Genomic DNA, 57,671 nt, shown 5'->3' with positions numbered 1-57,671 from the left:
CGTGTTGAAATCGCCGGCGACGATAGTGGGCAGTTTGGTTCGCCGGACCCACTTGAGCACGTCGTCGGCCTGTGCGATCCGCGTTTGACCGGAATCGCGCCAGATTGATGACGTGGAACCTCGCAAGTGCAGGCGCCCCGTAACGAAGTGGACCGCCAGGACCCGAATCACGCAGCCGTTGGCTTCAACACGGACATCCAGGGCCTTGCGCCAGATGCGCCCGTCCGAATAGCTGTGCGTGTCGATTGACTTAACAGGCAGGCGCGAGGCGATCACGATGCCGCCCGCGCGCGCGAAAGTGTAACTCGGAAGTGCAAGGCGCAACGCCGGAACGGGGTCGGGAGAACCCTCTTCCGCCAGAGCCTCCTGGAGGCAGACCACGTCCGGCGAGGCTGCGTGGATCGATGAGGCGACCCGAGGAACTCCCTGCCTGCCGCCGTGAATATTGAACGTCATGACCCGCAGATCCGCGCGTGCGGCGGGCGGGCGAAGGGGGATGTTGAAGCTATTGAGCGGGAAGGCGACAATGGCGGCCGAGGCGGCGCAGGCGATCAGATCGGCCGGGCTCTTGCGCCACAGGGCACCGAGGGCCAGAAACGGCAGTGGAATTGCCCATGGCCACTGCGGCAGGTACGTCAGAAGCGTCGCGATCCAGTTCCGCTCGGCGACCAAGGCTTCAGCGGCCCAAGCCACTAGGAGAACGCACAGATACGCCGGCGCGGGCCAATACCCGCGCCGCCGCGTTCTTCTCGCACGTCTTCTCGTTGCCGTCACCTTCATCGGCCTCCCCGGCCACGGACAAACGATGGCCGGCCATCTGGAATGTTGCGTCCTGCTGACAGTCTAGCGTGCCATTGCGGACGCAGGTTGGCCGAGATGGCTTTCGCACGGTGTGCCCAGCGAAGCGGCCGGCCATTCTGTATCTCTGACGCCCCTTCCGGCGATCGCGATCGCGGTGTGCTCGCAACTGGAGGAACTGGTTGCCGTTTCCGACAATCATGGAGTGTAGTCGCGGCCGGCAGGCCGCTCCGTGGATCTATAGGAGGTTTCAATGCGAATGACTTTGGCGCTGGCGGTTGCCGGCGCGTTGGTTGCGGGTGGGGCGCGGGCGCAGTTCGGTGATGTTCAGAAACCTGTGAGCTTTGGCATCCGCGCCGGTGTGCATATGCCGAAGAATACCGATAATGGCAAGAACTGGACAGCCGTCGGTCTGGATGCGCGCATGAATATGGGCTTCCTGCCGGTGGTGGGCGGCCAGGAAATCGCTCTGGACTACCTTGGCAAGAGCAAGGATAACCGTGTAGTCGGCGTTACTCTGGTTCAACGATACTCATCGCCGACGCTGGTACCGGGTCAGCCCAAGCCATATTTCGGGCTCGGTTTCGGCGTCTACGATGCGCGCTGGAAGACCACGACTCTCGGCGTGACAACCGTTGAGAAGAAGACGAGCGCCGGTGTCAAGGCGCTTGCCGGAATTGACCTCAAGGGTGGCCTTTACCTTCAGGGCGACTATCATTACCCGTTTAGCGGGATCGCCAAGGAAGCGCGCGGCCTGGCGATTACGGCCGGGATGAGGTTCTAGAGGGTCGAGGGTTCCCCCAGTATCCTTGCCATTTGGCCCCGCGTTTGGTATACTACGGTTGTCGGCTCTGTACAGGGCCGGCAACCGTTTGCAGATGTGGCGGAACGGCAGACGCGCATGCCTCAGGAGCATGTGCCCGAAAGGGCGTGGAGGTTCAAATCCTCTCATCTGCACCATCAGGCCCGGTGACTCAAGTGGTCGCCGGGCCGTTTTCGTGGAGGGTGGAGGGCGGATGATGGAGGATAGAAACCGCGGTGGAACGCAGGCCGATGTGCCTTCCCCCCATCCATCTTCCATCGTCGTCATCGGCGCCGGCGCCGCCGGTTTGATGGCCGCGCTGACCGCAGCGAAGGCCCGCGCCAACGTCGTTCTGCTGGATTCCCAGCAGAAGATCGGCGCGAAGATCCTGGTCTCCGGAGGCGGGCGCTGCAACGTTACGAACGAGCACGTGACCGCCTCGCATTTCCACAGCGGCTCCCGCGAATTTGTCGCGCGTGTTCTTGATGCCTTCGGGCTGCCCCAGACGCTGCGTTTCTTTCAGGATATCGGCGTTCCCCTCAAACTCGAGCCTGAGATGGGCAAGTACTTCCCAGTCTCGGACTCCGCCGAATCGGTGCTTGAATCGCTGACCACGGCGGTGCGGTCCTCAGGTGTCCGCCTGAGATGCGCGCAAAATGTCCACGAGATAACGCCGGGAGCAACGTGGACCGTGCGCACAACGGATCACGAGTTCTCGCCCAAAGCGGTGATCCTGTGTACCGGCGGCCTCTCCCTGCCGAAGTCCGGCAGCACAGGAGCGGGTTACGCCATGGCGGGCAAACTGGGCCACTCCATTGTCTACACCACGCCCGCGCTCTCCCCACTGCTCTCCGACAGCCCCGCGCACGCCGCGTTGAGCGGCGTTACGCTGCCCGTCCGACTGACGTGGAGAGAACACCGCGACGTCCTGGCGGAATATGAAGGCTCGTTCCTGTTCACGCACACCGGCTACAGCGGCCCCGCCGCCCTGAATGTCAGCCGCCATATCGCGAGGGACTCGAAAGATCACCCCGCGGCCGCCTTATACTGCCGGTTTGTGCCGGCGGTGCCCGCCGGGGGAGAGCGGGAATTCGAGGCCTACGTCCTCTCGGAGTACCGCGGCCACGGGCCATACGCGATGGCCGCGCGGTTTATGCCGCGACGTGTTGCCGATATGGTCTGCGATGCGGCCCAGGTCAACCCGCGCGTCCCGATGGCGCGTATGCCCGCCCCGGACCGCCGCCGCCTGATGGCATCGATGCTGGACCACCATCTGCCCGTGACGGAGGTGGATGGGTACAGGAAGGCCGAAGCGACCGCGGGTGGGGTGAGCGTGGACGAAGTAGACCCCGAAACGATGATGTCGCGCATCGTTCCCGGCCTGTTCCTCGCCGGCGAGATACTGGATGTGGACGGCCAACTGGGCGGCTACAACTTCCAGTGGGCCTGGAGCAGCGGATACGTGGCCGGCCGAGCCGCGGCGAAGTGGTAGGATGCAGGGCATTCACCTGATTGCGAACTCGCCGCGGGATATGAAACGGGCTGCCGCGGCTCACCGTGGGGTGTGCTTTTACACGGTGTCCCAGTGGTCCAACTCAACCACCGTAACCAGCATATGGTCATCTTGGATGGTATAGACCACCCTGTAAATGTCTGCCGCGCGAATGCGCCAGTGATGCTTGCCTCCGACCAACTTGCGGCAATCGGGCTGTCGCGGGTCAGTGGCAAGCAGGCGTATCGCCGCGGCCAGACGCGGTTGAATCTGTTGGGGTACCTTACGAAACTGTCTTTCGGCGTGGGTGTTGAGGACGACGCGATAGGTCACAGTCTACACCCCAAGCTCCCGGAAAAGGGCTTCGGCGTCGATGCCGGGGACGCCCTTCGATTCGTCGTCGGAAATGCGTGCGAGTTCGAGCAGTCTCGCGTCCTCGCGAGCCTCCCACTCCTCATAGGCAGCGTATGCCGCTTCGGGGATAATGACCGCAAGGCCCTTCCCGCGACGATGAACGCGAACGGTCTCGCCGCCATAGGCCACGCGGTTCAACGTCTCCGAGAGGTCGTCACGTAGTTCCCTGCTCGATATTCTCGTCATTACCGCCTCCCCACCGGTCCCAAGTGTACCATTGGTTCCATTATACCGCCTTGACCCCCGGACGTCAAACTCTTCGCGAACGCATTAGCCACGATACTCTGGCGCTCCCCTTCACCCGAACAGCTCCATCTGTCCGCCGGTCATGAAGGTCCGATAGGCATCGTGGCTCTGGCGCCAGCGTTCGCCGTCGATGAGGCGGTCGCGGCCTTCGTCCCTATCCTCCGCGCTGCCAAACCCGTGGAATGCGAACGGCACATGCTGCGCCACGCACTGGTCGCGCAACAGCCGCACCGATGCGGGGTCGCAGGGACGGGAATCGGGGCCGGTCTCCGCGCCGCAGGCGAGGGAGTCGATGCCGGCCAGGTCCAGATCCGGAATCGGACCCAGCAGCGGCTCGCAGGATACGAACCGCACGGCAGCAGGGACCGTGCGCAGGAGGTCGATGCGGTGCCTGTAGTCCGCGTTCTCGACCGACACCGCCATCCACAGGTTGGCCGGCCACGCGAGGTCCGGCGCCAACTCCGCCAGCCGCTCCGCGCGCTTGGTGAAGATCATGAATCGGTGCCATTGTGCGCGGTCGATGATCGCGAAGATGCGCTCGATGAACGCTAGCGGGACATCCTTGTGGAACACGTCCGACATGGAGTTCACGAAGATCAGCGTAGGCCGCCGGTGTGTCAGCGGCCAGTTGAGGATGTCGTCGCCGTGCATCGTCAGCTGGAAACCGTTGGCGTATTTCGCGACGCCGGTGCGCTGGAGGTTGCGCGAGATACGCTCCGCGAAGCAGTGCTTGCACCCCGGGCTGATCTTGGTGCAGCCGGTGAGCGGATTCCACGACGTGAACCCCGGTTTGGGAGTGTGACCGCGCATACGGTCATTATAGAACTTATGTTCGTTTCCGGGCGCGGGTTCGAAGACAAACCACAGAGGCACAGAGGGCACGGAGGTATCGCGGAGGATTCCTTGCACTCGTAACACCCCACCCTCAATCCGCAACGCCCAATCTCCAATCACCAACCGCTTTGCTAATGGATGGCTCCTCCGAGACAATATGAGTGTTGTTCATACAGGAGGCTCAATCTATGGCGGATAAGCACAATCTTTTCGGCACGCGGAAGCAGTTTCAATATGGCGAGTATTACTCGCTGCCCCAGCTCGAAGCGGCGGGCGTCGGCCCGGTTTCCCGGCTGCCGGTCAGCATACGAATCGTCCTGGAGTCGGTCCTCCGCAACGTGGACGGAGTCCGCGTTCGCGAGGACGACGTGCGGGCATTGGCGAACTGGAAGCCCAACGCGGAGCGCACTGAGGAGATTCCGTTCGTGGTCGCCCGCATTGTCCTCCAGGATTTCACCGGTGTGCCGCTGCTTGTTGACCTGGCCGCCATGCGTTCCGCCGTCGCGCGGATGGGCAAGGATCCCGCCGTCATCGAGCCGCTTGTGCCGGTGGACCTCGTGGTGGACCACTCGGTCCAGGTGGATTTCGCTTCGACGCCGGACGCCCTGCAACGGAACATGGAGATGGAGTTCAAGCGCAACCGGGCGCGATACCAGTTCCTCAAGTGGGGCATGCAGGCCTTCAACGGCTTCGGCGTTGTACCCCCCGGCATCGGCATCGTCCACCAGGTGAACCTGGAGTACCTCGCAAAGGGAGTGCTGGCGAAGGACGGGGTCTACTACCCGGACACACTCGTGGGGACCGACAGCCATACGACGATGATCAACGGACTGGGTATCGTGGGGTGGGGCGTGGGAGGAATCGAGGCCGAGGCCGGCATGCTCGGCCAGCCCGTGTACATCCTTACGCCGGACGTGGTGGGCGTGAACCTGCACGGCGCGCTGAAGCCGGGGGTGACGGCCACGGACCTGGTGCTGACGATTACCGAAATGCTCCGGGCCGCGAAGGTCGTGGGCAAGTTTGTCGAGTTTCACGGAGAAGGGGCCGCGTCGCTCAGCCTCACGGACCGCGCCACACTGGCCAACATGGCGCCGGAGTATGGCGCCACGATGGGCTTTTTCCCCGTGGACGAAGAGTCCTGCCGCTACCTCGCGGCCACGGGCCGCAGCGATGAGCAGGTGGACGCGTTCCGTCAGTATTTCAAGGCGCAAGGCCTGTTCGGTATGCCCAAAGCCGGGGAAATCGCCTACAGCCAGACGCATGAACTCGACCTGGGGACCGTTGAGCCCTGCGTCGCGGGGCCCAAGCGTCCGCAGGACCGGATCGCTCTGACAGACGTCAAATCTAAGTTCGAGGAACTGCTGAGCTCGCCTTCGGCTTACAATCGGTCGCTCGAAGAGGCGGGAAGGCGGTTCGTGGTTCTGTCCGGCTCATCGTTGCGATCGGCTACGCTGTCGGGCGGCGGCGAACAGGCGGTGGAAACGGCCCCGGCGCCCGTCAATGGAGAGGTGAGCGCTTCCAATACGAATCCGCTCACTGAGATCGAGATGATGGAGAACCGGTCAACGCCGGACCGCGTCACGGATGTGCCGGCCGGCGAGTTCCCCAAATCCGTCGAAGAGTTGAAGCACGGGGATGTGGTCATCGCCGCCATCACAAGTTGTACGAACACCTCCAACCCCAGCGTGATGCTGGCGGCCGGTCTGCTGGCGAAGAAGGCGGTCGCGCGCGGCCTGAAGGTGCGACCGACCGTGAAGACCTCCCTGGCGCCGGGTTCGCGCGTGGTGACGGACTACTTTGAGAAGACGGGCCTGCAGCCCTACCTGGATGCCCTCGGCTTTCAGGTTGTCGGCTACGGCTGTACAACCTGCATCGGTAACTCGGGACCGCTGGAGCCGAACCTGGAGAAGGTGGTCACCGACAATGACCTCGTCGTCGCCAGCGTCCTCAGCGGCAACCGCAACTTCGAGGCGCGCGTTCACCAGAACGTGAAAGCCAACTTCCTGATGAGCCCGCCGCTCGTCGTAGCTTTCGCCCTTGCCGGAACGGTCGAAATCGATATGGCGAGTGAGCCCCTCGGTGTTGGCGCCGACGGCAAGGCGGTTTTCCTGCGCGACATCTGGCCGGCTCAGGAAGAGATCGCGAACCTGCTGGCAACGGCCAACGATCCCGATACCTACCGCAGCCTGTATCGCGACTTCGCAGACCAGAACCCGCTGTGGGGCGAAGTGCCATCCAGCACGGGGAACGTCTATACGTGGGACCGCGAGTCCACTTACATCCAGGAGCCTCCGTTCTTCGAGAAGTTCGGGATGGCGCCCGAGCCCGTTCGGCCGATCCGCAACGCGCGACCGCTGGCCATTTTCGGCGACAGCGTGACGACCGACCACATCAGCCCGGCCGGCGCTATCAAGCCGTCGTCGCCCGCGGGGATATACCTCCAGGAGAAAGGCGTCACGGCGGAGGACTTCAATAGTTATGGCAGCCGCCGCGGCAACGACCGGGTGATGACGCGCGGCACGTTCGCCAATGTACGCATCCGGAACCTGATGGTTCCGGGCGTCGAGGGTGGGGTGACCGCCCATCAGCCTGACGGCGAGCAGATGAGCATCTACGACGCCAGCATGAAGTACCAGGCCTCCGAGGCCCCGCTGATGGTCTTCGCGGGGCTGGAGTATGGCACGGGTTCATCCCGCGACTGGGCCGCCAAAGGCACCAGCCTACTGGGAGTGAAGGCCGTTGTCGCGCGGAGTTACGAGCGGATTCACCGAAGCAACCTCGTCGGAATGGGCGTGCTGCCGTGCCAGTTCAAAGACGGGGTGAGCGCGCAGTCGCTTGGCCTGGACGGCACCGAAACGTTCGATATCACCGGTTTCGAGAGCGGGATCGTACCGCGGCGGGATGTGACGTTGGAAATACACCGCGCCAATGGCGAAGCCGTGGAGGTCCCACTCACGTTGCGCATCGATACCCCAATCGAGGTGGAGTACTACCGCAACGGCGGCATACTGCAATACGTGCTGCGGGGGTTGCTGGCTGAGTAGGTGCAGAGCCCTTCGTTCCAGGTTCCGATTCGCAAACCGGGGGATGTGCCGAAAGGCACATTCCCCGGTTTGCTGACTGCGTGTTGGACGGCCGGCTATTTGCGCCGGCTGACCCGGCCGTCTATCGGCGCAACGGCCGCCCGGGCGGCAACGGTCTGCCGCCCCCACCCCCCGTTCCCGGCCCCGATTCCGCCCCGTCGTCCGGAATCCCCACGCGGCGGAGGCTGTCGTCCAGCTCCTCCGGCGCGCCGCGAAAATCGTAGACGGCCCAGTCGGCGGGCTCCGTGTTGGATGGCCGGAAATAGGTCCCGTCAGCCCAAAGGATCGCCGGAGCTTTGGGGTCGATCGGCGGGCCGTTAGCGGGTGCGGACAAGGCGCTCTCCCTCGTAGGAACCCGCAGCAGCAGACAGCGGGCTTCATTCGTGGCGAAGCCCGTGTACAACTGCGTCAGCCGCACGGACGCCGGAGGCGCCGGGGGGCCGCTGTTCGGGCGATAGTACCCGGGGGTGGCCCCTCCGTCGGTTGCGAACGTAAGCAGAGGGGCGCCATCCGGCCTGGCCTTGGGCAGAAGCCGTGTCGCCAGCGCGACCTCGGCGGATGGCGGTTGCGGCTGCGGACGCCCCGCTCTCATAGCCTGCATGTCCATCGGCGGACGCGGCAGTTGAACGGCGGCAAGTGGCGGCGACTGGAATCCGGGCATACCTTGATCGAGGTCGACCGGATCCACGGAGTTCTTCAAAATGGACGCGACGCGGTCAGGCACGGCGTATCCAAGCTCCCCCCAGCGGCCCATTTGCGGGTTGTACGACCTTCCGCCACCGGGGCCCCGTTGATACGCCGTGTCAATGCTCCAGGCGTCCAGGCAGAGGCCGGTAACACCCGGTTGGCGAAGATACTCTCCCAGGAGCGTATCGAGCCGCGCGTTCACCTCGGGTTCTGTCACGCGGACGATGTCTCCGATGATCGAAGGCTCCCGCGTTTGAAGTCGGGCGGCGTCCGCGGCGAGATGTGCGCTCAGGGGGCGTCCGAGGATGTCCACATCCAGATAGTCCGGATGCTGATCGAGCCAATGAGGGGTTTGCCTCGTCTTGCGCCACGCCAGCGCCTCCATATAGCCGATCACGGTCACGCCGGCGCCTTTCATCGCGGTCATACACGCCAGCCAGCCATTGGCAACTCCCATGGCGGGGTGCGGCGGAAACGCCTTGCTCGGAATCGTGACATAGCCTCCCTGGAGGACCGGGTACAACAGAGTCTTGATGCCGCGCACCTGCATCTGCATCGCCAGCTTATTGAGCTGCTGTTTGGAGAGCACCGGCACCATCAACGCCCGGTTCCGCGCCGGCATCAGATTGCGATCCTGATAGTAGCGGTATGGCGGTGGTGCTGCCGCCGTTGCCCCTGCTCCACGTCGGCGCTTCTCCGCATCGGCTCGCTCCTTCGCCTGGTATCGCAGCGACTCCAGAGTGCTCTGGTAAAGGGTCTTGTAAAACCAGTTCCCGGTTGCCGCCCATCTACCGTCGCCGAGATCGACGCACAGCTCGACCGTCGCCTGTCCCTGCAGCCCCGCTTTCTCAAGATCCTTGTCCGCCAACAGGCGTTCCGCGTATTCACCTTCCCCTGTGGTCAGGTCCGGCAAGTTCACTTTGCCGCCGGCTGCGAGAGCGCGTATCGCCGCGCGCTGGCCGGACGTCATACTGTTCCAACCCACACGCGGACTGCCGGACGAGTTGGGCTTGTTATCCGATGGGCCAAAAAGTACCTGGCGCTGGCCGGCGGTCCATCCCAGCGGGTCGTCCGCGGCGAACGGGATGCGCATGGCCAGATCGAGCCACGCCTCGCTGTTTTCAGCCTCCTGACCGGCCTTGTCCGATGCGTGCGTCAAACCCTGCGCCTTCTCCATGGCCGTCATCTGCAGCGCGCCCAGCCCGGTGCGGTCCCAGGTGAGGAAGTAGATGTCGCCTATACGCCGGAACGATGCCGTGAGCGCCAGCCGGAGCGCGTCCGCAACGTCCCCGCACGGGATGGCGCTGGAACCTACAAAGACCCTTAAGGGCCTGAACTGGGCACTCGCCCGGAATTTGCGGCCCGTAAGTGCTTCCAGGCGCTTCATTGCGTCATCGACCGCCATCACGCCCGCCGCGCCGAAAGGCTGTGCCAGGGATTTGCCATCCAGGTCGGACGGTTTGAATGTGTTGGGTACGGTGGAAAGCATCGGCAGATCCGTGCTGTCGCCCGAATAGTAACCTGCCGGCCCATTGGGCAGCAGTTCGAAGTGGGGCGTCGGCGGCATCTGAAACACGTCGTAAGACTGCGAGTACTCGTACCCGTCCGGCTGGCGCCGTGTGATAAAGATGGAGGCGGGCCGCGATCGCAGTTGGGCCCGGATGCGCACGCGCGTGAGATCGGGCGGTGCGGAGATCAGAGTACCCAGATCGGGGGCGCCGAGTATACTGCTGTCACCCGGCGTCTGCCGCATATCGCTGATGCGCATCGGTGGCCGGAGCGCGCGAGCGACCATCTTCTGCAATTGCGGGTTCAACGAGCCCGCGACAAGGCCCGATGCCGAACAGAGCAAATCCCTTTCGCGCGCGGTCAGGCCAACGAGCACTTCGCTCATCAGTCGTCCGCGGCCGCTGACGTCCACGGGCGTCAGCCCGGTGATGTCCGTGGTCATCTGCTTCCGCGTGCCCGGCGCCAGTACCCACGTGCCGCGGATCGCATAGGGCACGCACTGCTGTTCCGGTGTGCTGAAGGCATCCGCTACGTCCTGAACGCGGGTCAGCAGTTTGGAAGACGCCCGGACCTTCACCGTTTCGGGATCAACGTATGGCCAGAGGACGCCGACGGCCACCACCGGCTGTCCGGTCAGGTCACGCTCAAGCACGGTCAGGATGGGCTGGCCGGAGTCTGAGCCTGTCTCACGGTGGGGGCTGGAGGGTAATGGCCCCGGGGAGTACCCGGGCAGCGGAAAGGTCGATGGTGTCAGCCGCCCAAGTTGCGCATCGGCGCGCGCGGCAGTGAGCAGGAGTGCGAACAGAACGATCTTGCGCATGGCATCTTCCTTTGTGTTACGGTGGCAGGCTCTCGCGGAATCAACCGATCTTTATGGGGATGATAGCCTGTGGCGCGCGGAGACGCGGCGGCTTTCACCGCCGCGTCCCCGCACCACCGTTTGGCCCCTCGGCCCTACTTGAGGATCACCGGCTCAATACGGGCCACGAACACCAGCGCGGCGATGGACTCCAGTTTGGCGACCGGGACGCTGCCCAGGAGCAGCTTGCCCGGCATGAGCGTCGTCTCCAGCGTGAATCCGGCCGCTTTCAGTTTGGCGAGGTTCGCCTTGCTGGCCGATTTCACCCACACCTGCACCCAAACGCGCCCGTTGTCGACCTGCACGCTCGGAGTGTGCAGCGTCCCGTTCTTGCCCTCGGCTTTCACCTTCGCGGCAAGACCGTGCAGTGCGGTATGCATTTTCACGTTTTCGAGGAGAGCCATTCGGTCCGCGGGCTTCATCGCCTTGAGCGCGTCGGATTTGAACGCGAGTTCCTCGCCCGCGAGGCTTCCGTTCGTGGAGACAGCGGCGTGGGCGGGAGATTCACTTAACGTGAGTCTGCTCCGGACGGGTGGCTTTGCAGGCGGAGCGAGACGCACTGCCGGCATCGGCGGTCCGCCAGGCATCGGTGGGGCGGCCGGCGTCGGGATTGCCGCGACGGCCCCCCCGAAACCTCCGCCGACGGTTCCGCGACTGAGAGACTGTTGTGGAACTGCGGGACTCAGTTTGGACATCCCGAACGCCCCGGTCGAAGCCGGCGCATTCCGGTAGTTGAAGTTGAGGTTATACTGGTTCGACCCCGTGGCATACAGCGTACCCGCCGTGAGTGCCGACTTGTCCTTTGCCTCGCCGAAAATGCCGTCGTACGATACGCCTTCCGGCATCTCCACGGGCACATCGACAGTGCGCTGCCTGCCGCCCACGTTGACCACGCGCTGCTCGACGGCAACGAATGAGGTGTACTGGCTCATCAGCCTGTGCGCCAGCGCCACGTCGATGATCTGGTCCTTAATGTTCTGGATGGGGCTTCCGGTTTGCGCGCCGATCCAGTCCTGGCTCTGCAGGTCGTCTATCTTCTCGCGGGCCCACAGGCTTTCGATCCCGCCGCCGTTCGGTTGCAGCGGAGGCAGCGACACGTGGATCGTTTCCTGCCACGGCTTTCCGCGCACGAGGCCGCGCACGGTGATGTCGCCCTCAGCCGCGTGGGTGTAACGACCCTTCAGGATGATCGGCCCGTAAGAGAAGACGTCCGGAATCTGCTGCGGGAAGACTTCCTGGACGGGGAGGCCGCCCCAGTCCACCTGCGGATCCAGCAGGACCGGGCTGGCGATTCGGCGGTAGAACTTCTCGGACGCGGCGGTGGGGCCTTCATTCAGCGCGATGATGTCGGACTGCCCGCGGCCTTCCCTGGCCATCCCCTCGATGAGGAACCGATTGACGCTTGAGCCGATGCCGAACGGGAACATGCGCGCCTGGCCGCGGTGCGTCTTCACGTAGTCGATGATCTGCATGTCATTGCCAACGTAGCCGTCGGTCATAAAGCAGATGATGCGGAGGCGCGACGGGTCCACCGGCATGGACAGCGCGTAATCGGCGGCCTTCAGGATGTCGGTTCCGCCCGCTCCCTCCAATGGATCGAGGTAGGCGATCGCTTTCGCGATGTTATCTGGCGTTGCGGGCACGGCCTTCTCGAAGCATGGGTAGACGCTGGTGTTGAATCCCACCAACTGGAACGTGTCGCCGGGGTTCAGATGCCGGATGGCGTATTTCATCGCGGTCTTGGACATTTCGATCGGCGTTCCCATCTGGGAGCCGGTTTGGTCGATGACGAAGACGATCTCCTTCTCGCTGATCTTGGACTGGGGCGGCGCGGCCGGAGGCTGAAGTATGAGCGTGAAGTAGCCGTCGTTATTGCCGTTCGCGTGGGTGAGCAGGCCGGTCTGAATCGCGCCACCCGCCACCGTGAACCGCAGGATGAAGTCTTTGTTGGGGATGGACGCCTGATTGGAGAGGTTGATCTCCGCCCTGTTTTTACCGTCGCGGGCCACGTCGATGTCGTGCATCACAGAGGTGATCTCGCCCAGCTCGACGCCGGCATCCAGATTAACGGATACGGAGATGTCGTGCCCCGCGCGTGTTCCCGGCGGGGTGATCGGCGGCGTGATTTTGTCGGCGTCCGTTACCACAGCCTGTTTGCCCACATCGCGGCCCGTCTGTCTCTGAGGGCTCGGCGCGCCCCGCTTGCCGGGCACCGTATAGCCGCCGCCGGGAACAAACCGCGGCCCCACGACCATCGGGAACACGAATTCGTAACGCCCTTCGTCGTACTTCAGGGTGTTGACGTACTTGATCGTGATCCTCACGTCCTCGCCGGGCATGATGTTGGCCACCGACTGCGTGAAAATGTTGGGTCGTTCCTGGTCGAGGAGTGCGGTGGCCTGGCCGGCTGCCTTGGCGGCCTCGTAGACCGCGCGCGCCTCTTCCTTGCGCTTGATCTCGCCCTTCACAACGCGGTTGCCGATCCGCATGTCCATGTCGTCAACGGCCGCGTCGGACGGGAGCGGGAAGGTGTAGACGGCCTCGATGGGCTCGTTTGAAGGATTGTGGAACTGCTGGGTGACGGTTACGCGGGCCACAAATCCGGATACGTCGGCGCTCACGTCCGTATGGGTGAGCGGGCACTCGCCGGCGGGTTGGCCCTTTCTGTCCAGCATCCGCAGTTCGCCCTGCGTCGGCCCGCGCTGTTGCAGCGGCACGACCAGGCCGGCGTTCCGTATCGCCGGTCCCGATACGCCGCGCACGTGAACCACGACGCGGTTCGAAGTCCGCGCCGCGGCGACAATGCCCCTTCCGTGGAGGGCGACAATGGCGCCCATGGCCAGCAGAACCGCCGGCACTACAAGACTGGATCGTTTCACGGGTTTCCTCCTGCGTCAGAAATCACTGCCTAGATGGCACTACATTCCCTGAGAGCCCTCGCTGTTCCAGAACCTTCAAACCGCCGGCGATGTTTGTGCTGCATGGCCTTCTCAGTACCAACCGTGCCATCATGGCCGTGACCTGGCGCCGAATTCCGGCTCAGGGCGAGGAGGCACGCAATGACGGACGCTGTTGTATTGGCCGGCGGATCACTTGAACTCGACCGCTTCCCGGGAGTGGATTCCTCGATACCCTGCAAGGCTGCCATTCTCCTGCTCGGAAAGCCGATGGTGTGGTGGACGGTGGCCGCCCTGCGCGCCTGCCCGGCCATTGGCCGCATCGTCGTCCTCGGCGGCCCCACGCTGGACTCGCCCGACCTCCGGGCTCTGGATCTCTCCATCCTGCCCGAGGCGGGCGGCATAGCCGCGACGTTCAAAGCCGGCCTCGATGCTCTTCCAGACGCGGATCGCATCCTCGGCATCTCCGCCGACGTGCCACTGCTCACTCCCGAGGCTGTCGCCGACCTCCTGGAGCGCGCACCCGCCGCGGACGTGGTCTTTCCTTTCTGCGAGCGCGCCGACATCGAGCGCGATTTCCCCGATCGGGGCTGGATATTCGCCCGAACCCCGGACGGCGAGTTTACCGGTTGCAGCGCATTCGTGGCCAAGCGCGCCGCCTTGCTGGAGAGGTGGAAATGGGTGGAGGAGCTTTTGGGCGCGCGCAGGCGGAGCGTCCTTGGCCTGGCGATGCTCGTCGGCCCCGCCTTTGCCTTGAAATATGTGCTGCATCGCCTGAAGGTGGCCGATATCGAGGACCGGATGTCCCGCCTGCTGCGCGTCCGCGCCAAGGGTTATCGGACAAAATTCACGGACCTGGCCATGGATGTGGACAAGACGTCGGACATCGCCTTCGTGGAAGGCATCCTGCGGAACAGGGGGGCGGGGATTGGGTGACAGGCGCCGGGCACACGGCGCGCGCTATCCTGATTACCGGAAGGGGACCCTCAAACGATGACCGTCAAGTCTGGTACGCTCGTGCGCTCGCTCTGTCTGCTGCCGTTCGTGGCGGGCGCTGTATATGCCGCGAAGACCGATCTGCCGAACTACCACACGGTGGCGCCCGGGATCACACGCGGCGGCGCGCCCACAACTGCCGGGCTCGCGACCCTCAAGGCGCAAGGCGTGCAGACCATCATCGATCTCCGCATTTCACCCAAACAGGTCCGCCTTGAGAAGGCGGCCGCTCTGCGCATGGGGTTCCGGTGGTTGAACATCCCGATGGGCCGGGAGGCGCCCACGCCGGCTCAAGTCAGTACTTTCCTCTCGACGCTGGCGCGCGCGCCAAAGGAGCCGGTCTTCGTGCACTGCCAGCACGGCGCGGATCGAACCGGCGCCATGATCGGCATCTACCGCGTGCAAGTTCAGCACTGGCCCTTCTCGAAGGCGTGGGCGGAGATGCGCCGGTACGGGTTCAAACCCTACCTGAGCGAGTTGAAGGGCGCAGTAAGGTCACGGGCCAGGGGCTGAGGCCCAGGGCCTACCGCAGAGGCCATGGAGGGCGCGGAAGAGGATTCAAATCCCTCGCCGTGTGGCCGGGCGACGTGTCCGCCGCCACGTCAGTGGTTGAGAATCCCCCGCGATCCCCCGCACCGAATCCGGATTCGTCGTTCATCGTCCAGACTTCATCGTTACGAATGGATTCCTTCACCGATCCCTGCCAAGGCGGCCTCCATCATCGCTTCCGGGAGGCTGGGATGCGCATGGATGGTGTGTGCCACGGTTTCGATGGTGGCTTCGGCGGCGATCGCGATCACGGCTTCGGCGATGAGGTCGTCGGCGTGCGGTCCGATGATATGGCAGCCGAGGATCTGTCCGTATTTCGCGTCGAAGACCCATTTCACGAAGCCGACGCGTGCATTGATCGCCTGCGCCTTGCCCAGCGGGCGGAACGCGAATTTGCCCACCTTCGCGTCGTAACCGGCCGCTTTCGCGTCGTCTTCCGTCATGCCGACGCTGGCCACCTCGGGCGACGTGTAGATGCACGCCGGGATCAGCTTGCGGTTGAACGCGCGGTCGTGCCCCATGGCGTTCTCGGCGGCCACGATGCCTTCCTCGCTCGCCTTATGCGCCAGTTGGGGCATGCCCGCAACGTCGCCGATGGCGAAGACGCCCGGCACGTTCGTGCGCAGGTGATCGTCGACAACCACAGTGCCCCGTTCCACATTCAACCCGATCTTCGCCGCGTCCACCGTCAGGTTCGCCCGCCGGCCGACGGCCATGAACAGGCACTCCGCTTCAATCTTCTGTTCGCCGGCCTTCGTCTCGACCACGTACTGCTTTGCGCCGTTCGCTCCGGGCTCCGCCCGCACGAGTTTGGAGTCCACCAGGATCTTCATCCCGGCCTTCTTCAGCACTTTGACCAGCTCGTCCGCGCATTCCTTTTCGACGCCGGTGAGCACGTTGGGCAGCATTTCCACCACGGTTACCTGAACGCCCAGCGTCTGGTAGATGAATCCCCATTCCATTCCGATAACGCCGCCGCCGAGAATCACCATCCGTTTTGGCAGTTCGCCCATTTCCAGCGCGGAATCGGACGTGATGTAGTCCTTACCGATGCCCGGCAGATCGATCTCGACGACTTTGGAACCGGTCGCCACTATGATGTTCTTCGCTTTCACGCGTTGGGCGCCGACCGCCAGCGTGTGCGCGTCCACGAAGTCGGCCATGCCGTTCAACACAGTGACGCCGTTTTTCTTCATCAGGAACTCGACGCCCTTCACGAGGCCGTCGACGATCTTCTTCGTTCGCGCGAGCATCGCTGGGAAATCGGGCTTGACGTCCGCCACGATCACGCCCATTTCCTTGGCGTGCAACGCGGCGTCGTAGGTCTCAACACAGCCGAGGAGGCACTTGGTGGGGATGCAGCCGACGTTCAGACAGGTCCCGCCCATGGGGCCGGCTTCGATGAGCACCGTTTTCGCGCCCAACTGCGCCGCGCGGATTGCGGACACATAGCCGCCGGGGCCGCCGCCCACAATCGCAACATCGCAAGCGACCTCGGGGCCTTGCGCGAGAAGCGCCTGGACTTCCGCCTGCACGGCGGCCTGATTGAGCTGCCCGGGCGCCGTGGTTGTGGCGGCGCCTGAAACGGCGGCCCGTTCCGGCGCCGCCACAGCGTTCTTGATGGTCTTCGCGGCTATGATCGTATCCACCTTTCGTGGGTTCCGAGTTCCGAGTGTCCAGTTCCGAGGCGCGGAGCCAGGAACTCGGAACCGTTGTATCTGGTAGGCGTGGTGGGATTCGAACCCACAAGGGTTACCCCGGCGGATTTTAAGTCCGCTGCGTATGCCGTTCCGCCACACGCCCTCCGCTGAATGATTATAGCAGAGAGCCTGCCGTTTGGGCGTGCGTCTCTGCTGACAGCCTCCGGGTGGCAGGCGCATCGCGCGTCGCATATAGTCCCTACCACATATACACCGGCTGCGGCGAGACGTTTCGCGCCGGGCCATCGCCGCGCTTATGCAGGACCGCTTTCGATCCGGGAGTCCATAACTCCATACGGTGGAATTAATCGAACCGAAGCAATGATTCGACGGCGGGCGGTCTACCATGAAAGAGGCAAAGCGGAGCATTGTGCCTCCGTCAGATTCGCCACACAAGGAGACTGTGTATGCCAGACGTAAAGATTGAGTTACTGAAGGACGGCCCGATCCTCATCACCGGCCCGATCAGCCTGAAGGACTCGGCAGGGGCGGATATCCCGGTGACCCACGAAACGATCGCCATGTGCCGATGCGGCCACTCAGGGATCAAGCCGTTCTGCGACGGCAGCCACAAGCGAGAAGGATTCCAGGCCGACTGATTTCGGTGGGCTCCGACAGTGAAAAAGTGCGGGGCGCCCGGGTGGGCGCCCCGATCTGACATCGGACCGGTGGAGGGGCTAGGCGGAAATCGCGTCGGCCTCGGATTCCAGCGTTGCCGCGAAGGCGGCCAGTTCCTCGGGCGAAATCGTGGTTTCAACCGCGATCCGCCGGTTTGGCGCTCTCCCGTCCGGCATGAACAACGCCAGCAGCGCGAGGCCGCCCGTCGGGTCCGGCCAAACGAAGAATTCCACTGTTTGGCCCGCCAGAGGCGTCCATAGCCGCGCCACTGGGTCCGACGGCGCCTTCCCCATCCTGGTGGAGAGATGGCGCACCTGGGAGGCTTCGGAGAACCAGGACTTCCACCAACGGATCTCCGCCAGTGTGGCCTCGCCCGGTGCGATCTCGCCGGAGGGGTCCTCGGCGCGCCACGCAAGTCGCACCCTCTGATCGCGCGATTTCCGTTGCAGCGATAGCAGGCCCCCGCCTTCGTCGATTCGGCAGGAGGTGAAAGTTATGCGTAAAACGCCGGATAACTGTGCCAATTGCTCAACCCTTCCAGCGTGTGGCCAGGATGGCGGTCGGCTTGTCGTCAACACGCGTCAGGACAAGGATCACCGGTTCGGTTCCGTCGGTCTTGAGGGCTTTTCGTACCGTGTCCACGTCGACCGGCGAGGCGCGCTTCCGTACTTCCTCCACGCGCATGTTCGCCCCTCTTAGATGCCGTTTGACGTCCTTCAGGTTCCACGGCATCGCGGCCTCGATCATCAGTATCTGCGCGAATGGGGTGGCGACGGGCTGATAGCCTGTGAGGTAGGCGACGGACGGATCCATCTGCCACGCGCTCAGTTTCCGCCCGAGGTCTTTCACGGCCCCGGCGCGCAGGACCGCCGGATCCGGGTCGTACAGCACCCTCGCGGGTGGCGCCGTCTGGACGAATTCGCCGGATGGGACCAGAGTCTCCCCGGCGGGAAGCACTGTTGCCCGCCGCGAGCATGTTCGCAGCGCTCCGAACCACAAGGCGCACTCTTTCAGTTCACCGCCGACGGAGATGAACTCCGCTTCGGCGTCGGGCGGGATATCACCGCCATCGACCGCGGGACTGATCTTGACTCCAAGCGGACGCCCCCCGGCGTGCTCGATGATCCGGTCGAGCGGGGGGGAGTATGCGCTTGGATCGGTCACCCGGTACCCTTCGGAGCGCCTCGCCGGATCGGCCCAGATCGCCGGCGTATGCGGCGGGACGGCGAGGTAATCGGCAACGTGGAACTCCGCGTTCGGGCGTTTGAGCGCCCGCGCGTTCGCCTGGGCGAGCGCCACACGCAGCGGATCGATATCCAGGCCGATGGCGCGCGTTACCTTCGCCAGAGCCAGGGAATCGATGCCAACGCCGCAACCCCAATCGGCCACTTCCGGATACCCGGAGTAACGTTGGGCGCGCCAGGACGCGACCTTGCCACCCGACGCCTGCTCCAGCGCCTCTCTCACGAAATACATGCGATCGGCGTTCGCGAATTTGGCGGACGCGCGGCGGCGCAGTTCCGTCATCTCGACGGCCACGCCGACCAGTTCGGCCGGATAGCGCCGCCGCAGGACCGTCACGGCGAGCAGGGGGTCATTGAACCGCTCCGCCTCGTGCAGTAGTTCGTCTCCCAGGGGCGTGAGCAGGGCGGCGAGGGCCGGCAGGGTAACGACGCCCGTCGCCTCAGCCATCCGCGGGATCCCCCGCGCGCGCCAGTGCCTGCTCGATATCGGCGATGATGTCCTCGGCGTGCTCTATGCCCACACTGAGGCGCACAAGGCCGTCGGAGATTCCCAGCGCAGCTCGTTGTTCGGCGCTCAGGGCGCGATGCGACGCCAGTGCGGGGTACATCACGAGGGTCTCCACGTCGCCCAGCGTCGGTCCCGGGAACGCCAATTTGAGCGAATCGATGAAGCGCGAGACCCGTCGGCGGCCGCCGTCGCGCAGATCGAATGAGACCATGCCGCCGAATCCGCGATTGCCGAACAACCTTCCCGCGAGTTCGCGCTGCGGGTGCGATGCCAGGCCGGGATAGTAGACGCGTGAAACTTCCGTCCGCGTTTCCAGCCACCCCGCTATCGCGGCGGCGTTGGCGCAGTGCCGCTCCATTCGCAACGAGAGCGTTTTGAGGCCCCTCAGAAGCAGAGACGCCTCGAATGGCGCGAGAACGGCGCCGACGACGACGTTGGCCGTTCTCACGCCCGTCAGGGGCTCTCCCGACCCGGTCACAACGCCGCCCAGCGCGTCGCCGTGGCCACCCAGATATTTGGTGGCGCTGTGCACAACCAGATCGGCTCCCAATTCGTGCGGGCACACCAGGTATGGGGTGGCAAATGTGCTGTCCACGATCAATGCGCTGCCCGCCGCGTGCGCCGCTTCCGCCAGCGTCCCGATGTCCGCAAGGCGCAGCAGCGGATTGGAGATCGCCTCAACGAGGACCGCGCGCGGCTTCAGCCGGGAGATAGCATCGCGGGCCGCCGGCAGATCTGTGGTATCGACATACTCGGTCCGGACCCCTGCCGGTGCGAATACCTCATTCAGCAAGCGCACGGTGACGCCGTACATATCGCGTCCGGAGACGATGGTGTCGCCCGCCTTTACGCCCGCTCCAAGCAGCGCGCCGTGCAGAGCGGCCATCCCGCTGCCGAACGCCACGGCGCCCTCGGCCCGTTCGAGCGCGGCGCACGCGCGCTCGAACGCGGCGGTCGTGGGGTTGCCGTTGCGCTGGTAGAACGGACCCGCCCCTGTAAATGCGGCGTCCAGGCCGTCGGTGGTCTCGTAGCCAAAAGTGGTGGCGGTGTAGATCGGCGGCGTCGACGGCCGCGGGCGCTCGCCGGTCTCACCGCCGTGGACCGCCAGGGTTTCAAAATGCGTGTGTTGTGTGGACATGATCGTGTGCTTCGTCTATCGGAACGGCAGTTCAAGGGTGATGCCGGAGTGCTCTCCGGCGGTTACGGATACGCCCGGTTCACCGTGCTCCTTCTTGAGGTAAGCCATGGCAATCGGGCCAAAGGCTGGAGATTCCGCGGAACTGGTGATTGCACCGATGGCGGCATCCCCGGCATGGACCGGGCACCCCGCCGGAGGGGGGCCGTCCTGGAATCGGATGCCGACAAGGCGCCTGGCTGGTTTGCCCCGGGAATGGATCCTCGCAATGATCTCCTGGCCCGGGTAACAGCCCTTCGTGAAACTCACCGCGGCGCCTTCGAGGTTCGCTTCCAGTGGAATGGTGGCGTTTGTGAGTTCCGCTCCCCACGCGGCCAGGCCCGCTTCAATTCGGAGAACGTCCATTGCCTCGGCGGATGCCTCCGGCACGCCTGTTTCGCGGAGCGCCTCGATCAGGCGATCCGCTCCGCCGGGCATATACACATCGAGGCCGCCGTGCCCGGTCCGGTCGCGCGCCGCGGCGATCAGGCCGGCGCCGTCGTCCGACGTCTGCCAGAGGGAGCCCCGTTCGAGGGGAGGGAGGTCGATGGCCAGCGCGTTCGCCAGCGCCTGGTGGGCCGTCGGACCCTGGACGGTGACCAGCGCTTCGTCGCCCCGGGCGTCCTGTATCTCGACTTCCTCCATGATGAGGTATTTGTCCAGGGTCGCCATCAACGCGTCGCATGCGGGTGCGGCTGTCTCGACGAGGACTTCCTCCTCAGACACGACCCACGCCCACAGATCGGCGATCATCCGTCCGTCGATCTCCAGCAGGCAGGCGTATGTCCCCTGTCCGGGCGCCAGCGAGCGAATGTCGTTCGTGACCATCCGGTGCAGGTATTCCTTTGCTTCCGGGCCCATCAATCGGAACCGCCCGCCTTCGGGCTGATGGAACGCCGCGCCGGTTCTGATCGCCTCGTATCCGGACGGGACTCTGTGCTGTGTCATCCGTGCTCCTCACTGGTACGACCGCCGTACCGGCGGTAAATCCTCGGCCGGTTCACCGCTGCCGCGGGTGTGCGTGCCATCCATGGTAGGCCGCACCCACTTTTGCTTTCCAATTCACCGAAAGGGGTGTGCGGGACGCTAGCCCGGAATCCGTCTCCGGGCGGTCGCTCCAAACTCCCGACTCCGGAATCCCGCCGCGAGGCTATAGTTCAAAGTATGGAACCTGTAATACCGATCGTCCCCCGGCCGCTGGGTGTCATCTTCGATCTCGACGGCACACTGGCCGACACATTCCCGATGATTATATCGGCGTGGAACGCCGCCGTCCGCGAACCGCTTGGACGCCAGTACACGCCGGAAGAGGTTATCGCGCTGTTCGGCGTGCCGGAAGAGCCGATGTTCCGTCACGAGCTCCCCGAATCCGAGGTTGAGCGGGCTCTGGAAGTCTACCACGAGCATTACGAGGCCGAACACGGGCAGGTTGAGCCATTCGAGGGGATTCCCGAACTCCTCCAGGCGATCGCGGACGCTGGAATCCCGATGGGGGTGGTGACAGGCAAGGGGCGCCGCAGCGCCGATATCACGATGCGCCTGTTGGGCTGGGACGACTACTTCGCCAGCGTGATGACGGGTGATGACGTTGAACGCCAGAAGCCGCACCCGGAGGGCGCGCTCGCAGTTGCCCAGGACCTCGGCGTCGAGGCGCGCCGGTGCGTGTTCATCGGGGACACGCCGACCGACGTCGAATGCGGCCGCGCCGCAGCCATGACGACCATCGCCGCCGGTTGGCATACCGTCTACCTCGACCGCCTTCGCGACGCCAAAGCCGATTATTGGGCTGACTCGCCCCGGGATCTACAGGCGCTGCTGGGCGTGTGAGTCCGGTAGAACAGGGGTCCCACCCCGATCTGTTTCCGTGAGTCCAGTAGAATGGGCATCCCGCCCGTTGCCTGTATCGAAAACCCGGCAACGGGCGGGACGCAAATGTCATTCGGAAACGGGCGGGGCGCCCGTTCTACGCTGCCGGAAGCTCGCCCGGCACGTTGAGGGCCCGCACGTCTTCTCCCCCGGCATCGCGCCGCTGAAGGTCGCGCAGGAAATCCACGAAGCCGACCTTCGGGGTCCACCCCATCACGCTCTCCGCTTCGGATAGATCGTGATACTCCACCGTCTGCGGAAGCTCCAGGTCGTACTTCGCGATGAGGGCATTTGCTCCCGGTACGCGTTCTTCGCACCAGTCCGGCCCGAGGCGCCGGAAATCCTCGCGCACGTTCGGCGGCATGTGATGGTCGGTGTGGATTATCGTATTGAAGAGCCCGAACTTCCGCTCTTTCGCCGCCTTCAGCGCCGCAACGGTGCCTCGCGCAACGTCCTGGCGGTCGACGCCGTTTCGCAGCAGTCGGGTACCGAATTCGAGGTATGGGCCCGGGACGAACGCGTGATAGCGAAGCACGGCAACGGATGCGCCGATGATCTCGTGAAACGACCGGCAGATCTCCTCGCCCAGGACCTTCGTGAGGCCATAGACCGCGCTCCACCCGTATGCCATACTGGACGCATAGACGAACGCCTTGACGTCCTGTTCGCGGCAGGCCTGCATCACGTTGAACGTGCCATCCACGTTCACGGCATAGATCGTGGAGTCGCTCACCGGCGGCACGTGCGCGCAGTGCCACGCCGCGAGATGGATGACGGAGTCGCAGCCGTCTACCGCGAAGCGCACGTCATCCGGCGTGCGCGTGTCGCAGCGAACGAACTCGACGTCCGGGATGCGGTCGTGGGCGGGCGGTGAAACATCGGCCCGGCGAATGTCATATCCCTGCTCAACCAGCAGGCGGCAAACGGCCTGCCCGGCGTTTCCCGAAGCGCCCGTTACGAGAGTCTTCATGATTTCCCGGCCTTTCCGGCCCATTTGCGCCAGAGATCCGCATTCTTCAGAAGGGGTATGAACAGGCCACCCACCACGGAGCGCGCCTGGAAGCCAACCTGCTTTGCATCGGTGGTTTCATACCAGTCGGTAAGTGGAACGCGGCTCGTGGTCTCGTTGGCGAATCGGAACACCCGGTCCACGATCGCATCGAAGTCCTCGCGTTTCTCGGCCATCGTCGCCGTCCACAATTCCCAGTCAGTTTTCGTGTACGTCTTGCGGCTGTCGAGTGGCAGGCCGTACTCCTCGAACCTGGTCATATAATAGGCGACCTCGGCAGTGCGAACCTTCTCCGGGAAGACGTTGAGGCCCAGGAGACTGTCCCACACGAGGTTGTATTTCTGGCTCCAGGTACCCGGCTTGTCGAAGGCCAGGCGGTAATGGTCGCCATCGTCGGCCTTCCGGACCCACTCCGCGGCCATTGACTCCGCGGCGGCGCGAAATCGCTTCGCGCTCTCGGCGTGCCCGAGGGTTTTCGCCATTTCCGCGAATCCGGCCAGCCCGAGAATCGCCTTGATGGCGAGGTTTGCGTTGTGCGCCATGTGGCCGGCGAAATCGTCCGTGCACAACTGGTTCTCCGGGTCCAGCCCCTTCTCCAGAAGATATTCGGCCCATTCGGTGAGAGTCGGCCAGTACGCGGCGGAGAAATCGGCGTTGCCTTCGATGTGCGCGAGCGCCGCGAGCATCAGCAGCATGTTGCCGCACTCCTCAACCGGCATCTGATCCTCTTCGCCCTGCTCGCCGCCGCCATAGACCTGTCCATTGGCGAGGGGGTAGGTACCCAGATCGTGGGGAGCAAACGGGAATTTCCAGCGGGCTGACGCCGCATAGTCGAGGATGCCCCGCAACTGCGACTTCAGCAGTTCCGGTTGGAGCAGCAGGAAGAACGGCGACGACGGATAGGTTACGTCTACCGTGTTGATGCAGCCGTTGCTGAAATTCTCCTTGGAGTAAAAGACCGGAGACCCATCGGGGTCGGCCGCAAGTTTGTGGGCCGATATGCACTGCCGGTACGCCAACGCGCAGAGGAGCGCGAATTTCTCGCCGCCCGCGGCCGCGAGGTCGGCCATCAATTGCCCGTCGAACGCCTCGCAGCGCTTGAGAATCGCTCCGAACTCTGAACTTGAAGCCAGAACGTCCGCGATGGTTGCGCCGTTGCGCCGCCAGTAGGAGCGGAGCCGGACCCCGAGATGCTCCAGGGCGAAGATGTCGTCATAGGCGAGGAGCATGTGCGCCGAACGGGGCGCGTCGCCGACTTTGCCGAGGTCCATCTCGCACGCCAGAACGGGCCAGCGGTCGTTGGCGGCTCTGGGTGTGTCGGTATCGTCGGCGGCCGGCCAGGAACCATCCTTCGCCCACGCGATGCGAATGTTGTGGTCCGCCAGGGCCGTGTGCGTGCCCGCGCCTGCCGGTGCGGCCAGGTAGAGGTGACCCCAGTCGATGCGGAGATCATCGCCGAACTTTTCCAGGACACCCTGATCGGCGCTGCCGATGCGTAGAACACTGAGCCCCGGCAGGTTGAACCGGCCCCACTCGACCTTCTGCTGGCAGATATTGACCGCCACCTCGCCTGAAATGTCCAGATACACGGAGACATCGTGGCCCCTGCCATCGATGGACCGCGCTTCCCAATGCAGGTATGTGACCGGACGCGACAGCAGATCGAGATCGTCCGGCAGCATCGGGGTCACGAACGACAGCGTCAGCGCGACGCCGGCGCCCTCGAAACCGTAGATCGTGCGGGTCGGCAGAACCTGTACCGAGGTCTGGTGGAGCGCCTGGACTTCGTGGGGCTGTTCGCCAATGCACCGGTAGGCGACCCCATCGATGCGGACGAGGCCGGACAGGCCATGCTTGGCTCCGGTCCAGTGCCGCGTCGCGGTGTCGGTGAGTTGGTCGGCGGGCGACCAGATGCTGAAATATGGATCGTGCGTGACCAGCGGCGCTGCCGGCGGCCTTAGTTTCATTTCGGGCATTGGGACTGTGCTCCTCGAGTACGGTTGTTAATCAGGCGATTTCGATATGCGGCGTCGCGATATGAAAGATGGAGACGAACGTTATCTGACCGGGCGGATGGTGACGGCCATATCCATTCTGAACGTCGGGAGGGCAAATGTCACCCTGCCCGCTTCCGATTTTGCGGCCGTCGTCTTCACCGGGAAGCCCGTACGGGTGTCCCAGCACGTGACCTCGTAGCGCCCCGCCGCCATCCCGCTCAGGGCCACGCTCGCTCCGCTGACGTTTATCGACGAATGAACGCGTGTGTCGTGCAGCGCCCAGACGATCGCCTGCCGGGCATCCCCGGACCCCATGAGGAGGATACCGTTGTACTTTGTTGAAAGCCTCGCGTCGGCGCTGCGGGGGCTGAGCCGTTTCCAGTCCAGCCGGTTCGCCACCTGCGCAATGGATCGCAGCGAGCGGAGCATCACCGGGGTGAGGCTATGCGGCTGACGGTATGGCCACCGCATCCCCGCGCCGGCGCCGCCGGACGCGAAATGCGCCCACGACATATGGTGGAAGACCTCGTCATCAAAGGCCTGCTGCGGGATCCACCGGTCGATCGGCCCGCTTTCGGAGTCCGTGTACGGCCGTCCATCGGCGCTCTGCTCCTGGGCGTAGCGGACGCCGTGATTTACGCTCACGGCCGGATCGACGACGTTCTTCGGGTCGTTCACCGTGCCGGCGTAGTACAGATGCGTCGTGGCAAAATCGAACAGCGGGTTCCTGTAAACCGAGTCGGCGATCAGGCCCTTCGGCTCCGCGGCCGCCGAGGAAACGGTGAGCATATGCGCGCGGCCCCATTTCTTCAGTTCGTATGCCCTCGTGTAGGCGGCGATGTCGTCGACCCACGCTTTGCGCTCCGCCGAGGACGCGCCCCACCAGATGTCGTGCTCGTTCAGCAGATCGATGGCGAAAATCGCCGGGCTCGCGCCCCAGCGGTCGATCATGAACCGGAGCCGGGCCTTCTGCCAATTGCGCGCCTCCGGGTTGACGATGAAATCGTGTGGGTCGGCGCACGGGCCGCCGTTCGCCCGGTTGTACGGGCTGGCCGACCACGGCTGGTTGATCCAAAACGTGTCCCACGGCGAAATGAGCACCGTCAGGCCGTGGCGCTCGCAGATCGGGAGGAAGTGGTCCCAGAAATCGACGACGCCTTTGTTGTAGTGGCCCAACGGCGATTCCAACAACTGGGAGGGCTCCGGCACGACCGCTTCCAGGAACACCCGGAGAACGTTCACGCCGTTTACGCGGAGTTGGCGCACATATTCCACTGCCGAAGCCGTATCCCCAGTCCGCCAAAGCCGTTCAAGGCCGGGCCACGTGTAGCTGTCGTTGAACGCGATTGGAACCGTCGTCTGTCCGTCGGGGAATACGAACGCCCCGCCGTTCTCGGTCACGTGCGCGTTGCGGCCGTACAGCGTACGCTTGACGATGATCTTCACAGGAGGCGTAGACTTCCGGACGCCGCTTGATGTGAACAGATCGGCCTGGAGAACGTGGGAACCGTCCGTTTTCGGGACGATACGCGCGAAGAACGGCGGCCCCGCGCATTCGCCCGCGGGTTTGCCATCCAGTGTGAACAGCGCTCTTGCGAATGCCTTGTCCATTCCGCCCACCGCGACAGTGAACACGGGCCCGACGACCTGCCCGTTCGCCGGCTCCCTCAGGGCGATGCGGTCGAGCGAGAATGTCGTCCAGATTGATCGCGAGTTACCGGCGGCGTCGCTCGCGCGAACGCGGACCGTGAACGGCGCCACTGCGTTCACGGGTGGCTCCCATTTCGGCGACCACCGCTGCCACGAAAGAGGCTCCGCGCCTTCGCCGATCTCGACAGCCGATGACGCGGCGCCGTCCGCCTGGGAAACAACCTTCAGCGGCAGCGGCGCGATCTCATCCGGCTGCGGTTGCGTCAGCGCCACATTCGGCCCGGTGAAGCGGACGTTGTCCCAGCGGCTTACGCTGTCGCCAAAGCCATACAGCACTACCCGAGCGTCGCCGGCGATGGCGTTCGATGTGAGAATGTACAGTTCCACGCCGTTCACAAGGAGGCGGTAGGCGTTCCCGTCGCGCTCCACGCGCAGATGCAGGGGTTTGTCCGCGCCGTACGGGCCGGGTGTGGGTGCGGGGCCGAACCAAGACTCGCCGTTCGGGGTCCACACATGCACGGTGGGAGTTCCATCGGGGGCGGCGCCCTCGATGCCGAACTCGATCATGTTGGTGAAGCCGCCGGACCCGCCGTAGAGTTGGAGGATCTGGTTGATGCCGGAGTAGCCAAGGGCATCGACCTCAATGACCGCCTTCGGCCCGAGGCGCACGCGCGACGCCGCGCCGGTGCGATCCGGGGCGCCTCTAACCAAAAGCCGCCCCTGCTCAATGGCGATTGTCGCTCGACCGGGACCCGCCTCGTTGATGACTTCCCAGCGCTGAGGATTGACCGATGCCGATTCGAAATCGTCGTAAGTCGAAATGGTCTGGGGGCGGGCCGGAATCGCCGTCGACAACGCGACGAGCGCGATGATTCTGGAGAGATGCATTCGGTCTACCTCCCTGTCGTCGACCCGCAGCCCTACGCCGTGATCAGCTCCGGCTGCGTCGGCACGTGCCTATCTTCGAGGCGCAGCGAAACCAGGCGCGAAATCCCCGGTTCCTGCATCGTCACCCCATACAGCGCGTGCGCCGCTTCCATGGTGCCGCGGTTGTGGGTGATGACGATGAACTGGCTGTTCTCGCTGAACTCCTTGAGTACCACCGCGAACCGCCCCACGTTGGCTTCGTCCAGCGGGGCGTCCACCTCATCGAGGACAACGAACGGGCTTGGCTTCACCTTGAGGAATGCGAACAGCAAAGCCGCCGCCGTCAGCGCCCGCTCGCCGCCGGAGAGCAGCTGGAGGTTCTGCAGTTTTTTGCCCGGTGGCTGGACGATGATCTCGATGCCCGTCTCCAGCACATCGTCGGGGTCTGTCAGGGCAAGCCGCGTGATTCCACCGCCGAACAGGCGGTGAAACACCACCCCAAACTCGATCTGCACCTTCTCGAAGGTCTCGATGAACACGGTCTTGGTGCTTTCGTCGATCTCCCGGATGGCGCGACGCAGGGTTTCCTCGGCGTTCACAAGGTCGTCCCGTTGGGTGGTGAGGAATATCTGGCGCCCGCTGGTCTTCTCGAATTCTTCCTCGGCCGCGGGGTTGACGAGGCCGAGATCGGCGATCTGCCGCCGCAGGCGGTTCAATTCGACAACGGCCGTGTGGCGCGAGAAATCGACGGGGAACTCAACCATCGCGAGCAGAACTTCGGCCTCCTCCTCGGATACCGGGGTCTTCAGGTCGCTGTCTTCCGCCTCATCGTCCGGCAGGCGCTCCCGATCTGCCGCTCGCTCACTCTCCCCATCGCCACCCTCCGGCAGCAGAATCTCCTTGAGGCGCACGAGGATGTGCTCGCGCTCGTTTGTCAGGCCGGCGATGCGGTACTCCAGCTTGCGGAGTTTCTCCACCGCATCCATCGTCCGCTCTTCCGCCGCGTGAGCCCATTCGCGGTGTGTCGCCGATTGCTGCAGCACCGCATCGCGCGCGGTCCGGTGCTGGTCCAGATTCCTCAAAGCCTCGGCGATGGACGCGTCCAGCGCCACGAGCATGTCGGCCAGGGATTCCTCGACCGTCGTCGATTCACCCGCCAGCTTGCGCGCGGCGTCGCGCTGCTCCGTCCGGCTGGCCAGTTCGTCGCGTGTCGATTTCGCCGTCTGTTCCGCGCGGGACGCCGTCGCGACGGCGGCGTTGTGGCGTTCGCGCAGCGACGCGGACTCAACTTCCAGGGCGACCAGTTCCTGTCGCCGCGCCTCGTCCGGGCCGGCCTCCGCCACCTGGAGCGAGGCGATTTCGGCCGTCACGGGCGCCAGGTCCGCACGCGCTCCCGCGGAGGCTGCTTCCAGCGCATCCGCCTGTTGAGCGAGTTGCGCGGCGCGGTCCGCCGCACTTCGCGTCTCTGCGTCCACACCCAGGATCTCCCGCGCGAAACGGTGGGATTCGGTTTCGGCGTATTGCTTCTTCCGTGCGGTCTCGGCCGACTGCATCCGGTTCTCGTTCAGCGCGCCCGCCGCGTCCCGGCCCGCCTGAATGGCTGCCTCGCGCTCCGCCTTGAGCGCCGCCACGGACTCCTCGCGCTCCAGGACGTCCGCTTCCAGGCGTTTCATTTCGAGGCCCAGGTCGGACATCTCACGCTTCCGCGCCAGCAGGTGGCTCTGGCCGCCTTTGCCGCGCCCGCCGGTGATGCTGCCGCCGCCGGAAACGATCTCGCCATCCAGGCTGACCACCCGGATCGGCAGGCGGTCGCGCCGGACGAGTGAAACGGCTGTGTCCAGGTCATCGACGACCAGTATGCGGCCCAGAAGCATCTCGATGGCAGGCTGGAATCGGCGGTCGTAGGTCACGAGATCCGCGGCCCAACCCAGCACGGGGCCCGAGCCCGGCGAGCCGCCTTCGGGCGCCTCCCGCATCGGCACCCTCGGTTGCGGTGATAACAGGTCCAGCGGCAGGAAGGTAGCCCGGCCCGCGTTTCCCTGTTTCAGCAGGGCGATCGCTTCCTTGGCGTCGGTATCCGTGTTACAGATGATGTCCTGAAGCTGGCTGCCCAGCGCGGTTTCAATGGCCGTCTCGAGCCCGGCCGGCACGTGAATCACGTCCGCCACGGCATCGAACCGGCCTTGCAGGCGCTGCTCTTTCGCTGCGTCCAGAACGGCGCGAACTCCCGCGAAGAACCCTTCATGGCTCTCCGCCATTTCCGCGAGCGCGCGGCGCCGGGCGCTCACCGAAGCGATATCACGCTTCGTATCGGCCAGGCCGCGCTCCATCTGCGCGATATCCGCTTCCAGCGACCGTGATCTCTCTTCCGCGGCCAATTTCGCCGCGCCCAGTTCCTCCTGCGCCCGCTTCAGTTCCGCGGTACGCTCCGCGGCTTCAACGATCTGCGTCTCGGCGTTCGCCACGTCCGCGATCAGCGCGGCCTTCCGCTCGGCGAGCCTGGCCAGAAGCGGCGCGCCACGCTCCGCTTCGGCGCGCGCTGCGCGGGCTTCCCCGGCGCGGGCGGCAATGGCTGTCTGCAGCCTCGATTCTTCGGCACGGAGGGTCTGGAGGCGCTCGACGGCCTGATGGAGGACCGCGCGCTCGGCCTCAAACTCTGCGCGCGCCTGGGACAGTTTGCCTCCAAGGGCGGTGGATTGCTCCTCGATCGCCACGGCCAGGGCCGCGGAATCCTCTCTCTCCCGGATGGCTGCGTCCAGCCTCGATTGCAGCGTGACGAGCATTTCGGCGAGTTCGGTGTCCCGGCGGACCGCGTCGTGGCGGCGCTGGGTGAGCAGGGACCGTTCGGCGTCGCGCCGGGTGCGCTCTCCTCTCACTTCCTCCAGCCGTGTGCGGGCGGCCTCTACGTCACGCTCCAGTTCGGTCAGCCGCAGCCGCGACGCGGCTTCCTCCGCTTCGGCCTCCGCCCGCGCCGCACGGCCGGCGTCGGCTTCCTCGGTCAGGAGGTCCGCATCATCCCGCAGCGTGATGAGGTCGTTGCTCAGGCGCTCGGCGTCGAACGCGAACACGAGGGTCTCGAGTTCCTTGCGGCGCGTGTCCAGGCCTCGGAACTCCCGGGCTACCGCGGCCGCCTTTTCCAGAGGGCCGGCGTTGCGCTCGATTTCAGCGAGGATATCGGTCACGCGGACGAGGTTGTTCGAGGTGCTCTCGAGTTTGCGGAGGGCTTCGTTCTTCCGGATACGGTATTTCTTGATGCCGGCCGCTTCCTCGAACAATTGCCGTCGCTCTTCGGGACGCGCGCTCAGGATGGCATCGATATCGGATTGGCCGACCATGTTATAGGCGTCGCGTCCGATTCCGGTGTCGAGGAACAGTTCGTGGATGTCTTTGAGGCGGCAGGGGGCGCGATTGATGAAATACTCGCCCTCGCCGTTTCGGTAAACGCGGCGGGTTACAGTGACCTCGGGGTCAGGCATACCGCCCAGGCGGCCGTGGGGGTTGTCGAACGTGAGGGATGCTTCGGCCATGCCGAGCGGCTTGCGCGTGCTCGTGCCGGCGAAGATGACGTCCTGCGCTCGATCGCCCCGAAGGTGTCGAACGTTGGATTCTCCAAGGACCCAGAGGATGGAGTCGGAGATATTGCTCTTGCCGCTTCCGTTGGGGCCAACCACTGCGGTGACCCCAACGGGGAACTCTACTTCAGTTCTTTCGGCGAAGGTCTTAAATCCGAACAGGTCAAGCCGCTTCAGGAACATCCGCAACTTCCGCCGCGGGACGCGCCTTGCGGTTAACGGTGAATTTGATGGCGGTCCGTTCGGCGCCATCAATTTCGATGTGTTCGAAGTTCGGGGCGATCGCGAGATCCCAGTGGTCTTCCACCAGGTATTCGCGGGCGATTGCCATGGATTTGACAGCCTGATTGACCGCCATAGCCCCAACGGCCTGGACAGCCACGACTTCTTCCCTCCGAAGGACCGCCGCGATAGCGCCAGCGACGGACCTGGGGACCGAAGTTCCCGAGACCTTAAGTATCTCCACGCGAGACCTCCTGTATGATGCTCAGAATGACGGAGGCTCACGCCCCCGTGCGCCGGGACACCAGCAGGGAATCCTCGAGTTCAATCGGCCCTTCAGCCGAACCCGATTCCCTCTATTCGCGCCTGATCGACGGCAGTGCTGTTCCCAGTGAGTGATGTACCAGTTTGTTCCTGCCCGCATCTGGGGAAGGCTTCGCTGGTGGTGTGCATCGCCCGCGCACGTCTAGTCGTCGCAGTCCGTGACGCCCACCTCGAAATCCCCCGGCATCCCGAGGGAGATTGTGCATACACGTGATTCTAACCTGTCAGCCCGATTTTGACAAGGACTTTGGAACCGATATTTGGTACGGTGGCCGGACGCAGCGCCGAAGAGACCCGCCACGTGCCTATTGGCAAAACATCTCAAGTGAACCACGGGTTCCATTGCTTCCGGCGGCATAGTTTCGATACTGGGGATGGGAGCCCAGCCATCCGCGGCCGCCTGCGTTCGCAACGAATAAAAACTCCGGATGACACAGAATGGCACTTGCCCGTTATAATGATTGAGGCCCCCAGAATCCTGGACTCGGGCCGTTTTTCATCGGAGGTCCGCGTCACCGCGGATTACGTTACATGACCCTTGGCCAATTGATATCCGATATGCCTCCCGGCACGCTGGCGCCCGTCGGCGCGCCGCCACGCCTCGACGCTCAGATTGACAGCATCGTCTACGATTCCCGCCAATCCGCGCCGGGCACAGTGTTTGTCGCCATGGTGGGAGAGAAGACCGACGGCCATCGCTTTCTGCCCGCCGCCGTCGAGGCGGGGGCCGTCGTCGTGGGAGAAGACGAAGATGCGCTCAGGGGCTGCGGCGGCGTTGCCTTTCTCACGCCGAATTCCCGCCGCGCGATCGCGGAATTGGCGTGTTCGCTCTACAGCCACCCGTCGCGCGAGATGGACGTCATCGGCGTGACCGGCACGAACGGCAAGACAACCACCGTCCACCTCATTGAACGCCTTTACGCCGGCCTCGGATTCAGCACGGGCCGTATCGGCACCCTGGGCGTGAAGATCGGCGATATAGAGGAAGAGGGCGCCCATACCACACCGGAAGCCCCGGACCTCCAGCGGACGCTCCGTCGGATGGCGGACGCAGGGGTGAAGAAGGTAGCGATGGAGGTCTCCTCCCACGCTCTCGCGCAGGACCGGACGTGGGGCATCGTATTCCCGACGGTCGTGTTCACGAACTTGACCCAGGACCACCTCGACTACCATCACGACATGGAGGAGTACTTCGCCGCCAAACGCCGCCTGTTCACGGAGTATGAGTTGTCGGAGGGCGCCGCGGTTCTGAACGCGGATGACCCGTATGGGCGGAGGCTGGCGGAGAATTGCAGCCGTGAAATCTCCATGTACGGAGTCAACGACGGAGCCGCGCGCGCAACGGACGTTCGCCTCCTCCCCGGAGGGTCGGAATTCACGCTTCAGATCGGCCAGAGATTCCAGCACGTCCGCCTGATGCTGCCCGGCCTCTTCAATGTTTACAACGCTCTCGCGGCGCTGACGGCCGTTCACAGTGACGCGTCACAGGATCCGGAGCGCCTGCCCGCGGTCCTGGAGACTCTCACCGGCGCTCCCGGACGCTTCGAGGCGGTGGACGAAGGCCAGGACTTCGCGGTTCTGGTGGACTATGCGCACACACCGGACGCGCTGGAAAACGTGCTCAGGGCCGCACGAAAAATCACCCCGAATGGCCGCGTTCTCGCCGTCTTCGGGTGCGGCGGCGACCGGGATCGCACCAAACGGCCGCTGATGGGGCATATCGCCGGCGAACTCAGCGACCTTGCTTTCGTGACCTCGGACAACCCGCGCACGGAGGAACCGCAGGCCATCGTTGCCGAAGTCGTGGCGGGCATGGCGGGCCAGCACAATTACGCCGTAGATCCGGACCGCCGCGCCGCTATCCACGCCGCAATCGCCGAAGCGCAGGCAGGCGATACCGTCGTTATTGCCGGGAAGGGCCACGAGGACTACCAGATACTCGGCACAGTGAAGCACCACTTCGACGACCGCGAGGTCGCGCGCGAAGCGCTGAAACTACGGAGGAGCCAGGCGTGAAACCCATCCCGGCGATGAGAGTTGTCACCTCCACCGGCGCCCAGGTCCTCGGGCGGCCGCCGTTCGGGGCCTTCCTTTCGGTGTCCACCGATACCCGCACGCTGGAACCCGGCGCGCTGTTCATCGCTCTGCGCGGCGAGAACTTCGACGGTCACCGTTTCCTCGGCAAAGCCGAGGAGCGTGGCGCCCTGGCAGCGATCGTGGATGAGGCCGGCATCGCCGAATACCCGTGCGACCTGCCCATCTACATTGTCAAGGACACCCTCAAGGCGTACGGAGACCTCGCGTCGGGGTATCGCCGTCAGTTTTCCATACCCGTGGTGGGCATCACCGGTACGGTGGGAAAGACGACAACCAAGGATTTTACGTCAGCGATCCTGGGCGCGCTTGGCCCGGTCGTCGCGACGGAGGCCAATTTCAACAACGATGTCGGCGTGCCCCAAACGCTGTTTGGCATCACCGATAACACGGCGGCGGCCGTGGTCGAGATGGGGATGCGTGGCGCCGGACAGATCGCGCGCCTCGCGGCCGTAGCGGAGCCGACTTGCGGCATCATCACAACCATCGGTAAGACACACTCCGAGTTCTTCGCCGATGGCGAGGCAGGTGTCGCCCGGGCAAAGACCGAGCTGCTGTGGGGGCTTGCGGACGGCGCACCGGTCGGCCTTCCGGCGGAATCACCTTGGCTTGAGAGCGTTCTTCGCCCTGCCGCCAAAGGGCCGGTCACCACGTTCGGGATGGCCGCCGGAGACGTTCGCGCCGAGGACTATCGCCTTGTTGACGGTGGCGCGGCGTTCCGGATTGCCTCGCCGGAAGGGCATGTGGACGTCCATCTCTCCGCGCCGGGCCGTCACCTCGCCTTGAACGCGGCCGCAGCTTTTTGTACGGCGATCTGGCATGCGGTGCCTCTGGAAGCCGCCGCCGAAGCGTTGGCGTCGGTTTCGCTCGGGAAGCACCGTCTGCAAGTCCACCATGCCCCGGGGGGCTGGACGGTTATCGACGACAGTTACAACGCCGGTCCCGAATCAACCCGCGCCGCGCTGGAAGTCCTTCACGACTGGCCCGCGAAACGGCGGTTCGCCGTGCTGGGCGATATGCGTGAGCTTGGCCCGGCCGCGGAAGCCGAACACATCGCGCTGGGTGTCCCGGCAGCGCGGACCCTCGACATGCTCGTCACGGTTGGCGAACTGGCGTCCTTCATCGGCGAGGCCGCCTTCGACGCCGGGCTGTCGAAGTGGATCCACGCGGCGGACGCCGGCTCTGCCGCCGAAGCAGTGGAATCGCTGCTGCGGGAAGGCGACGTTGTTTTGGTCAAAGGCTCGCGCGCCCTCGCGCTGGAACACGCGGTGGAAGGCTTGGTGCAATGACCTTTACCGGCAAACGCATCGCCGTCATCGGCGCGGCCCGGACCGGCGTGGCGGTGGCGCAGGCTCTCGTCCCCCGCGGCGCTTCGGTCTGCGTGCTGGACGGCAAGCCGGAGGCGGAGCTTGCGCTCGCCGCGGCGGCCCTTTCCGCCGCCGGCGCAACCAGTGTATGGGGGCGGGACGACGGCCCCGAGGTCGCCGCCGCGGACATCGTGGTCCCCAGTCCGGGCGTCCCGAAACATGCTCCCGTCCTCCGAGGCGCGGTTGAACGCGGCCAGACCGTCTGGTCCGAGCCGGAAGTTGCCTGGCGGATTTCGGCCGCGCCGATCATCGGCATCACCGGAACCAACGGCAAGACGACCACGACGGCGCTCCTCGGCCGGATGCTGGCCGATGCCGGTCTCGATGCGCGCGTCGGCGGCAATATCGCGCCGGGGCGACCGCTTATCGACCTGGCCGCGGACGCTCCGGCAGACGCCTTCCTGATCGCGGAATTGTCCTCGTTTCAACTGGAGTGGATCGACGGGTTCACGCCGTTAATCGGCATCATAACGAATATCACCGAGGACCACCTGAACCGCCACAAGACGATGGCCGAATATACGGCTATGAAGGCCCGCCTGTTCGAGAACCAGACGCTGGCGGAACACGCCATCGTCAACGCCGATAACCCGCTCGCGCTGGACGTGGGGAGATCGTCCAAAGGTACGCTCTGGACCTTCAGCCGGACCACAGCGGTCGAGCGTGGCGCGTTCATGCGGAGCGGGGATATGGTGTTCCGGGATGGCGAAACCGAGACCGAGATTGTTCACGCCTCCAAGATCCGCATTCCCGGATCGCACAACCGCGAGAATGCTATGGCCGCCGCCATCGCTGCACGCATCGTTGGAGTGCCTGTTGATAGCTTGGCGCGTACGCTGCGAGACTTCGCGGGGGTTGAGCATCGCATGGAGGTCGTCGCCGAGATCGATGGCGTCACCTATGTCAACAACTCGATGTGCACAAATCCGGCTGCGCTGGCCAGTTCTCTGAGCGCTTTCTGGCGTCCGGTCGTCCTCATCGCCGGCGGGGCGGAGAAGGGGCTGGATTTCGCGCCGGTTCCGCCCATGATGGCCGCCTGGTGCCGCGCGGTCTTTACTATCGGTGATTTCGGCCCGGATCTGGCTGCGATGGCGGAAACCGCCGGGGTTGAGCCGGTACGCCATTCGGGCGACCTGGCCTCGGCTCTCGCGGAGGCTGTCAAGGTAGCCCAGGCGGGCGACGTCGTAATGCTTGCGCCCGGTTGCGCGAGCTTTGACCAGTTCGCGGATTTTGAGGACCGGGGCAATCAGTTCAAGGCTCTGGTGAAGGCTCAGGCGGCAAAATGACATCTGCACAATCGCGTGGACGTTCGGGTGGGCGGAGAGAACCGGTGGGAGCCACCGCGCACGTTCCAGTGCGTCCGGTTGACCCGTGGCTCCTGCTTGTAATCCTCACACTGGTGTTCGTCGGCACGTTTTTCGTGTTCGACGCCAGTTATGTGAAGGCCATCGAGACGAGCTTCACGAATAACGATCCGTTCTATTTCATCAAGCGCCAGTTGGTGTGGGTGGTCGTGGGTTTCGCGGCATTCGGCTTCGGCATGAAACTGGGGTACTGGAATCTCCGTCGCGTCGCGCCGACGCTCCTGCTGATCGCCTTTCTATTGCTCATCGCCGTCCTTATTCCCGGAATCGGGAGGAAGATCGAAGGCGCGCGCCGGTGGATGCAGTTCGGGCCGGTGCGGTTGCAGCCTTCGGAAGTCGCCAAGATATTCCTGATGATTTTCGTCGCGAATTACCTTGCGCAGAACCCGCGGAGCATCCGGCGCCTCCAGGACGGCTTCCTGCCGATTCTGGCGCTGATTGGGGTGGTGTGCGGGCTGATTCTGATCGAACCGGACATGGGGACGATGCTGGCAACGGTCGGCGTGTCAACCGCTCTGCTGTTCGTGGGCGGCGCGAGGGGGAAGCATATCGCCATGTTCATCGCCGGCGGGGTCGTGGCGGTGGGGTTGTTGTGTGTCATCGAACCCTGGCGTATGGAGCGCCTGCTGGCGTTCCTGAACCCGTGGCACGACCCGGACGGCTCCGGTTACCAGGTGTTGCAGGGGCTGGCGGCACTCGGCTCGGGCGGAGTGTTCGGGCTAGGTCCCGGCGAGAGCCGCGCCAAATGGCTCTACCTCCCGGCGGAGCACACGGACTTTATCTTCGCGATTATCGGCGAAGAGATCGGGCTCCTCGGTGGACTGGGGATTCTCGGCCTGTTTCTATTCCTCGCGTGGAGGGGGTTCGTTATTGCCGGAAAGTGCACCAACCGGTTTGGGCGCCTTCTGGCCATCGGGATTGCCTTAACCATCGGCGGCCAGGCGATGATGAACATATGCGTCGTCTGTACGCTGCTGCCGGCCACAGGGGTTCCGCTTCCGCTCATCTCCTTTGGCGGCTCATCTCTCGTGCTCACGATGTTCGCGTTGGGAGTGCTGACCGACATATCACGGCGGCCCAAGCTGCCATGGGACAACGAAGATCATGACAGTGGTTCTAACCGGCGGTGGGACCGGGGGCCATATATACCCGGCTCTGGCGATCGGCGTGGCTCTCGAAAAACGGGGCGCGTCCCTCCTGTTTATCGGTAACGAGAAGGGGCTTGAAGCCACCCTCGTGCCGGAGCACGGCGTTCATTTTGCCGGCATCACGACGAAGGGGTTCGGCCCGCACGGTCTGAAGGAATTCGTGGCCGGGACATACGCCGTTGTCCGGGGCATGAGGCAGGCGAACCGGTACCTGGCGAGAGAGCACGTTGAGGCCATCGTCGGGACCGGGGGCTATGCTTCGGCGAGCGTGGTCCTGGCCGGCGCGCTGAGGGGAATTCCCATCGTGCTGCACGAGCCCAACGCCGTCGCCGGAAAGGCGAATCGCTGGCTCAGCATTTTCGCGGCGCGGGTTGCCCTGGGATTCACCGCGAGCGGTCAACGGCTGCCTCCTCGCAAGTGCGTTGTAACCGGCGTTGCCGTGCGCACTCCGCCGGCGCCCGCGGACGTCACGGAGGCACGGGCTCGATTCGGCCTTGCGCCCGACCGCCCCACACTGCTGGCTGTCGGTGGAAGCCAGGGGGCCGTCGCGCTGAACGAGAACCTCGTGAAGTCGCTGGATTACCTTGGCGCGATGGGGTTTCAGGTGCTGCATCAGACCGGGCCGCAGCACTTTGAGGAGACCACTCAGGCGGAGTGGGCTCGCCGGCCGTATTACCGGGCGGTGCCGTACATCGAGGATATGCCGGCTGCGTACGCCGCCGCGGACGTCGCCATCTGCCGGGCAGGCGCGTCCACCGTCGCCGAACTGGCCCTTCACGGCGTGCCCGCCGTTCTGGTGCCGTTTCCGCACGCCGCGGACGACCACCAGCGGGAAAACGCCCGCATCTTCGAGGAGGCGGGCGCCGCGTTCGCCGTCGATCAGAAGGACTTGAATCCGGGATCGCTGTGCGCCTTGCTGGAGAGGCTTCGGGGCCCAGGAAAGCTGGCGGCCATGAGCGAGGCCATGCGCGCGATCGCCCGGCCCCGCGCCGCCGACGACATCGCCCGGCTCGCGCTCACACTGGCCGGGCGCGAACAGGCGGACGCGCCGGAAACGGCGCAGCCCTGAACGGGCGGCGTGGGACAGCACGATATTCGCAAGATAATCGGAGCCGGAGCATGACATCCGGCTCCGCGGCACGTTGATATAGATGTCGCGCCGCAGTGCGCGCTACTGAAGGGATTGAGGACACTGAACTACCATTTTGTGGGCATCGGCGGCATCGGAATGAGCGGATTGGCGCGTATCGCCATCTCGCAGGGCGCCGTCGTCTCCGGATCGGATAAGGCCGACTCGCACATACTCGCGGAACTTCGTGCCCTGGGCGCGACCGTAGCCGTCGGCCATTCGGCGGAGAACGTTCCACCCGGCGCCATCGTCGTCACGACCGACGCCATCAAGGGCGCCAACCCCGAGGTTGACGCCGCCCGCGCCCGCGGCCAGGAGGTCATCCGCCGCTCCGAACTCCTCGGCCGGATGATGGAGCGCCACGAAGGCATCGCGATCTCAGGCACCCACGGAAAGACATCCACAACGGCGATGGTCGCCCGCATCATGCTGGAGAGCGGGTTGGATCCCAGCGTCGTCGTTGGCGGGGAAGCGCTGGGCGCGGACCGGACGGCCCACGCCGGAACCGGACGGTATTTTGTCGCGGAGGCCTGCGAGGCATATGGCTCCTTTGTGCACTTGGCGCCGCGCATCGCCGTCGTGACCAACATCGAGGCCGATCACCTGGATTTTCACGGCAGCCTGGACCACATCCGCGCCGCGTTCCGACAGTTCACCGGCATGGTAATCGAGGGCGGCGTGGTCGTCGCCAACGCGGACGACGTGGAGTCCGCGGCGTTGGCCGGCGATTGCGCCTGTCGCACAATCACCTACGGCTTGCGGAGCGGCGACTGGCGGGCGATGAACCTTAGCTTCAAGGGCATGTCAAGTCGCTTCGATGTCTACCACCAGGGAGAAGCGGTCGCAACCGTCCATCTTGAGGTTCCGGGCGAGCACAACGTTTCGAACGCGCTCGCGGCGTTTGTGGTCGGTGTGGAGGTTGGCCTGGCGGCGCGGCAAATCGCGGATGCGCTGGGAAGCTACCGTGGGGTGGGGCGCCGGTTCGAGCTTCTCGGCGAACGCGACGGCGTGTACGTTTACGATGACTACGCCCATCATCCGACGGAGGTGCGCGTGACGCTTTCCGCAGCCCGGCGCGCCTTCCCAGGACGCATCATCGCCGTCTTTCAGCCTCACCTCTATTCACGAACGCGCGACTTTCTGGACGATTTCGTCGCGGCGTTCAATGACGCGGACGCCGTGATCGTCACGGAGATCTTCAAATCACGTGAAGAGCCGATTCCGGGCGTTTCGGGCCGCGCCATCGCCGACGGCATCGTCCGCCGCACTCCCGGGAAGACGGTCCGGTTCGTGGAGGACAAGGCCGAAGTGCCGGCGCTGGCCCGTTCGTTCGCCAAAGCCGGCGACGTTCTCATTGTGATGGGCGCCGGCGATATCCGTGCGGCCGGCGAGGCGTATGTCCGGGGGGATGGGGCATGACATTGGAGCGCGCCCCTCAACCGTCTATCCAGGGGGAACTGCTTCGCGATGAGCCGATGGCTCGCCACACGTCATTTCGAATCGGTGGGCCGGCCGACCTCCTGATCCTCCCCGCTTGCGAAGACGACGTTGTGGAAGCCATCCGCTGGGCCGCGGCATCCCGGATGCCGGTCACCGTCCTCGGAAACGGCACCAACGTCCTCGTCTCGGACCTCGGGATTCGGGGCGTCACCCTGCTGATCGGGCGCAGCCTGGCGAGCATTGAGATTCATCGCGAAGAGTTGCGCGCTGGCTGCGGCGCTCCGCTGATGAAGGTTGCGTTCCGCGCCGCTCGCGCGGGGCTCACCGGGATGGAATTCGCGGAAGGCATCCCCGGCACGCTGGGCGGCGCGATTTTCATGAACGCCGGGACGCTGCTCGGCGAGGTCAAGGACTGCATGGTGGATGTGCGCGCCGTAACGCGCGGTGGTGAGGTTGTGACCCGCACCGCCGCCGAGCTCGGTATGGCCTACCGTGCCTCCAGGTTGTGCGAAACGCGTGACGTGTTGCTCTCGGCGCGGTTCCTCCTGCGTCCGGCTTCGGCGGACGAGGTTCAGGCGACGATGGCGCGCATGCGGGAGCGGCGCCACAGAACGCAGCCGCATTGGGATCGCTCCGCGGGGTGTGTGTTCAAGAATCCCGGCGCCGGGTTGTCCGCCGGGCGCCTGCTCGATGAAGCAGGGGCGAAGGGCATGTCCGTCGGCGGCGCGGTTGTCTCGGATCGTCACGCGAACTTCGTCGTGAACGCGGGAGCGGCCACGGCGCAGGACGTAGTGACCTTGATGGGAACGATGCGCGAGTTGGTGCGGGAACGTGACGGATCGGTCCTCGCGCCGGAAATCGAGTTTGTTGGCGAGTGGCCGGAGCCGCCGCTCGGGGCAGGAGACACTGAGTGACGGCAGAGCGGAAGCTACGGGTTGCGGTATTGGTGGGCGGCGATTCAGCGGAGCGGGAGGTCTCGCTTCGCACGGGTGAACAGGTGATGGCCGCGTTGAGCGTCGCGCGCTACGACGCCTTCGTCGTGGACGCGCTCGCGCTGCGGGGAATCGACGGCGCACAGGCGCTCTGGGAGCGGCGGCCGGACGTCGTCTTCATCGCGCTGCACGGTCCGCACGGCGAAGACGGTTCTGTGCAGGGCCTGCTCGATCTCCTGGGCCTGCCCTATACCGGATCGGGTGTGCTGGCATCCGCGCTGGCGATGGACAAGGCGATGTGCAAGCGGGTGTTGCGCGGCGAGGGGATCCCGACTCCGTGGTCCCTTGCTGTTACGTCCGTTCCGGAGTGTCCCGAGGAGTTGCCGGTGCCCCTCGTCGCGAAGCCGAACGCGCAGGGCTCGAGCTTCGGAATGAGCATTATTCACGCGCATCGGGAGGTCGCCGCGGCGGTCGATCTGGCGCTGCAATTTGACAGTGTCTGCCTGCTGGAGGAATTCATCACCGGAACCGAGATAACGGTATCGGTTCTGGGCAACGGGGACGCTGTGGCGCTGCCTGTCATAGAGATCATCCCGAAGGCGGAGTTCTATGATTTCGACTCCAAATACCAGGCGGGCGGAAGCACGCACATCATCCCGGCGCGCATCAGCGATGCCGCGGCGGCGAAGGCGCGGGAATATGCGCTGCGCTGCCACTCTGCGCTTGGATGCCGCGGAATGAGCCGGACGGATATGATTGTTAATGGGGATGACGCCGTGGTGCTGGAGGTCAACACCATTCCCGGCATGACTCCCACCAGTCTCCTCCCGGACGCGGCGCGCGCCGCCGGGATATCGTTTTCCGAGGTGCTGGACCGCTTGATCGCCAGCGCCCTCGCCGGACATACGACGGATAACTGACCGTGAAACGCCAACGAAAACCTGTACGAAAACCGGAACGCGCGGATCTGCTGGCTCACAAGCCCGTGCGCGCTCCATCTGCGTCCGGGCACACGCCGCGTTCCTCTGCGTCGCCGCGGCGGCGCAACCGTTACCGCGTCCCGCCCGTCGTGGCCTGGAATGCCCGGCTGCGCGGTTTTCGAAACCTGCTCTTCGTTGCGCTTCTCGGTGAGGCTCTGTGGTTGGGCGCGACGTCTCCGCTGCTGGTCGTTCGCAAGGTCACCGTCACCGGCGCGACGGTCCGCCCGCCGGATGAGATCCGCAGGGTTGCGCGCCTCACGAAGCCAATGAACCTGTTCCGCGCGCCGACCGGCAAAGCGGTTCGTTTACTGGAGGCGCTGCCGGAGATCGCCTCCGCGCGCGTCGAGCGCCATCTGCCCGATTCCCTGGCGGTGATTGTCAATGAGCGCGTGCCGCTGGCGAGCGTTCTCACGCCCCAGGGCTGCTGGGTGATGGACGGTGGCGGGATCGTGTTCCGGAGCGTCCCCGCGCCACTGGCCTTTGTACCCGTGTTCGCGATGACTCCGGCCGCTCCGATCGTGGTCGGGAAGCCGCTTCCCATCGCTGCCCGGGGCGCGGCCCTGGCCACCCTGAAGGGAGTGGCCAGGCTTCCACTCGCGCGCAACGTTCGGGTCCACCTGGAAGCCAACGGCGACGTGTGGCTTCAGAACTCGAACGGGCTGAAGATACGGCTAGGGCAGCTGGACGACGCCCCGGACAGGCTTCCTCTTACCGAACGCATGCTCACCGGGCCGAACGGGCGGGACCTGATCTCAAAACTGCTCGTCCTGGACATGACATCTCCCGGGAACGAGTATACAAAGCGGCGCCCGGAATTCCAGGATTATCACTTCGACGGGAGCCGGAGCAAATAGCGGCCTGGACGCTCCACGCTATCTGTTAGCTGTTTTGTCGGATGAATATGAACACACAAAACCATGTGCAGGATAAGGCCAGCATCGTGCAGCGCCATTGGCTCTGGCAGGTGACTGCGCTGGCGCTGTTTCTTGGCGCCATTCTCGGCGCTTCGCTGCGCGCCCAGGAGAACTTTCGGAAGAACAATATCTTCCCGAACCGCAACGGCGTCCCTCAGGTTGAGTACAACAGGCAGGTGAAGGCCAACACCGCCCTCCAGGCTGAGATCAAGCGCCTGAACGAGGAGAAGCGCAAACTCACGGAAGGGTATTCCGGCGGGGCGAAGGTCGCCACGCTCAAGGCGGAACTCCGGGACACGATGGCGTTCGCCGCGCTCACGCCCATCGTCGGGCCCGGCGTTACGATCACGCTGAACGATGTGCCGCCGGCGAAGCGCAAGACGATGGGCCTCGCGGTGGATGAGTCCAATATCCACGATGTGGATGTTTTCGAGGTTGTCAACGAGTTGCGCGCGGCGGGCGCCGAAGCGATTGTGATCAACGGCCAACGGCTTTCGGCGGTATCGCCGATTCGCTGTGTGGGCAACAGCGTTCTCATCAACGCCACGCCGGTGGGGATGCCCCTCCGAATCAGCGCTATCGGCAATCGCGATGGACTCTATAGCTCGATCATGATGAACGGCGGAATTATGGACCCCGAGAACTCGCGCTTGGCGCTGCTGAACATGATCTCGATTACGAAGGAAAAAGAGATAAGGGCCCCGGCGTATTCGGGGCCGACGGCCCTGCGCGCCGGAAGGCCCCAGTAAAGGCCGCCAAGCCTTGACGCCCCGGTCTCCAGACAACAAGATGAAGTAGGGAATGTCGATCACGCGGTCGTATCCGGAGCGGATCCATTGACGAACAGGATAAACCCAGCAACCCATACCCACCACTACGCGGCGAGGCTCTCATCGGTCCTGCTGCCCGTGCTCGCGTTTGCCGCGGGCTTCGGCGCGTTTTATTCCTGGACCAGCCTTGAGGTGTCCACGCAATGGGCGGGGTATCTCGCGCTCGCTGTTCTGGCCGGAATCGACTCCGTTCTCGGCGGTGTCCGCGCCGGAATGGAGGGCAAATTTCACAGTGACGTCTTCCTTTCCGGCTTCGTACTGAACACGGTTATCACCGTCGCGTTTGTGTGGTTTGGCGACGCCATCGGCATCCCGGAGCTTTACGTGGCGGCCGTTGTGGTTCTCGGCTGGCGGATCTTCCTGAACAGCTCGCTGATCCGGCGCTTTTTCATCGAACGTGGCCGCGCCAGCCGGGCGGCCCTGGAGTCCTCGCTGAGCGCGGAACGGGGCATGCCCCCCGTCGCTTCAGATTCCGGCTCCGACACCTTACCAGGAAACGACATCGTTGGCGCGCAATAAACCTAAAATCGTAGTTGGACTGGATATCGGCACCACCAAGATATGCTGCGTGGTCGGCGAAACGGATGCCTCGGGATCACTGACCATCCTGGGATCTTCCCTGGTGCCGTCCGCCGGAATCCGTCGCGGCGTCGTCGCCGATATCTCTGACGCGGTGGCGGCCATTCGCGACTGCAAGGATGAGGCGGAGCTCGCAAGCGGGGTCCATATCGAAACCGTCACCGTAGGCATCACCGGCGAGCATCTCACCAGTTTCAACTCGAAGGGCGTCGTGGCAATCAATAACCCGGCGCAGGAAATCAGCGCCGAAGACGTTGACCGCGTGATGGAGAACGCCCGCGCGATTGTCCTTCCACCGGACCGCGAAATCCTGCATACCATCCCGCGCGGCTTCATCGTCGATGGTTTGGACGGTGTCGCGCGCCCGGAAGGCATGTCGGGGGCCCGGCTCGAGGCGGACGCTCACATCGTAACTGGCGCGCGCACTTTCATCGACAACGTGCTCAAATGCGTTTACGCCGCCGGGCTTCAGGTGGAGGGTGGGGGAGTCGTCCTTGGCCCACTGGCCACCGCCGAAGCGGTGCTGCTGCCTGCCGAACGCGACCTGGGTGTAGCGCTGGTCGACATTGGCGGCGGCACCACGGACGTGGCCATCTTCACCAACGGCGCCATCGCCCACACCGGCGTGGTTCCCATCGCGGGGGAACACGTCACGCGCGATATCGCTGTTGGCATCCGCGTGGACCCGCTGGAAGCCGAGCGATTGAAGGTGGACTGGGGCGCCGGGCTGACCGACCTCCTGACGGAAGACGAGCTTGTGGACGTTACGCACCTGGGCGAGCAAAGCCAGTCGCAGATTCCCCGGAGCATCCTCGCCGAGATCATCGAGGCGCGCATGATGGAGCTCTTCGAAACGTTGCGCGATCAGATCCGGAAATCGGGGTTCGGCTCCCAGATTCCCGCCGGCACCGTCATCACCGGCGGCGGATCGCGGCTTCACGGAACCGACAAGGCCGCTCAGGAGATACTGGACTGCCCCGTCCGAATCGCCATGCCATCCGAGCAGATCGGTGTCGTGGATCCCGTGAACAGCCCTCGATACGCCACGGCCGTAGGGCTTGCCCGTCTTGCCGCGCGTGCCGCCCGGGACGTAGAGCCCGAGGAATTCGCGGCCCGGCCCCATCCGCGCGGCCTCCTGGGCCGGCTTCGGCGGTGGCTCTCGCGCTCCTGAACGGCTCGCGTTTTCCTTCCGCCCCGCCGCCTGATCCCTAACCCCTTCCGCCCAAACCCACCGCTTGCAGCAGCGCCGCCCGCTGCTCTTCCAGCACTTTCGCCAGGCGTTTGATCTCCTTCAGTTCGCGCGTGCTCATATCGCGCTCCATGTAACGGCACACGAACGTTGTGCACCCCAGCGGCCGAAGATCTGCCGGAAATGCGCACCCATCTCGCATCAGGAAGTCGCACGGCTCGTCCAGATGCCGTATGTCGCCTTTGCTGATGAGCGCTTCCGCCGCGGCGGCCCGATCGCCCGCGGGGTCGCCGGCCGGCAGGGCGCAGCCGAGGCTTTCCGCCAGCAGGACATCCAGGTCGTCAACGCGCGCCGGCTTGCGACAGCAAGGGTCCGGGCATTGTTCGCAGTGTGTGCGGGTGAAATCGTCGAACAGGGCGCGGATTGCGCGATGTGTCCGGCGGTACTCTTTCAGTGGGTTTGCCATGGTGCTGTAGTCATCATAGCCGCCAAAGCAACTGCGCTCGCACCGATCCCGAGGTTAACCGAACGGCCCGGATTGTCGATGGTATTGTGATGCATGGAAATAGCACTCGGGCGCGTTCGATCGGATCGCCGTGCCGCGTCATTCGTATTGGAGGCAGTATACCGGTGTCGGGAGTTGAAGTGAGGATGGTCAGGCGGGAAACGGGGCGCATCGCCGTATCGGTGGCGATGTGCGCGCTCGTCTATGCCGCGGCGACGCTGCTCATCTCGCCGCAGGCCCGCGAGGCCGTCTCATTTGCGACCCAGATGCCTGGTGCGGCCTTCGCTGCATGGTGGTGCGCGAAAGTGTTCCGGCGATGGCGCAAGGTCGGGGAGCCAGGCACTGTCGGCTGGGGCCTGTTGTCGGCCGGGTGTTCCATGGCTGCAATCGGCGCCGCTCTGTCAGCGCTCCAGAGCCCGCATGCCGCTGCGGGCGAGATCCCCCTTCCCGGCACCATTGCGTCCGGGCTGGGCGTCGTCTTTCTGTGCCTCGGTATGGGAACCCTGGCTCAGCGGACCAGTTTGGCGAGCGGGCGAAATTCCCTGGATTTCACAGTCATCACGCTCTCAAGCGCCATGGCGGTGTCGCTTGTCTTCCTCCCGCATCGATCGCTCAGCCCGTCTGCCGCTGTCGCCATCGTGGTATTCAGCCTGCTCGATCTGGCGCTGTTTCTCTCCTGCGTGATGATCTTGCAGGGAGCCGGCGACAGGGACGGCGCGCTGAAGTCGGCGGTCTTTGTGGCATTCGGCGGCATCGCCTTCATCACCGGCGACGCCCTGTTCGCGATCACCCATCTGTGGGGGCGCCATTCCACGGGGCTCCCCGTGGACCTCTTCTGGATCGCCGCGCCGTTCCTGATCGCCCTCGGCGCGATGTGGGCGCCCGAAACCGGTGTTCCCGAGACACACGAACGTGTTGCCGCCGGCAGCGCATGGAACCTTGCCGTGCTCGTGGCGCCCCTCGCCGCGGGGGTCGCGCTCCTCGCGTCCGACTATACCAAGGACATGCTGTTCGGTGCGCCGACGCTCGCGGCATGCTCGGTGCTCATCGGCCTGTACCTTTTGCGGCAGGCGATCGCATTGAGCGCAAGCAGCCGTGTCCTCCGAGAGAACCAGGCGATTCAGGAACGGCTGGCGCAGTTCAACGAAGGACTGGAAGCCATCGTGGAGGAGCGAACGCGTCATCTCGAGACCTTGCAGGCACTGACGGCCGCCGCGCAGTCAACACTTCGCGAACCAGACGCGGTACGGATCTGCTGCGAAGGCGCTCTCCGCGCGCTTGATGCGGACGGCGCCGGAGTGTGGACCGGCCTCGACGAGGTCCCGACGTTCGTGACGGGAAGGCAGCCCAGCGGTTCCGTACGCGAACGTGTGCGTTATTTCCAGCGCAACGGGAGCGACCTGCCGGGCGCGGAGGCATCCCGGCTGCAGGTGGTTATCGGCAGGATTTCGCACGACGATGGCTCATTGAGCTGGCTGGTGCTCTGGAGAACGCCGGACCCGTTCACGGGGACGGAGCAAGCCCTCGCCAGGTCTGTGGCCGCCGAACTGGCGTCTGCGCTGCGGAACGCGCGCCTGCACGCAGCCATGGAGGAGGCCGCGGAAACGGACCCGGTGACCGGTCTGTTGAACAACAAGGTTATCCAGGCGAGACTGGGCCACGAAATCGCCCGGGCTCAGCGCGACGGCAAGCCGCTCGCGGTGCTGATGATGGACCTTGATGATTTCAAGATATTCAACGACGCGTTCGGCCATCCGGTCGGCGATGAGGTCCTGCGGCACGTTGCGCGAGTGCTGAAAAGAAACACCCGCGAGTTCGACCTGCTGGCCCGCTATGGCGGAGACGAGTTCGCGGCGGTTCTCCCGGGGGCGGATGCGCCCGTTGCCGAAAGCATTGTCGATCGAATCCGGCAGACGCTCGATACCGACGGATTCCTCCATAACGGCGAGGATGTTCCCCTGCGCATGTCGTGTGGCGTGGCAGCCTATCCCGATGACGCGCTCAGCGCCTCCGGCCTTCTCAGCCACGCGGATGCGAACCTCTACGCCGCGAAGCGCCGAAGGGGAACGCACTGCGGCCTGGGGGATATCCGCGCGGGCCTGGACGAGATCGCCGGATTTGCGACGCTGGATGCGTTGGTGTGCGCGGTGGACAACCGCGATCGCTATACGCGGAGGCACGCCGAGGAGGTCGCCGGCTACGCCGTCGCGATGGCGGCCGAACTCGGCTGGCCGCCGGCGGAGATCACCATCCTCCGTGCCGCCGCCCTCGTCTACAACGTGGGCAAGATTGGCGTCGCCGAGTTCAGCCTCCGCAAACCGGGCAAACTGAGCCAGGATGAGTTCGAGGCGATGGAGCGCCATACCGAACTCGGCGCTCTGCTGGTGAGGGCGACCGAAGCGCCGGCGATGCTGGCGGACGCTGCCCACTTCCACCACGAACGGTGGGACGGCAAGGGCTATCCCGGGCGGATCTCAGGCGATGACATCCCTGTCGCGGCCCGTCTCGTGGCCGTGGCCGACGCATATTGTGCCATCACCGACCACCGTCCGTATCGCCGCGCGATGACCGCGGAGCAGGCCCTTCAGGTGCTCCAGCAGGGCGCCGGCACGCAGTGGGACCCTCGGATGGTGGAGGTGTTCAACCGCGTCTGGGCGCTCCGCCACGGGCGATCGTCTGGTGCGCCTAATCGATCCCTCGAGCGCTTCCGGCCGCCTTCAATTCAGCCCATTGGCCATCCGTAAGAGCGCTGCCGCGTCCCTCATATCCACCTTGCCCGCGGAATCTCCCGCGACCACGTCCAAACGGGCAACCTCGCCGGCCACCGGCGCCGAAAGCCCCGCCGCAATTTCCAGGGCGCGGGCCGCATCCAGCATTAGCGGAGTTCTCGGCGTCTCGTAAGCGCCGATATCGACGTGACCGCCGATAATGCGCGGTCTGCCGTCCAGGTCCGTGTCGCCCGCCGCAACGATAGAATTGTCACCCGCGTCAATGCATGGCGAGCCTGGCAGAAGGTGGTAGTTCCCGCTGCCGGCGTTGACGAACTGCGGGTCGAGCGCGAGGTTCGTTGCGCTGGCTATGGGCGCTTCTCCGAAAGCATCGTTGAAAGAGGCGCTCTCCGCTGTGAGCGATTCGAGCGGGACGTTATATGCGAAGATGTTGTTCTTCACCAGCCCCCCTGTGTTTACTCCGCCGGCGTGCGCGTCGGCGGCGTTTTCAGCGCTGGCGGAATTGCTGACAATCGTATTGTTGGCCAGGGTGGCCCCACCGATTATCCCCCCGCTGTCGCCGAGGGCAGTCCCGAAAACCGTGTTGCGCGCGATGACGTTGCCGGTGAGGACAGCATCCGAGTGAGCCGCAATACCACCGCCTGATGCGTATCCCGTGAGGAAACCGTATTCGCTATCCGTGGCGTTTGCGTACACCGAGTTCCCGGTGATGACGTTGCGTATCACGCGCGCGTTGGTCCCCGAGATGCTTACTCCACCCCCGTCGCCGAAGGCGGAAACGTGGCTGCCGATGATATGCCGGTTCGAGATGTCCATATACACGGAATTGTCCGCGATGATGTTTCCGCGCAGAATCACGCCATTTCCCATCACCCTCACACCGCCGCCCGAGCCGACGAAACTCACTTGCCCCCCCGCGGTCCCGGAGCCGCCCAGAAGCCCGTAGTTATTCCGAATGACGTTGTTCTGGATGACGGCGTTGTTTCCCACGCACTGAATGCCGCCGCTGCGCGGGTTCCCATTGAAAAAGATGCCGCCGTAGAACGGTGCGCCGCCGTTCTGAATCGTGAAACCATCAACTGTGACGCCGTCCGCGCCGGCCGGGATGGTTAGAACGGTTCTCCATCTGTACCCATCCAGAACCGTCGGGTTGATCGAGGTTTCGCGTTCGCTGCGGCTGCCCTCGGTCCCGGCGAACCCGCCGTAGAGGGATATCGATGCGGCGCCGGTCATGAGGACGTTTTCGAAGTACGTTCCCGCCGCCACCCAGACTTCGTCGCCTGGACTAACGGCGGATGCGGCATCCTGGACCTTCAGGTAGGCGGTTGCCCAGGTCTTGCCATCGTGAGCCGGGCCGGGTGCATCCCACTTAACGCGGAGGGAGGTCGGCGCCTCGTAACAACCCATATCCACGTGTGCGCCCCGAATGCGCGGCATACCATCGAGGTCGGTGTCGCCGGGTTGAACCACCGAATCGTCACCGGCGTCTATCATCGGAGACCCCGGCTTCAGGTGGTAGTCGCCAGATGCGGGATTCACGAAGAGGGGATCGGTCCAGACTCCGATGATGTTGTTGGTTTGAGTCCCGTCCGCCATGACGTTGTTCTCTTCGCTGGACTGCCCACTGCTGAACGACCTGGTATTGCCGGTGATCGTGTTATTCGTAAGTACGGAGGCTGTGAGGCAGTTAACGCCACCACCGTATGATGCGGAGTTCGCGGTAAGGGAGTTGCCATAGATCAAGTTGCCGATGATCGTGCACGCGCCCGTGGCATAGATTCCTCCGCCACCGGCAGAGCCCGTGCCTTGAATAGCCCCGCGCGTTGTCCGGCTCCAACTGATGGCGGTGACGGAGTTGCGGGCGATGACGTTCTTGACGATGGTAGCCTGAGCGCAGGAAATTCCGCCGCCGTATGCCTGGAACCCGTCCGTGAAGCCGTTGCCCGCCTCAACCGGCGGCTCCTCCTTGGAGAAAGCTATGGAGTTGTCCGTGATCGTGTTTCCCCGAATCACGGCGCCGCCGCCGTCCGCGTATATCCCGGCGCCCGAAGCGGATACGAAATAGCCGGGCCAACTGTAGTTAATGCTGCTGATCCCGAACGCCTGATTGCCGGAGATGACGTTGGAATCGATGAGCGGATTGGCTCCGGTGCAATAGATGCCGCCTCCGCTGCCCGCGCTCAGGGGAAGGCCTCCCATGTCGCCGCCGTGCGCGAAATTCCCCGTGACGATGTTGTGCGAAATGGTAAGGCTCGCGCCCATACAGGCGATGCCGGAGCCCTGTAACTCCAGGAGGTCCGGATTTCCCGAGAAGAGTGGATTGCCACTTCCATGCCGGATCGTAAATCTGTCCACTGTTACGCCCGCCGCGCGAATGGCGATCACCGTTCCCACGCCACCACCGTCGAGGACCGTGTCAGATGCCGGGAGGGTGCGTTGTCCGCGGGCCGTCTCGGTTCCGGTAAACCCGCCGTATAACGATACCGGCGTGGCGGCGGCGATCTTGATGTTTTCGGCGTACGTTCCCGCCGCCACCCACACCTCATCGCCGGCTTGCGCCGCCGTGACAGCGTCTTGAACCTTGAGGAAAGCCGTCGCCCATGAGGCGCCGGTGTGGGTGGGGCCGGGAGCGTCCGCCTTGACGCGGAGGATCGCGGAGTTCGCTGGCGCGCAGAGGGCGGCGGCAGCTACGAGGGGCAGGGTGAAACGGGTGACGATGTGCATATCAGTCTCCAGTCAACGGCGAGTCTCGTATTAGTTCACCAGATATTGTACCAGATCGTATCACAATTGGCCGAATTCGGGAACGGCCTGGGGATTTTGTGCTTGCCCGCCACCCTCGGTGGACCGCTCGGTGGGAATGGGGCAGGCCAATCGGTATCCGTTGGCGGGGAGGGCCGTCCATTGACGATCGGATCGGGATTCCGTGGCTGGGACGCCTGACCTAGGCTGGGGTGCGTCGCAAGATAGTGGTGCGTATCCGGTCACCTTGGTCCCCATCGGCTGAAGCCGATGGGGTAAACTCTCCTGACACGCACCCGGAAGGCGATACCCGGATGATCAAAGCAGTAAGACCGGTACAACGCCGGCCTTACTGCTTTAGAATCGTTGTGGCCCATTCAGGCAACGCCTCAAGGCCGGTTGCCCTCATTCCACGGTGTAGTTTGGCGCTTCCTGGGTGATGGTCACGTCGTGCGGGTGGCTTTCGCGGATACCGGCGGCGGTTACGCGCACGAAAGTGGCGTTGTCCCGAAGATCGTCGATCGTGTGCGCTCCGCAATAGCCCATGCCGCTTCTCACGCCGCCCATCAGTTGGTAGACATAGTCGCGCAGCCGTCCCCGGTAATGGACGCGCGCCGTGATGCCCTCGGGGACCAACTTGGTGGGTGTGGCGTCGGCTGCCTGGAAATACCGGTCGCGGCCGCCTTCCTTCATGGCCTCCACACTGCCCATCCCACGATATTCCTTGTACTGCCGCCCCTGGTAGTAAATGACGTCGCCGGGGCTTTCCTCCAGGCCCGCCAGGAGGTTCCCCAGCATCACCGTCTGAGCGCCCTTCGCCAGAGCCTTCACGATGTCGCCGCTGTAGCGGATGCCGCCGTCCGAGATCACCGGTATCCCGACGCGTGACGCCACTTCCATGCAATCCTCAATCGCGGTCAGTTGTGGGACGCCCACGCCGGCGATGACGCGCGTGGTGCAGATGCTTCCCGGCCCGATGCCGACCTTGATGGCGTCCGCGCCGGCTTCAATCAGCGCGCGCGTCGCCTCGCCGGTGGCCACGTTACCGGCGATGACCGGCAGATTCGGGTGGCTGTTTTTGATGCGCCGTACCTGTTCGATGACGTTGCGCGAGTGGCCATGCGCGGAGTCGACAACGATCACGTCCACGTCGTGCTCCAGGAGAAGCGCCAGCCGTTTCTCTGTATCGGCTGAAATGCCCACCGATGCGCCTACGATGAGGCGGCCCTGCGCATCTTTGGACGCTCCGGGGAACTCGATAGCCTTGTCGATATCCTTGATCGTGATGAGGCCGCGGAGTTTGTAATCGTCGTCCACCACCAGGAGTTTTTCGATCCGGTTCTCGTGGAGTTTGGATTTCGCCGTCTCCAGGTCCGTTCCAACCGGCACTGTCACCAGGTTGGTCTTGGTCATCACATCATCGACCTTCTCGTCCCAGTTTGCCTGAAACCGCAGGTCGCGATTCGTGATGATGCCTACCAGTCGGCCATTTTCATCGGTGACAGGCACGCCGGAAATGTGGTATTTCTCGGTGATATCGCGGACGTCGCCCACGGTCGCCCCAGGGTGAACGGTGATGGGTTTGCTGATCATCCCGGACTCGGATCGCTTGACCTTGTCCACTTCCTCGGCCTGCCGCTCCGGCGTCATGTTCCGGTGAACGATGCCGATGCCTCCCATGCGGGCCATCCACACTGCCATCCGACCTTCCGTCACGCGGTCCATCGCGGCGCTCACCAGCGGGATGGACAGGCGGATCTGCTTCGTCAGCATGGTTGATGTGTCCACGTCTGCGGGGACCACATCGGAGCGATTGGGGACCAGCAGAAGGTCGTCAAACGTGAGACCTTCGCGAATGGGGAGACTCGACATACTCTACTTCCTTACCTAATGTGCTTGATTATGCGTTAGTTTAGCACAGACGGAGGACACGATGAAGGATCGGCGCCGGAAAGGCCGGGTAGCGCCCGCCTCCTGTCAAGGCAGCCAGTTGTCCAGAATCCGGTTTGGCTCAACCACGCACCCGAAGTCACGCCCCGCATTCCGAAGCAGGTTCTCGTTCGATATCCCTCCGATGAGTTCGGCCCCCGCGACATGCACGCCCTGAGCGGTGGCAAGAGCGCGGACAACGTCGAACACGTCCGCCATGCTCACCGCGCGGGTGTCGGTGATATTTACGCTCACCTGCGCCTGATCGCGCGACGCGAGGAATATCCCCAGAGCGCGGACGCCGGGCAGGCCGCCGCCGGACTCGCGAATCCGTTTGGCAATAGCCACCGCGATCCGCACGTCGTTCGACGCCAGGTTCACGTTGTACGCGATCAACGGTTCGCGCGCGCCGACGATGGCAACGCCGGCCGTCGGGTGCGGTTCCGCGGGGCCTTCGTCCGGCGGGGAATATCGCATCCGCCCCGCGAGGCCGGCCAGCCCACCTTTCCGAAGCGCCGGGAGCGAGGTGTTTTCGGGCGACGCGGCCGCGTAATAGTAGACCGGAAGGCTCAGTTCGCCCGCGATGCGCGCGCCGGTCGTATGCGCCAGGCGCACCGCATCGTCCATAGTCGCGTCGCGGAGCGGGATGAACGGCAGCACGTCCAGCGCCCCGACGAAAGGGTGCCGGCCCTCGTGCGCCCGCAGGTCAATGCGCTCAACGGCCACGCGCGCCATTTCCACCGCGGCACGTTCGAGGCCCGCCGCATCTCCCACCAGCGTCGCGACGCAGCGATTGTGATCGATGTCGGCCGAGAAATCGCAAAGAGCGGCGCCCGGGACGCGCGCCGCATCTCGCAAGCGTCGCAGCGTTTCGGCTTCGCGTCCTTCGGAAAAGTTGGGGGCACTCTGGAAGATAGGCGTCATTGCGTGTGAAGTGGCGGCGCCGGCGCGGGACTAAAGGGAGGGGCGAAGCCGTGGCGAATGGTTCGCCCCGGCTTCGCCCCCGATTTCCAGCTCCGCTATGCGGGTTCCGGTCGCAGTCTCGGCGTCTTGACGGGGTCGTCCCTGCGCTCGAGTTCGGCCGGCGCGGAGGGCGCGGGCGGCGGCTCCAGCGGCTTGTCCGGCAGCGTGCCGCCGGCCATGAGAGTCTCGAACTCCTCCTTTTCCAGCATTTCGCGTTCCAGGAGGTAGTCCTTCATTTTGTCCATCAGTTGGCGGTTGTCCATCAGGATGCGACGCGCCTCGGAATAGCACTGGTCGATGATGTTGCGGACTTCCTTGTCGATGGCCGATGCGACTTCCTCGCCGTAGTTCCGCTCTTCCATCAGGTCGCGGCCCAGGAACGGATTGCCGTGCCGTTTGCCGAGGCTCAGCGGCCCGAGGACGTCGCTCATCCCGTATTCCATCACCATCCGGCGGGCGATGTCCGATGCCGTTTCGAGGTCGCTCTGCGCGCCCGTATCGAATTCGTCGTACACCATTTCCTCGGCGACGCGACCGCCGAGCGACATGGTGATGCGGGCCAGCAGCTCGCTTTTCGTGGTTGTGAACCGGTCTTCGTCCGGCATGCTCAGCGTGTAGCCCAGCGCCATGCCGCGCGGCAGAATCGTCACCTTGTGGATGGGGTCGGCGTCCGGCAGCAGGTGTCCCACGATGGCGTGGCCGAGCTCGTGGTACGCGACCACTTCCTTGTCGTGGTCCGTCAACAGGCGGCTCTTACGCTGGGGACCGGCGACGACGCGCTCGATGGCTTCCGCCATGTCCGACATGTCGATGCGGGTCTTCTCGCGGCGCGCGGCCCAGAGCGCCGCTTCATTCACTAGGTTCGCCAGATCCGCACCACTGAATCCCGGCGTGCGCTTCGCCAGCGTCTCCAGGCTCACGTCGTCCGCCAGCGGCTTGTCCTTCGCGTGGACTTTGAGGATGGCGAGCCGGCCCACCTGGTCGGGAAGGTCAACGGTGACGCGCCGATCGAAGCGGCCCGGGCGAAGGAGCGCGGGGTCCAGCACGTCCGGCCGGTTGGTGGCGGCGATGAGGATCACGCCCGCGTTGGGATCGAATCCGTCCATTTCAACCAGCAACTGGTTGAGCGTCTGTTCGCGTTCGTCGTGTCCGCCGCCGAGCCCGGCGCCGCGCTGGCGGCCGACCGCGTCGATCTCGTCGATAAAGACCAGCGCTGGCCGGTTCGCCTTGGCCGTGTCAAAGAGGTCGCGGACGCGTGACGCGCCGACACCGACGAACATCTCGACGAAGTCGGAGCCGCTGATATGGAAGAACGGAACGCCCGCTTCTCCGGCCACCGCGCGCGCCAGCAGCGTCTTGCCACACCCCGGAGGCCCCAGCAAAAGCACGCCCTTCGGGATTTTGGCGCCCAGCGCCTGGAATTTCTTGGCGTTCTTCAGGAACTCGACAACCTCGCCCAGTTCCTGCTTGGCTTCATCAACGCCGGCCACGTCGTTGAACGTGACCTTCGGAACGTTCTCCCCGAGGCGTTTCGCGCGGCTCCGTCCGAAATTCATCGCCTGATTGCCGCCCGCCTGCGCCTGGCGGAACAGGAACAGCCACATCAGGCCCAGGACGAGGACCAGGGGCAGGATTGTTGCGAGCGCCGTGACGATCCACTCCTGGATCGGCGGCGTCACTTGCGTCCAAGGCACCTTATGTGTCTGCAACTGGTTTATGATGTCTTTGCGCGCTTCTTCCCAGGTCGGCACGTCGGTGATGATCGCCTTCGGCTCGCCATTCTTGGCGTAACCCGTGATGGTTTTCCCATCGGCTGATATCTCAGCCTTCAGCATCTTCCCGTCCGTCACCGCCTGGATAAACTCAGTCGTTTTGACGCGTTTGGGACTGGTGGTGGCAGCGCTCTGCTTGAACATCATATAAGCCACGATGCATAGCAGCGCCAGAATCAGAACCGACCCACTTCTCGTCTTCAATACCACCCCTCCTGATGAGTCACGCCTCTACTATGAAGACGCAACCACGGGCCGCGTGGTTCAATCATCTGAAACAACGCTTGACCCAATTATAGCATAGCGCTGCTCCTCGCGCGGCCTTGTTCCGTCGCCAAATACAAAGCAGCCTCCCGTCAACGCAGTTGGCGGGAGGCTGAGAGCGGAGCGCCAGGCAATTACGCGCGGCGGCGGCGGAATGCCAGCAGTGCGGGAGCGGCGCCGAGCAAAAGGGCAATGCTGCCCGGCTCAGGAACGGCTTGAACCGCCTTCACCGTCAGGAACGGCGGCTTCGTGTTGGTGTAACCGGTCCACGTGGCGGCAACTGTCGGGTCCTCATCGTTCACGATGAGGGTGGCGATGCCGCCGCTCAGGATCGCGTGGACCAGGGCGTCGCTGCCCTCGTTGGCGGCGAAGAGGTCATAGACATCGACCTGGCCGCTGTTGACGTTGCCAGTGGTGGTGAACGACCCGCTTGTAATGGATGTCTGCGCGAATTGGTGGGAATGCAGCGCGTTCGCCGCATCGTACTGCAGAGCCGTATTGGCTGCGCTGATGTCCGTGGTGTTGTCCGGCGAGAAGGCGAACCCGATGTTGCCGGGCTTGGTGAACGCAGCGTTGGACTCGATGAGTGAGAGGCTGACGTCACTCAAGGTGTATCCGCCTGCGCCAAACTGGGCGTCGAAAGCGGTCTTCAGCGGCGACGTGTCGAATCGGAGAACGCCATAGGAAGCGTTCACGCCATTGGCCGAGCCTTCAACGTTGAGGAACTTGACGCCGTTGGCGCCGGTGCGCGGACCGGCCGGCTTGACCGTTGCGCAGTTCGCGGCGTTGACGGATTGTGTCACCTCCGCCCACGCCGCCGTGGCCGTCGCCGCAAGCATGGCGACAGCCACCAGTTGGATTGATCTTCTGGTGTTCAAGATAGT

At 64.5% G+C, this 57,671-nt stretch carries 42 protein-coding genes and 2 tRNA genes (1 of these 44 cut by a window edge); 21 read left to right on the top strand and 23 right to left on the bottom strand.

The genetic code is table 11. The features are described 5' to 3' along the window. Positions 1–693, bottom strand: the 5' portion of a protein-coding gene (locus tag VGM51_12425) for an endonuclease/exonuclease/phosphatase family protein (protein HEY3413839.1). It extends 222 nt beyond the left edge of the window; only the first 693 of its 915 coding nucleotides appear in the window; it begins with the start codon at positions 691–693; its stop codon lies off the left edge, out of view. A gap of 358 nt (positions 694–1,051) precedes the next feature. Between VGM51_12425 and VGM51_12420 the strand changes: the two genes are divergently transcribed. The 3 genes from VGM51_12420 to VGM51_12410 all read left to right on the top strand — a co-directional run bounded on the left by VGM51_12420 (position 1,052) and on the right by VGM51_12410 (position 3,092). Then, positions 1,052–1,582: a hypothetical protein gene (locus tag VGM51_12420; protein ID HEY3413838.1), complete on the top strand. Its 531-nt coding sequence runs from the start codon at positions 1,052–1,054 to the stop codon at positions 1,580–1,582. A gap of 90 nt (positions 1,583–1,672) precedes the next feature. Next, a tRNA-Leu gene (locus VGM51_12415) sits at positions 1,673–1,758 on the top strand. A 56-nt stretch (positions 1,759–1,814) separates the two neighbouring features. Further along, on the top strand, positions 1,815–3,092 hold the full coding sequence (locus VGM51_12410) for an aminoacetone oxidase family FAD-binding enzyme (protein ID HEY3413837.1): 1,278 nt from the start codon (positions 1,815–1,817) through the stop codon (positions 3,090–3,092). Positions 3,093–3,170: 78 nt separating this feature from the next. Here VGM51_12410 and VGM51_12405 read toward each other — a convergent pair whose 3' ends face one another. The 3 genes from VGM51_12405 to VGM51_12395 all read right to left on the bottom strand — a co-directional run bounded on the left by VGM51_12405 (position 3,171) and on the right by VGM51_12395 (position 4,562). After that, positions 3,171–3,425, bottom strand: a complete 255-nt coding sequence (locus tag VGM51_12405) for a type II toxin-antitoxin system RelE/ParE family toxin (GenBank protein ID HEY3413836.1) — start codon at positions 3,423–3,425, stop codon at positions 3,171–3,173. Positions 3,426–3,428: 3 nt separating this feature from the next. Next, the gene (locus tag VGM51_12400; protein ID HEY3413835.1) at positions 3,429–3,692 is read right to left on the bottom strand and encodes a type II toxin-antitoxin system Phd/YefM family antitoxin; all 264 of its coding nucleotides are present in this window, start codon (positions 3,690–3,692) and stop codon (positions 3,429–3,431) included. 111 nt (positions 3,693–3,803) lie between these two features. Next, entirely contained in the window at positions 3,804–4,562 is a 759-nt protein-coding gene (locus tag VGM51_12395; GenBank protein ID HEY3413834.1) for a phage Gp37/Gp68 family protein, read from the bottom strand. 212 nt (positions 4,563–4,774) lie between these two features. Between VGM51_12395 and VGM51_12390 the strand changes: the two genes are divergently transcribed. Further along, positions 4,775–7,630: an aconitate hydratase gene (locus VGM51_12390; protein HEY3413833.1), complete on the top strand. Its 2,856-nt coding sequence runs from the start codon at positions 4,775–4,777 to the stop codon at positions 7,628–7,630. A 121-nt stretch (positions 7,631–7,751) separates the two neighbouring features. On the opposite strand, the gene VGM51_12385 is transcribed toward VGM51_12390, so the two are convergent. Both VGM51_12385 and VGM51_12380 read right to left on the bottom strand, forming a co-directional pair. After that, positions 7,752–10,685, bottom strand: a complete 2,934-nt coding sequence (locus VGM51_12385) for a hypothetical protein (protein HEY3413832.1) — start codon at positions 10,683–10,685, stop codon at positions 7,752–7,754. A 134-nt stretch (positions 10,686–10,819) separates the two neighbouring features. Further along, positions 10,820–13,603, bottom strand: a complete 2,784-nt coding sequence (locus tag VGM51_12380; protein HEY3413831.1) for a VIT and VWA domain-containing protein — start codon at positions 13,601–13,603, stop codon at positions 10,820–10,822. A gap of 180 nt (positions 13,604–13,783) precedes the next feature. Between VGM51_12380 and VGM51_12375 the strand changes: the two genes are divergently transcribed. Both VGM51_12375 and VGM51_12370 read left to right on the top strand, forming a co-directional pair. Next, positions 13,784–14,557, top strand: a complete 774-nt coding sequence (locus VGM51_12375) for a nucleotidyltransferase family protein (GenBank protein HEY3413830.1) — start codon at positions 13,784–13,786, stop codon at positions 14,555–14,557. 57 nt (positions 14,558–14,614) lie between these two features. Then, a complete protein-coding gene (locus VGM51_12370; protein ID HEY3413829.1) occupies positions 14,615–15,130 on the top strand; it encodes a tyrosine-protein phosphatase in 516 nt (171 codons plus the stop codon). Positions 15,131–15,291: 161 nt separating this feature from the next. On the opposite strand, the gene lpdA is transcribed toward VGM51_12370, so the two are convergent. Both lpdA and VGM51_12360 read right to left on the bottom strand, forming a co-directional pair. Then, entirely contained in the window at positions 15,292–16,815 is a 1,524-nt protein-coding gene (gene lpdA / locus VGM51_12365) for a dihydrolipoyl dehydrogenase (protein ID HEY3413828.1), read from the bottom strand. Between the two features lie 70 nt (positions 16,816–16,885). After that, positions 16,886–16,969 (bottom strand) — tRNA-Leu (locus VGM51_12360). 304 nt (positions 16,970–17,273) lie between these two features. On the opposite strand from VGM51_12360, the gene VGM51_12355 reads away from it, so the two are divergent. Then, entirely contained in the window at positions 17,274–17,465 is a 192-nt protein-coding gene (locus VGM51_12355) for a CDGSH iron-sulfur domain-containing protein (GenBank protein HEY3413827.1), read from the top strand. A gap of 78 nt (positions 17,466–17,543) precedes the next feature. Here VGM51_12355 and VGM51_12350 read toward each other — a convergent pair whose 3' ends face one another. From VGM51_12350 to VGM51_12335, 4 genes are read right to left on the bottom strand one after another with little or no spacing between them, the layout of a single operon-like run. Next, positions 17,544–18,008, bottom strand: coding sequence for a hypothetical protein (locus VGM51_12350; GenBank protein ID HEY3413826.1), 465 nt, complete (start codon positions 18,006–18,008; stop codon positions 17,544–17,546). A gap of 4 nt (positions 18,009–18,012) precedes the next feature. Continuing rightward, positions 18,013–19,176 carry a class I SAM-dependent methyltransferase gene (locus VGM51_12345; GenBank protein ID HEY3413825.1) on the bottom strand — a complete coding sequence of 388 codons (1,164 nt, stop codon included), beginning with the start codon at positions 19,174–19,176 and terminating at the stop codon, positions 18,013–18,015. Then, entirely contained in the window at positions 19,169–20,374 is a 1,206-nt protein-coding gene (locus VGM51_12340) for a PLP-dependent aspartate aminotransferase family protein (GenBank protein ID HEY3413824.1), read from the bottom strand. Before VGM51_12340 ends, VGM51_12345 begins: the two co-directional genes overlap by 8 nt. 15 nt (positions 20,375–20,389) lie before the next feature. Beyond that, the gene (locus VGM51_12335) at positions 20,390–21,358 is read right to left on the bottom strand and encodes a glycine cleavage T C-terminal barrel domain-containing protein (protein ID HEY3413823.1); all 969 of its coding nucleotides are present in this window, start codon (positions 21,356–21,358) and stop codon (positions 20,390–20,392) included. Positions 21,359–21,574: 216 nt separating this feature from the next. On the opposite strand from VGM51_12335, the gene VGM51_12330 reads away from it, so the two are divergent. After that, a complete protein-coding gene (locus VGM51_12330; GenBank protein ID HEY3413822.1) occupies positions 21,575–22,237 on the top strand; it encodes an HAD family hydrolase in 663 nt (220 codons plus the stop codon). Positions 22,238–22,373: 136 nt separating this feature from the next. On the opposite strand, the gene VGM51_12325 is transcribed toward VGM51_12330, so the two are convergent. The 5 genes from VGM51_12325 to VGM51_12305 form a co-directional block, all read right to left on the bottom strand. After that, positions 22,374–23,246, bottom strand: a complete 873-nt coding sequence (locus VGM51_12325) for an NAD(P)-dependent oxidoreductase (protein ID HEY3413821.1) — start codon at positions 23,244–23,246, stop codon at positions 22,374–22,376. Then, on the bottom strand, positions 23,243–25,261 hold the full coding sequence (locus VGM51_12320) for a DUF4965 domain-containing protein (GenBank protein HEY3413820.1): 2,019 nt from the start codon (positions 25,259–25,261) through the stop codon (positions 23,243–23,245). Before VGM51_12320 ends, VGM51_12325 begins: the two co-directional genes overlap by 4 nt. 81 nt (positions 25,262–25,342) lie before the next feature. Then, entirely contained in the window at positions 25,343–27,820 is a 2,478-nt protein-coding gene (locus VGM51_12315; GenBank protein ID HEY3413819.1) for a hypothetical protein, read from the bottom strand. A 32-nt stretch (positions 27,821–27,852) separates the two neighbouring features. After that, a complete protein-coding gene (smc, locus tag VGM51_12310; protein ID HEY3413818.1) occupies positions 27,853–31,554 on the bottom strand; it encodes a chromosome segregation protein SMC in 3,702 nt (1,233 codons plus the stop codon). Beyond that, positions 31,535–31,837, bottom strand: a complete 303-nt coding sequence (locus VGM51_12305) for a stage V sporulation protein S (protein ID HEY3413817.1) — start codon at positions 31,835–31,837, stop codon at positions 31,535–31,537. The genes smc and VGM51_12305 overlap by 20 nt, the downstream gene beginning before the upstream one ends. Positions 31,838–32,448: 611 nt before the next feature. Between VGM51_12305 and VGM51_12300 the strand changes: the two genes are divergently transcribed. From VGM51_12300 to ftsA, 12 genes are all read left to right on the top strand, one after another. Then, entirely contained in the window at positions 32,449–33,933 is a 1,485-nt protein-coding gene (locus tag VGM51_12300; protein ID HEY3413816.1) for a UDP-N-acetylmuramoyl-L-alanyl-D-glutamate--2,6-diaminopimelate ligase, read from the top strand. Beyond that, positions 33,930–35,300, top strand: a complete 1,371-nt coding sequence (gene murF / locus VGM51_12295) for a UDP-N-acetylmuramoyl-tripeptide--D-alanyl-D-alanine ligase (GenBank protein ID HEY3413815.1) — start codon at positions 33,930–33,932, stop codon at positions 35,298–35,300. Before VGM51_12300 ends, murF begins: the two co-directional genes overlap by 4 nt. Then, positions 35,297–36,664 carry a UDP-N-acetylmuramoyl-L-alanine--D-glutamate ligase gene (gene murD, locus VGM51_12290; protein ID HEY3413814.1) on the top strand — a complete coding sequence of 456 codons (1,368 nt, stop codon included), beginning with the start codon at positions 35,297–35,299 and terminating at the stop codon, positions 36,662–36,664. Before murF ends, murD begins: the two co-directional genes overlap by 4 nt. A gap of 44 nt (positions 36,665–36,708) precedes the next feature. Beyond that, positions 36,709–37,953, top strand: coding sequence for a putative lipid II flippase FtsW (gene ftsW / locus VGM51_12285; protein HEY3413813.1), 1,245 nt, complete (start codon positions 36,709–36,711; stop codon positions 37,951–37,953). Beyond that, positions 37,847–38,959 (top strand): undecaprenyldiphospho-muramoylpentapeptide beta-N-acetylglucosaminyltransferase, encoded by a 1,113-nt coding sequence (gene murG / locus VGM51_12280; GenBank protein HEY3413812.1) that lies wholly within the window; start codon positions 37,847–37,849, stop codon positions 38,957–38,959. The genes ftsW and murG overlap by 107 nt, the downstream gene beginning before the upstream one ends. 114 nt (positions 38,960–39,073) lie before the next feature. Continuing rightward, on the top strand, positions 39,074–40,438 hold the full coding sequence (murC, locus tag VGM51_12275) for a UDP-N-acetylmuramate--L-alanine ligase (protein HEY3413811.1): 1,365 nt from the start codon (positions 39,074–39,076) through the stop codon (positions 40,436–40,438). Further along, a complete protein-coding gene (murB, locus tag VGM51_12270; GenBank protein ID HEY3413810.1) occupies positions 40,435–41,373 on the top strand; it encodes a UDP-N-acetylmuramate dehydrogenase in 939 nt (312 codons plus the stop codon). The genes murC and murB overlap by 4 nt, the downstream gene beginning before the upstream one ends. Next, positions 41,370–42,311, top strand: coding sequence for a D-alanine--D-alanine ligase (locus tag VGM51_12265; GenBank protein ID HEY3413809.1), 942 nt, complete (start codon positions 41,370–41,372; stop codon positions 42,309–42,311). Before murB ends, VGM51_12265 begins: the two co-directional genes overlap by 4 nt. Positions 42,312–42,313: 2 nt before the next feature. Then, positions 42,314–43,225, top strand: coding sequence for an FtsQ-type POTRA domain-containing protein (locus VGM51_12260; GenBank protein HEY3413808.1), 912 nt, complete (start codon positions 42,314–42,316; stop codon positions 43,223–43,225). Positions 43,226–43,272: 47 nt separating this feature from the next. Beyond that, complete coding sequence (locus VGM51_12255) at positions 43,273–44,034, top strand: DUF881 domain-containing protein (GenBank protein HEY3413807.1); 762 nt, start codon at positions 43,273–43,275, stop codon at positions 44,032–44,034. An 87-nt stretch (positions 44,035–44,121) separates the two neighbouring features. Then, on the top strand, positions 44,122–44,634 hold the full coding sequence (locus VGM51_12250; protein HEY3413806.1) for a small basic family protein: 513 nt from the start codon (positions 44,122–44,124) through the stop codon (positions 44,632–44,634). Further along, positions 44,621–45,865, top strand: a complete 1,245-nt coding sequence (gene ftsA, locus VGM51_12245) for a cell division protein FtsA (GenBank protein ID HEY3413805.1) — start codon at positions 44,621–44,623, stop codon at positions 45,863–45,865. Before VGM51_12250 ends, ftsA begins: the two co-directional genes overlap by 14 nt. Positions 45,866–45,902: 37 nt before the next feature. Here the strand turns inward: ftsA and VGM51_12240 are convergent, their stop codons facing one another. Further along, positions 45,903–46,349 (bottom strand): hypothetical protein, encoded by a 447-nt coding sequence (locus VGM51_12240; GenBank protein HEY3413804.1) that lies wholly within the window; start codon positions 46,347–46,349, stop codon positions 45,903–45,905. 164 nt (positions 46,350–46,513) lie between these two features. Between VGM51_12240 and VGM51_12235 the strand changes: the two genes are divergently transcribed. After that, the gene (locus VGM51_12235) at positions 46,514–49,132 is read left to right on the top strand and encodes a diguanylate cyclase (protein ID HEY3413803.1); all 2,619 of its coding nucleotides are present in this window, start codon (positions 46,514–46,516) and stop codon (positions 49,130–49,132) included. Here VGM51_12235 and VGM51_12230 read toward each other — a convergent pair. The 5 genes from VGM51_12230 to VGM51_12210 all read right to left on the bottom strand — a co-directional run bounded on the left by VGM51_12230 (position 49,106) and on the right by VGM51_12210 (position 57,665). Further along, on the bottom strand, positions 49,106–51,841 hold the full coding sequence (locus tag VGM51_12230) for a choice-of-anchor Q domain-containing protein (GenBank protein ID HEY3413802.1): 2,736 nt from the start codon (positions 51,839–51,841) through the stop codon (positions 49,106–49,108). The genes VGM51_12235 and VGM51_12230 overlap by 27 nt on opposite strands. A 423-nt stretch (positions 51,842–52,264) precedes the next feature. Next, entirely contained in the window at positions 52,265–53,731 is a 1,467-nt protein-coding gene (gene guaB / locus VGM51_12225; protein ID HEY3413801.1) for an IMP dehydrogenase, read from the bottom strand. Positions 53,732–53,836: 105 nt separating this feature from the next. Further along, positions 53,837–54,712, bottom strand: a complete 876-nt coding sequence (gene ftcD / locus VGM51_12220) for a glutamate formimidoyltransferase (GenBank protein HEY3413800.1) — start codon at positions 54,710–54,712, stop codon at positions 53,837–53,839. A 95-nt stretch (positions 54,713–54,807) separates the two neighbouring features. After that, the gene (gene ftsH, locus VGM51_12215; GenBank protein ID HEY3413799.1) at positions 54,808–56,733 is read right to left on the bottom strand and encodes an ATP-dependent zinc metalloprotease FtsH; all 1,926 of its coding nucleotides are present in this window, start codon (positions 56,731–56,733) and stop codon (positions 54,808–54,810) included. 188 nt (positions 56,734–56,921) lie between these two features. Next, a complete protein-coding gene (locus VGM51_12210) occupies positions 56,922–57,665 on the bottom strand; it encodes a PEP-CTERM sorting domain-containing protein (protein ID HEY3413798.1) in 744 nt (247 codons plus the stop codon). Positions 57,666–57,671 lie beyond the last annotated feature (6 nt).

This window comes from Armatimonadota bacterium (genome assembly GCA_036504095.1).
Classification (GTDB): Bacteria; Armatimonadota; DTGP01; order JAKQQT01; family JAKQQT01; genus DASXUL01.
This window is presented reverse-complemented; position numbering and strand designations above follow the sequence as displayed.

Excerpts from the sequence above, each read along its gene's own strand:
- VGM51_12420 (HEY3413838.1), top strand. The coding sequence starts at position 1,052 with ATGCGAATGACTTTGGCGCTGGCGGTTGCCGGCGCGTTGGTTGCGGGT.
- VGM51_12410 (HEY3413837.1), top strand. The coding sequence starts at position 1,815 with ATGATGGAGGATAGAAACCGCGGTGGAACGCAGGCCGATGTGCCTTCC.
- VGM51_12400 (HEY3413835.1), bottom strand. The coding sequence starts at position 3,692 with ATGACGAGAATATCGAGCAGGGAACTACGTGACGACCTCTCGGAGACG.
- VGM51_12395 (HEY3413834.1), bottom strand. The coding sequence starts at position 4,562 with ATGCGCGGTCACACTCCCAAACCGGGGTTCACGTCGTGGAATCCGCTC.
- VGM51_12390 (HEY3413833.1), top strand. The coding sequence starts at position 4,775 with ATGGCGGATAAGCACAATCTTTTCGGCACGCGGAAGCAGTTTCAATAT.
- VGM51_12385 (HEY3413832.1), bottom strand. The coding sequence starts at position 10,685 with ATGCGCAAGATCGTTCTGTTCGCACTCCTGCTCACTGCCGCGCGCGCC.
- VGM51_12375 (HEY3413830.1), top strand. The coding sequence starts at position 13,784 with ATGACGGACGCTGTTGTATTGGCCGGCGGATCACTTGAACTCGACCGC.
- VGM51_12370 (HEY3413829.1), top strand. The coding sequence starts at position 14,615 with ATGACCGTCAAGTCTGGTACGCTCGTGCGCTCGCTCTGTCTGCTGCCG.
- VGM51_12355 (HEY3413827.1), top strand. The coding sequence starts at position 17,274 with ATGCCAGACGTAAAGATTGAGTTACTGAAGGACGGCCCGATCCTCATC.
- VGM51_12345 (HEY3413825.1), bottom strand. The coding sequence starts at position 19,176 with ATGGCTGAGGCGACGGGCGTCGTTACCCTGCCGGCCCTCGCCGCCCTG.
- VGM51_12340 (HEY3413824.1), bottom strand. The coding sequence starts at position 20,374 with ATGTCCACACAACACACGCATTTTGAAACCCTGGCGGTCCACGGCGGT.
- VGM51_12335 (HEY3413823.1), bottom strand. The coding sequence starts at position 21,358 with ATGACACAGCACAGAGTCCCGTCCGGATACGAGGCGATCAGAACCGGC.
- VGM51_12330 (HEY3413822.1), top strand. The coding sequence starts at position 21,575 with ATGGAACCTGTAATACCGATCGTCCCCCGGCCGCTGGGTGTCATCTTC.
- VGM51_12325 (HEY3413821.1), bottom strand. The coding sequence starts at position 23,246 with ATGAAGACTCTCGTAACGGGCGCTTCGGGAAACGCCGGGCAGGCCGTT.
- VGM51_12320 (HEY3413820.1), bottom strand. The coding sequence starts at position 25,261 with ATGCCCGAAATGAAACTAAGGCCGCCGGCAGCGCCGCTGGTCACGCAC.
- VGM51_12315 (HEY3413819.1), bottom strand. The coding sequence starts at position 27,820 with ATGCATCTCTCCAGAATCATCGCGCTCGTCGCGTTGTCGACGGCGATT.
- smc (HEY3413818.1), bottom strand. The coding sequence starts at position 31,554 with ATGTTCCTGAAGCGGCTTGACCTGTTCGGATTTAAGACCTTCGCCGAA.
- VGM51_12300 (HEY3413816.1), top strand. The coding sequence starts at position 32,449 with ATGACCCTTGGCCAATTGATATCCGATATGCCTCCCGGCACGCTGGCG.
- murD (HEY3413814.1), top strand. The coding sequence starts at position 35,297 with ATGACCTTTACCGGCAAACGCATCGCCGTCATCGGCGCGGCCCGGACC.
- murG (HEY3413812.1), top strand. The coding sequence starts at position 37,847 with ATGACAGTGGTTCTAACCGGCGGTGGGACCGGGGGCCATATATACCCG.
- murB (HEY3413810.1), top strand. The coding sequence starts at position 40,435 with ATGACATTGGAGCGCGCCCCTCAACCGTCTATCCAGGGGGAACTGCTT.
- VGM51_12255 (HEY3413807.1), top strand. The coding sequence starts at position 43,273 with ATGAACACACAAAACCATGTGCAGGATAAGGCCAGCATCGTGCAGCGC.
- VGM51_12240 (HEY3413804.1), bottom strand. The coding sequence starts at position 46,349 with ATGGCAAACCCACTGAAAGAGTACCGCCGGACACATCGCGCAATCCGC.
- VGM51_12230 (HEY3413802.1), bottom strand. The coding sequence starts at position 51,841 with ATGCACATCGTCACCCGTTTCACCCTGCCCCTCGTAGCTGCCGCCGCC.
- guaB (HEY3413801.1), bottom strand. The coding sequence starts at position 53,731 with ATGTCGAGTCTCCCCATTCGCGAAGGTCTCACGTTTGACGACCTTCTG.
- ftcD (HEY3413800.1), bottom strand. The coding sequence starts at position 54,712 with ATGACGCCTATCTTCCAGAGTGCCCCCAACTTTTCCGAAGGACGCGAA.